Source organism: Nonomuraea sp. 10N515B (assembly GCF_052245915.1).
GTDB lineage: Bacteria > Actinomycetota > Actinomycetes > Streptosporangiales > Streptosporangiaceae > Nonomuraea.
In genome coordinates this window covers 1-56344 of the sequence record NZ_JBQQBQ010000014.1, presented here as the reverse complement: position 1 = coordinate 56344, position 56344 = coordinate 1, and the positions used below count along the sequence as shown (strand labels likewise).

The window sequence follows — 56344 nt, the reverse complement described above, 5'->3', positions numbered from 1 at the left end:
GACTGGTGAGACACCTGGGACTATCGATGACTCACGTTAGGAGCCGGCACCAACGCGATAGACGGACACGTCCCCCGCGCCCGGCGCGACCACGTCGGCCACGATCACGGTGACGTTGTCGGGCGACCCGCCTTCGTTGGCCAGATCGATGAGCCGCTGGACGGCCGCCGCCGGGTCTGCCACCGTGGTCAGCACCTCGTGCAGGACCTCGGGCCCGAGGACCGTCGTCAGCCCGTCGGAGCAGAGGAGGTAGCGATCATCAGGCTCGGCCTCGCGCAGCGCCATGTCGGGCTCGGCCCTGCCCTCGCTGCCCAGCACCCGCAACACCATCGAACGCCGGGGATGCACGGCGGCTTGATCCTCCGTGATCCGCCCTTCGTCCACCATCGACTGCACCAGTGTGTGATCCTTGGTCATCTGATAGAGAGCACCATCACGCAACAGGTATCCGCGGGAGTCACCAAGATGAGCCAGGGCGAACCGGTAGCCGTCCCACAACATGGCGGTCACCGTGGTCCCCATCCCCCGGCGCGCGGGGTCGATGTCGGCCAGCTCGACCAACCGGCGCCCAGCCTCCTGCACGGCCCCCTCCAGCGCCACCTCCAGGTCGGCGCCGGTCTCGGGAAGCGTGGCATCCAGCTCGCGCATGACGGAGATGGCGGCCGAGCTCGCCAGCTCGCCGGCCGCGTGTCCGCCCATCCCATCGGCCACCACGAGCAACCGGCCGCTCGCATAGCCGGAATCCTCGTTCTGCTCCCTGCGGCGGCCCACGTCTGATCCGGCGGCATAGCGGATGTTGTGCTTCATACCTTGCAGTAAATCATTGGTTGAAAGACTTCACAAGCAGATGCGCTGAAGACTCTTGTGAACTACTGTGGGCTCCATGAGCCACGACCCGACCGTCAACGCCGGGGACATCGCCCGGCTCGCCGGTGTCGGGCGGGCCGCGGTGAGCAACTGGCGCCGCCGCCACGACGACTTTCCCCAGCCCGTTGGCGGAACCGCCAACCAGCCGCTGTTCTCACTGCGCCAGGTGGAGTCCTGGCTGCGCCGCTATGGGAAGTCCTACCAGGTCTCCCTGGGAGATCGGGTGTGGCAACGCCTGAAAGCCGCCGGAGATTTGCGGCTGGGCGAGTTGGTGGCCCAGGCAGGAGCCCTGCTGACCGGTCATCAAGGAGCCCTGGGCGACGGCGGGGGCTCCCCTGAGGAGTCCGGTCGTGATCCGGCGCAGGCCGGCGCCGGGCCGCGGCCGGCCGGCGTCAAGGGGGGCCTGGATCCCGAGTCGGCCGAGCTCGTGATGGAGCTGGCCGACCGGCACGACCCGCTGACCGCGTACGAGTTCCTGTGCGAGCGTTACCTCGAGTCCCACTCCCGGCAGCTCTCGGTCACCCGCGAAGACGTGGCCGAGCTGATGGTCCGGCTCGTGCGCGCGGAGGGCTCGACGGTCCTCGACCCCGCCTGCGGGGTCGGCACGCTGCTGCTGACCCCCGCCGGCCCGGCGCGCGTGCTGGGACAGGAGCTCAGCGAGACCTCGGCCGCCATCGCCGCCTCCAGGCTCAGGCTGCGCGGCATCGACGCCGAGATCGTGGCCGGCGACGCGATGCGACACGACGGCTTCGCCGGTGAGCGGGCCGACGCGGTGGTGTGCGACCCGCCGTTCAATGAGCGGGCCTGGGGCTACGAGGAGCTGACCGGCGACCCGCGCTGGGAGTACGGCCTGCCGCCACGCGGCGAGCCCGAGCTGGCCTGGGTGCAACACTGCCTCACGCACGTCAAGCCCGGCGGCCTGGTCGCCATCCTGATGCCCCCTGCCGCCGCGAGCCGCAAGGCGGGCCGCCGCATCCGCGCCAACCTGCTGCGTGCCGGCGCGTTGCGTGCCGTCGTGGCGCTGCCGGGCTCGGACCTGTGGCTGCTGCGCCGTCCGGCCGCGGGCGAGCGGCCGCCGTCCGAAGTGCTCATCCTCGACGCCACCGCCGACCTCGGGAGCGTGGAGCCGGCCTGGCAGGCTTACCTGGAGGACCGTTCCGACCAGACCGTGCGCATCATCGACCTGCTGGCCGACGAGGTCGACATGACCCCGGCCCGGCACCAGCGCCGCGACGACGTCGGCCGGGCCTTCGCCGAGGCACGTGACCGCTTCCTCGCGGCCGCCGCCGTGCCACCCGACCTGAAAGTCCTGGAGCAGCCACTCGACCAGCCCGCCACGACGCTGGGCGACCTGATCAAGGAGGGCCTGGTAACCACGTCGCAGGCCCCGCCCAAGATGACCGCCGACGGCGGCGACGTCCCGGTCCTGACGGCGGACGACGTGCTCAACGGCACGCCGCCGTCCGGCTCCACGACCACGCAGCAGGGCCTGATCATTATCCGCCCCGGCGACGTGGTGGCCTCCTACTCCAGCGTGCGCGTGATGGCCGACGGCGGCGCGGTGCTGGGCGCGCACCTGACGCTCTACCGGGTGGACTCCCGCCGGCTGGATCCGGACTTCCTGGCCGGCTACCTGCGGGCTGCCGGCGGCCGGGCCACGACCGGCTCCAGCAGGTTCGACGTGCGCCGCACTCGCCTGCCGCGGCTGTCGCTCAAGGAGCAGAAGGCGTACGGCGAGGCCTTCCGCCAGCTCGCCGTGCTCGAAGACGCCATCCGCGAGACCTCGACGCTGGGGCAGACGCTGATCAGACTGGGTCTCGACGGCCTGGCCGACGGCCACCTGCACCCGCAGTCCTGACGGTGTAGTTTTTCCCGAAAGGCTGCGGGGAGGGGCGAATGGTCATCGGCGACCGATATGAGCTCGACGACCTCCCTCTAGGTCAAGGCGGCATGGGCGCCGTCTACGCCGGCCATGACCGCCACCTGGACCGCCGGGTGGCGGTGAAGCTGCTCAGGCTCCCCGGCGGCCCTGATCACGAGCTGGAGAGCCGGTTCATCCGTGAGGCCCGCATCCTGGCCAGGCTGGAGCATCCCGGCGCGCCCGTGCTTTACGACTTCGGCACCCACGAGCAGCGGCTCTACCAGGTGATGCAGTTCATCGAGGGTGTGACGGTGGCCGACGTGGTCAGCGAGCACGGCCCGCTGCCCGTGCCGTGGGCGGCCGCCATCGCGGCCCAGGCGTGCGCGGTGCTGTCGGCGGCGCACGCCCTGGCGATCTGCCATCGCGACCTCAAGCCGACGAACCTCATGCTCTGCCCGGACGGCAGCGTGAAGGTGCTGGACTTCGGCCTGGCCATGCTGCGGGACGCGGACGTCACCACGTTCACCAGGATCGGGCAGATCCTCGGGACGCCCGCGTACATGGCGCCCGAGCAGATCCAGCACGGCGTCGCCGAGCCGCGCAGCGACCTGTACTCGCTCGGCTGCGTCCTGCACGAGATGCTGACGGGCCACCAGTTGTTCACCGGCCCCACCGACTACGTGGTCTTCGAGAAGCAGGTCAAGGAGCGCCCGCCGGCCGTTCCCGGCATCCCCGCCGAGCTGAGCACGCTGCTGGCGCAACTGCTGGAGAAGCAGCCGGACGACCGGCCCGCGGACGCGAACGAGCTGTACCAGCGGCTCGACCCGTTCGCCGTCGAGCTGCCCATGCTGCCCGGCTTCCTGACCAAGGCGCCGAGCCCCGGCCGCATGTACGCCCGCATGGCGGGCCGCGCCCTCAGCGGCTGAACCACGCCGCGCATTCCTCGGCGTATGCCCGGAACCTAGGCGTGAACGCGCTCTCTCACGTAACGCCGATCGTTATCTAGGTCCCTTGACAGGGGCCCATCTGTCCCGGGAATCTCTTGAGAGAGCGCTCTCTCACCTAGAAACCTCAGACTCCTGCACAGGAGGGTTCCATGACCCCTCGGATCCGGCTCGCCGTGCCCCTGCTCGCCGCCGCCCTGCTCACGGCCGCGTGCGGCGGCGGAGGGAACACCGCCACCCAGACGAGCTCCAAGCCGGGAGAGAAGATCAAGCTGACCGTCGGCCTCTTCGGCGACTTCGGCTTCAAGCCGCTCTATGAGGAGTACAAGAAGACCCACCCCAACATCGAGATCGTCGAGAACGTCACCCAGTTCAACGATCACCACACCAACCTGGTCAAGCGGCTGGCCACGAACGCGGGCGCGGGGGACGTCCAGGCGGTCGAGGTCGGCTACATCAGCACGTTCACGGCGCAGCCCGGCAAGTTCGTCGATCTCCAGCAGTACGGGCTCGACCAGCGCAAGGCCGACTACCTGGACTGGAAGTGGCAGCAGGGCCTGAGCAAGGACGGCACGCAGGTGCTCGGACTCGGCACCGACGTCGGCGGACTGGCCATGTGCTACCGCAAGGACCTGTTCGACAAGGCCGGGCTGCCGACGGACCGGACCGAGGTGGCGGCGCTCTGGCCGACGTGGGAGCAGTACATCGCGACCGGCAAGAAGTTCGCGGCGGCCGACATGGCCGGCGCGAAGTTCGTGGACTCCCCCGGTGAGATCTTCCGCGCCATGGTCAACCAGGCGCCGATCGGCCTGTACGACGCCCAGGACAACATCATCGTGGCCTCCAACCCTGACGTGAAGAAGGCCTGGGACCTGTCCAACCAGCTCACCCAGGAGGGCCTGACCGCCAAGCTCGCGGCCTTCTCACCGCCGTGGAACACCGGCTTCGCCAAGGGCTCGTTCGCCACGATCATCTGCCCGGCCTGGATGACCGGCTTCATCCAAGAGCAGGCCAAGGACGCCTCCGGCAAGTGGGACATCGCAACCGTGCCCGGCGGCTCGGGCAACAGCGGCGGCTCGCACCTGATGGTGCCCAAGCAGAGCAAGCACCCGAAGGAGGCGGCCGAGCTGATCAACTTCCTGACCTCCAAGGAGAATCAGGCCAAGGTCTTCAAGGAGGAAGGAACGTTCCCGTCCATCCCGGCCCTGTACGACGACCCGTCGATCCAGAACTTCACCAAGCCGTTCTTCGGCGACGCCCCCATCGGCAAGATCTACTCCGAGGCCGCCAAGGCGCTCAAGCCGCAGCACCTCGGCCCCAAGGAAGGCGACGTCCGCGTGGCCATCGGCAACGGGCTCGGCCGCGTCGAGCAGGGCAAGCAGACCCCGGACGAGGCGTGGGCGCAGGTGCTCGAGGACGTCAAGAAGATCAAATGAGCACCCTTCCCCTCGCTCTCACGCGACGGCGTAGGCGCAGCGTGCGGCACACCCTCGACGTGAGGGTGTCGCCGTACGCCTACGTGGCGCCGTTCTTCCTGCTGTTCTGCGCCTTCGGGCTGTTCCCGCTGGTCTACACGGCCTGGGTGAGCCTGCACGAGTGGACGCTGCTGTCGGAGACGCAGGAGTTCGTCGGGCTGGGCAACTTCTCGGCGCTGCTGGCCGACGCGTACTTCTGGAACGCCACCTTCAACACGCTGTCCATCGGCGTGCTGTCGACCGTGCCGCAGCTGGCGCTGGCCATCTGGCTGGCGCACCTGCTCAACCGGCGGCTGCGCTTCCAGACGTTGTTCCGCGTGTCGTTGCTGCTGCCGAACGTCACGAGCGTCGTGGCAGTCGTGGTGATCTTCAGCCAACTGTTCGGCCGCGACTTCGGAATGATCAACTGGGTGCTGTCGTGGTTCGGCGTCGGGAACATCGACTGGGCGGCGGGCACCGCGACCTCACACCTCGCCCTGTCCGTGATGATCATGTGGCGCTGGACCGGCTACAACGCGCTCATCTTCCTGGCCGCCATGCAGGCCGTCCCGCGCGAACTGTACGAGGCCGCCACGCTGGACGGCGCGAGCACCTTCAAGCAGCTGCGCAGCATCACGATCCCGATGATCCGGCCGACGATCGTCTTCGTCGTCATCGTCTCCACGATCGGCGCCATGCAGATCATCGCCGAGCCCATGTTGTTCGGGCAGAGCAGCGGCGGCGGGGGCGGCATCGCCACCGGCGGCCCCGACCGGCAGTTCCAGACACTCGCGTTGTTCGTCTACGAGCAGGGCTTCGCGAACTCGACGTTCGACTTCGGCTACGCCTCGGCCGCCTCGTGGCTGATGTTCCTGGCCGTGGTGGTCGTCGCCGGGATCAACTTCCTGATCACCCGCCGGGTGAAGGGCGGGCTGGTATGAGGTTGCGTTATCTGACCCTGACCGCCGTGGCGTTCTTCTCGGCCTTCCCGCTGTACTACAGCGTCGTGGTGGCCTCCAGGCACAACTCGGCGCTGGCTCAGGTGCCGCCGCCGCTGATCCCCGGCGGGAACTTCTTCGCCAACGTCTCCCGTGTCTTCGACACCGTCCCGTTCGGCCTCGCGCTGGTCAACTCCGTCATCGTGGCGGGGTCGATCTCGATCGCCGTGATGTTCTTCTCGACGCTGGCGGGGTTCGCCTTCGCCAAGCTGACGTTCAGGGGCAGGAACATCATGCTGGTGATCACGGTCGCCACCATGATGGTCCCGGCGCAGCTCGGCATCATCCCGCTGTACATGCTCATGGTGAAGCTGGAGTGGACCGGCACCAACTACGCGTTGATCGTGCCCGCGCTGGTCAACGCGTTCGGCGTGTTCTTCATGACGCAGTATCTGTCGCGCGCGCTGCCCACCGAGCTGTTGGAGGCCGGGCGGGTGGACGGATGCTCGACGTGGGGACTCTTCTGGCACGTCGTGTTGCCCGCCGCACGGCCGGCCGCGGCGGTGCTCGGCATGCTGACGTTCATGTCGGCCTGGAACGACTACTTCTGGCCGCTGGTCGTGCTGAACCCGGACAACCCCACGGTCCAAGTGGCCTTGTCGACACTGGCCAGCGGGTACGTCAACGACTACGTGCTGGGGCTGGCCGGCACCGCGATCGGGACCCTCCCGCTCGTGGCCGTCTTCGCCCTGTTCGGCAAGCACATCATCGGCGGAATCATGCAAGGAGCGGTAAAGGGATGATCTTTCCCGAGGACTTCGTCTGGGGAGCCGCGACGGCCTCCTATCAGATCGAGGGGGCGGTCAAGGAGGACGGGCGGGGCCAGTCGATCTGGGACACCTTCTCCCACACCCCCGGGAACGTGGCCGACGGCGACACGGGTGACGTGGCGTGCGACCACTACCACCGCTACAAAGACGACATCGGGCTGATGCGCGAGCTGCGACTGGCGGCCTACCGGTTCTCGATCGCGTGGCCGCGCATCCAGCCCGACGGCGCGGGATCGATCAACCCGCGCGGGCTGGCGTTCTACGACAAGCTGGTCGATGAGCTGCTTGCCGCAGAGATTACGCCCTATGTCACGCTTTATCACTGGGATCTTCCTCAAGCCCTCGAAGACCGCGGTGGTTGGACAAATCGGGATACGGCCTATCGGTTCGCCGACTATGCCTCGGCCGTGCACGACCGGCTCGGCGACCGCGTCCGCGACTGGGCCACGCTGAACGAGCCGTGGGTCGCGGCGTACCTCGGCTACGGCAACGGCGTGCACGCGCCAGGCCGCCGCGACCCGGCCGACGCCCTGCGCTCGGCGCACCACCTGCTGCTCGGCCACGGGCTCGCCGCGCGCCGGCTGCGCCCCGGCAGCGTCATGCTGGTGGTCAATTCCGCGCCGGTGCTGACGCCCGCCCAGGTCAACGACCCTTCCGCGGTGCCGAGCGAGGCGGACGCGGACGCGGTCCACCGCATCCACGCACTGCTGACCAGGCAGTTCCTGGACCCGGCCGTGCACGGCACGTACCCGCCTGAGGTCCTGGAGGCAGCGGCGCGCAACGGCGGCACCGGCCACATCCTGGACGGCGACCTGGCGCTCATCAACGCGCCGATCGACCTGATCGGCATCAACTACTACAACCCGTGCGTCGTCGAGTCCGGGCCCGGCCTGCCCGCCGACGCGGCCTGGCCCGGCTCTGAGGACGTGCGCTTCGCCGCCGCGGACGCGCCGACGACCGCCATGGGCTGGCCGATCGTCCCCGACGGCCTGTCCCGGCTGCTGGTCCGGCTTTCCCGGGACTATCCCCAGGTCGGCCTCATGGTCACGGAGAACGGCGCGGCCTTCGACGACGTCGTGGAGGACGGGCGGGTGCACGACGCGGACCGGCTGGCGTACCTGGACGGGCACCTGCGCGAGGTGTGGCGGGCCATCGAGGCGGGCGCGCATCTACGCGGCTATCTGGTCTGGTCGCTGCTGGACAACTTCGAGTGGGCCGAGGGGTACCGGCGGCGGTTCGGCATCGTGCACGTGGACTACGCGACGCAGACCAGGGTGCTCAAGGACAGCGCTCTGTGGTACCGCGACGTCATAGGCAGGAACGGCCTGTAGATTTTTCATGTGAATCCCCTCATGAGACGCCCGACCCTGGAGGCGGTCGCCGCCCGGGCGGGGGTCTCGCGTGCCACCGCCTCCCGCGTGGTCAACGGGCAGACGACGGTGGCGCCGGACATCCGCGACGCGGTCCTGCGCGCGATCGACGAGCTGGGCTACGTGCCCAACTCGGCCGCGCGCAGCCTGGTCACCCAGCGCACCGACTCCATCGCGCTGGTCATCAGCGAGCCCGGCACCAGGGTCTTCTCCGACGACCCGTGGTTCTCCATGGCGATCAGGTCGGCGTCGGTGGAGCTGGAGGAGGCCAACAAGCAGGTCGTGCTGATGCTGGCCTCCAACGCCAGGAGCCATGCCCGGGTGGAGCGCTACATCGCGGGCGGGCACGTGGACGGGGTCATGCTGATCTCCATGCACGGCGCCGACCCGCTGCCGTCGGCGCTGTCGCGGCTGCGCGTCCCCGTCGTCTCCTACGGGCGGCCCGCCGTCCCCGTGAACATCCCCTACGTCGACAACGACAACCTGGGCGGCGCCGAGGCCGGCGTCAGGCACCTGGTGGAGCAGGGACGGCGGAGGATCGCGACGATCGCGGGGCCCCAGGACATGATCGCCGGCCAGGATCGGCTGGCCGGCTACCGCAACGTGCTGCGCGACTCCGACCTCCGCTCGATCGTGGCGGTCGGCGACTTCACTCGCGAGTCGGGCGCGGTCGCGATGCGCCAGTTGCTCGGCGACGACCCGTCGCTGGACGCCGTCTTCGTGGCCAACGACCTGATGGCGGTCGGCGCCCTGCAGTCGTTGCGCCAGGCGGGCCGCCGGGTGCCCGACGACGTGGCCGTGGTGGGCTTCGACGACATCGAGGCGGCGAAATACACCGAGCCGCCGCTGACGACGCTCAGGCACCCGGTGATCGAGCAGGCGGCGGCCATGGTCCGGCTGCTGCTCGGCCTGTTCGAGGACGGTCCCGCGGACCCCGTGATCCTGCCGACGGAGCTGGTGATCCGCGAGTCGGCTTGACTCATTGACAAATCCGGCTGTTGACGCGATCTTGTCGGTGAGCGTTGCCTGCCCGAAGGGACACCCCCACATGCGCCGGATCGTTCTCGCGTTATGCCTGCTCACGGGCCTGCTGATCGGCACGCGGCCGGCGTCGGCCGACGTCACGGGGCCGCCCGTGCTCAACGCGCCGGTGTTCAACGACCCGACCGCCGACTCGGGCGTGGCCGGTGTCCCGAGCGCGCGGCAGTCGGCCGTCATGGACCAGCTGATCAGGCTGATCAAGGCGGTGCCGGCCGGCGGGGAGATCCGCTTCGTCATGCACGAGTTCGCCCCGGGGCACCGCTCCAGTGAAGTGGCCGACGCCCTGATCTCCGCGCACGGGAGGGGCGTTCAGGTGAAAGTGATCCTCGACAGCCTGGAGAACGGCGTCAACGACGCGGTGACCACCACGCTACGTGCCGCGCTCGGCGGCTCGGAGTCGGCCGGGTCGTGGGTGATCCGCTGCGAATATCCTGACGAGTCCGCCATCGACCGCGGCTGCATCGCCAGGAACTACATGCACAGCAAGTTCGCGTTGTTCTCCAGCGTCGTGGTCAACGGCACGTCCCACGCCAACGTGGTCTTCCAGACCTCCTCGAACCTGTCCGACTGGTACCTGTACAACTCCTTCAACGACGCGTACACGTTCACGGACGCGACCGTCTACAACGCCTACCGCACGTACTTCGCGGATCTGCAGTCCGGCCGGCGCAAGGCGGTGAACCCCGGCTACTACTGGACCACGCCCACGGGGACCGCCAACCGGGCCACGTTCATGCCCAGGCCGGTCACGGATCCGGATCCCATCGTCTCCATCCTGAAGCTGATCGAGTGCAGCTACCGCGACACCGACGGCGTCACCCGGCAGACCGACATCCGCATGGCGCTGACCGCGTTCAACAAGAACCGCGTGGCGATCGCGAACGAGCTGGTCCGGCTGCGCGGCGAAAACTGCTGGATCGACATCGTCTACTACGAGAACGCCGCCGGCGCCACGTCCAAGAACGTCGACGACACGATCCGGCAGACGCTCGCGAAGGCCGTCAACGGCAGGACCATCCAGGTCACCCCGTGCCGGTTCCGCGTGGGGACGCGGGACGTGGTGACGCACAACAAGGTCATGATGATCGACGGCTTCTACGACGACGACATCACACCCCGGGTCTACACGGGAAGCGCTAACTTCACGTACATGGAGAACTCTGACGACTCCTTCGTGCGGATCTCGGGCCGCGGCATCCACAGCCAGTACCTGTCGTGGTTCTACGGTCTCCGAACGGCCTGCCGGGCGTGATCTCCCGCAGCTCGGCCGTGGCCGCCGCCGTCGCCGTGGCCGCCGGGCACGGTGTACGGGTGCGGGAGCCCGTGGTGCTCACGGACTCCTTCAACCTGCGGATCCATATGCGACCCGCGCCGATCGTGGCGCGGGTGCCGACGGTCACGGCACTCGGCCGGCCGCGGCCCGCGGACGTGCTGCGGCGCGAGCTGGAGGTCGTCTCCTACCTGTGCGGGGTGGGTGCGCCGGTGGTGCCGCCGACCGACCTGCTGCCGGCGGGGCCGCATGTGCGGGACGGGGTCGCGATGTCCTTCTGGACCCATGTCGAGCACGATCCGGGCTACACGGTCACGCCAGAGCAGGCTGGGCGAGGGCTCGCGGAGTTGCATCAGGCCCTGCGAGGGCTTCCCGGCCGGCTGCCGTACCTCTGGCCGGTGCTCGACGAGCCCGGGCGGCTGCTGCGCCTGCTCGACGGTCAGGTCGAGGCCGGCGTGCTGGAGCTGCTGCGCGACGCCTGCGCCGGGCTGGCAGGTCTGGTGGAGGGGGCGGCGGCGCAGGCGGTGGAGGCGCCCGCGCAGGTCGTGCACGGCGACGCGCACCCGGGTAACTTGCTCGCCACCTCCTCCGGGCTGCTGTGGAACGACTTCGAGGAGACCATGGCCGCGCCCGTCGGGTGGGATCTGGCGTGCCTGCTCCGCACGACCAGGCTCGACGGGCGGGCGGCCGTGCGGGCCTACGGCGCCGACCCCGACGATCCGGGGTTGCGGGCCTTCCTTGCGGCACGCGGGCTGCAGGGCACGCTGTGGATGCTGGTCAGGGCGCTGCGGTTCCCCTCGGAGGCCGGTTCGGCACGCGCGGCGCTGGAGGCCTGGCTTCGGGACCCGAGCGGCGCCACCCGTTGATCAGACGGGGACCACACCGCCTTGAGGGCCGAGGAAGTAGCCGCCGGTGACGTCCAGGACGTGGCCGGTGATCCAGCGGGAGTCCTCCCCGGCGAGCAGGGCCACGGCGTCGGCGATGTCCTCGGGGCGGCCGATGCGACCCAGCGCGGTGACGTCGGTGACCTGCCGCTCGCCCACGCCGTCGTGGTCGTCGCGGAGCCAGGCGTTCATGTCGGTCTCCGTGACGCCCGGGGAGACGGTGTTCACGGTGATGTTCCTGGCGCCGAGGATGGGAGCCAGGCTGAAGCCGAGGGTGTCGAGTGCGCCCTTGGTCATGGAGTAGACGAGGTCGGGGAGGGCGATACGGACGACGGCCGAGGAGATGTTGATGATCCGGCCGCCGTCGTTCAGCAGCGGCAGGGAGCGTTCGATGATGAAGTACGGCGCCCGCACGTTCACGGCGAAGACCTGGTCGAAACGCTCCTCCGTCACCGTGCCCAGGGTCCCGGCCAGGATGGCCGCGTTGTTCACCACGATGTCCAGGCGCTCTTCCCTGATCCCCTCGAACAAGGCGTCGACGCCGTCCTCGAAGGCGGCCCGCACCGCGTACGCCTCCCCGCCCGCCCGCTCGATCGCCACCACCGTCTCCTTGGCGAGGTCGTCGTTGCGTGCGTAATGGACGATCACGCGGGCGCCGTCGGCGGCGAGTCGGAGGGCGATGGCACGTCCGATTCCGCGCGAGGCCCCGGTTACCAGTGCGGTCTTTCCTGACAGATCACTCATGTCTTCATCGTGGGGCGCGACTCGCGTACCCGTCCAAGACCGGCTGTTATAGCTTTTTGCTATGGATGCCCATATCCGGGATCTGCGGTATTTCGTGGCGGTCGCGGAGGAGCTGAGCTTCACGCGGGCGGCCGCCGAGCGGCTGTTCATCTCGCAACCCTCATTGAGCAGGCAGATCAGGCAGCTGGAGCTGTCCATGCGGGCGAAGTTGTTCGAGCGTGACCGGCGTACAGTAGCGCTGACCGCCGCAGGAGCCGCACTGCTGCCGCTGGCCCGCCAGATCATCGAGCAGTGGGAGGGCGCGCAGCGTGCGGTGGCGGCGGCACGCGAGGACCGGATCCTGGTGGTGGGGTTCCAGACGCGGATCGGGCGTGGGCTCGTGCCGTCCATCACGGCCGCCCTGCCCGAGTGGGATCTGCGCTTCCGCCAGGTGCCGTGGGGCGACCCCACCGTGGGCCTGGGCGACGGGCAGGTCGACGTGGCCGTCGCCTGGCTGCCCATGCCCGGTGGAGGGGACTACTCCTGGACGGTCGTGAGCACGGAGGACCGGTGGGTGGCGCTGCCTGCCGGGCACCGGCTCGCCTCCCAGGCCGAGGTCGAGTTCGCCGAGCTCACCGGGGAGACGTTCGTGGCGCTGCCGGTCACAGCCGGGCCCATGCGGGACTTCTGGCTGGCCAACGATCAGCGCTCCGCGCCGGCCGTGGTGGGGGCGGAGGCGGAGACCGCCGAGGAGGCGTTCGAGCTCGTCGCCTCGGGGCGGGCCGTGGTGCTGGTGTCGGCCGGGAACGCCGAGCTCTACCGCCGGGACGACGTGGTCTGCCGCCCGGTCGCCGGGCTGCCGCCGAGCAGACTGGCCGTTGTCTGGCGGCGCGACGATCGTCGGCGGGCCGTGCGAGCGTTGGTGGAGAAATTCGTCAGCTGCATGTGCGCGTCGCCTTAGCACCCGTCATCGCCGGCGAGCCAGGCCGTGGTGTCACGGGGGAGGGCACCGTCCTCCAGCGGGCCGCTGGTCAGGACGACCTGGCCCGGCGGCAGGCGCACCGGGCCGGGACCCAGGTTGACGACGCAGGTGAGGTCCGAGTCGCGGTGGAAGGCCAGGACCTGCTCGCCCAGCGGCAGCCAGGTGAGAGTCCCGTCCCCCAGCGACTCCCGGCGGATCCGCAGCGCCGTGCGGTACAGGTTGAGCATCGAGCCCAGGTCCGCACGCTGGGCCTCGGCCGTCAGCTTGCGCCAGCCCTCGGGTTGCGGGAGCCAGGGCGTGCCGGCGCCGAAGCCGAACGGCGGCTCCTCTCCCGACCAGGGCAGCGGGACCCGGCAGCCGTCCCGGCCGGGGTTGGTCCCGCCGGACCTGGCGTACATCGGGTCCTGGCGCAGCTCGTCCGGAAGGTCCTCCACCTCCGGTAGCCCCAGCTCCTCCCCCTGGTAGACGTAGACCGAGCCGGGCAGCGCCATCGACAACAACGCGGCCGCGCGGGCGCGGCGGTAGCCCAGCTCCAGATCGGACGGGGCGCCGTGGAGCCGGCCGCCGTGCGCGAACGCGGTGTCGGCGCGCCCGTAGCGGGTGACCGGCCTGGTCACGTCGTGGTTGGACAACACCCAGGTCGGCGGGGCGCCGATGGGGGTGTGGGTGGCCAGGGTCAGGTCGATCACGCGGCGCAGCTCGGCCGCCTCCCACGGGCAGGACAGGAAGTCGAAGTTGAACGCCGTGTGCAGCTCGTCGGGGCGCAGATAGCGGGCGAAACGCTCCTGGTCGGGGAGCCAGAGCTCGCCGATCAGGACCCGCTCGCCGTACTCGTCGGCCACCTCGCGCCACCGGCGGTAGACGTCGTGAACCTCGTCGAGGTCTTCGTACGCGCTGTCGGACTTGAACAGCAGGGCCGCCGAGTCGATGCGGAAGCCGTCCACACCGCGGTCGAACCAGAACCGCAGCACGTCCTCGAACTCCCGGTGCACGTCCGCGTTGGCCCAGTTGAAGTCCGGCTGTTCGGGGGCGAACAGGTGCAGGTACCACTGCCCGTCGGGCACCCGCGTCCACGCCGAGCCGCCGAAGATCGACTGCCAGTCGTTCAGCGGCTCGTCGGCGAACCAGAACCGGTCTCTGGCCGCTGGGTTCGCCAGCGCCTCTTGGAACCAGGCGCTCCGCGTCGAGCTGTGATTCGGCACCACGTCGATGATGACCTTGATGTCGAGCTCGTGCGCCTCCTCGATGAACCGCTCGGCCTCGGCCAGCGTGCCGAAGACCGGCTCGATGTCCCGATAGTCGGCCACGTCGTAGCCGCCGTCGGCCATCGGCGACGGATACCACGGGTTGAGCCAGATCGCGTCGATCCCGAGGTCCTTCAGGTAGGGCAGGCGGGAGCGCAGGCCGGCGAGGTCGCCCACGCCGTCTCCGTTCCCGTCTGCGAAGCTCCGCAGGTAGACCTGGTAGATCGCGGCCCCCCGCCACCACGTTTGCGACATGCGCTCATCCCTTGATGCTTCCGGCGGTCAGGCCCGCCATGATGTGCCGTTGGAAGACGAAGAAAACGATGATCATGGGGATACTGGCGATGACCAGACCGCCCATGACCTGGTTCTGGGTTACCGCCCCGGCCGTCTGCGACAGGCCCACGCTGATCGTCATCTTCTCGCTGTCGGTCATGACCAGCAGCGGCAGGACGAAGTCCTTGAACGCGGTGACGATCGTGAAGATGGACACCACACCGAGGATTGGCCTGGAGACCGGCAGCACGACCGACCACAGGACCCGCAGCGGCCCCGCCCCGTCGATCTGCGCCGCCTCGATCAGCTCTCGCGGGATGGAGTCGAAGAACCGCTTGAGCAGGAAGATGTTGAAGCCGTTGGCCGCCGCGGGGAACCACAACCCCCATGGATTGTTGAGCAATCCCAGGTCCACGATCGTCACATAGAGCGGGATGAGGATCACCATCGGCGGGATCATCAGCGTGGCCAGCATCGCGCCGAGGATGACGTTGCCGAACATGGGCCGCAGCTTCGACAACGCGTAAGCGGCCGTGACGTCCACCGCCATGCAGAACAGCCAGGCTCCCAACGAGTAGTAGGCGGTGTTCGCCAGCAGCGTGCCGATGTCGAACAGCTCCCACGCCTCGAAGAAGTTGCCGAACGCCGGATCCTCGGGGAAGAGCGTCGGCGGCATCTGGGCGATCTCCTCCGGCGTCTTCAAGGCGCCGGTGACCATCCAGTAGAGCGGGAAGACGAAGGCCAGGGTGCACAGGACCACGACCGCGACCAGGACGAGCCAGTAGATCCGCCGTCCCCACCGGCTGTTGAGCTGGTGCGGTGAGACGATCGTGCGGAACTGGACGTGGATGGGCTTAGGCGCCCTCTTGCGGCGCCGCCCGGCCGCCACGCGGGTATCGATGGCGATCACGCCTTGTCCTCCCGTGTCGTACGGAGCTGGACGGCGGCGAAGACGAGCAGCGCGAGCATGAGGAGCATGCCGAGCGCCCCGGCCTGGCCGTAGTTCATCTGCGAGAAGGCGAACTGGTACATCAGGTACGCCACGCTCACGGTCGCGTTCTCCGGGCCGCCGCCGGTGAGCATGTACGGCTCGATGAACACCTGCATGGTCGCCACGATCTGCAGCATGAGCATGAGCAGCAGAATCAGCCGCGTCTGCGGGATCGTGACGTGCCTGATGCGCTTGAGTATCCCGGCCCCGTCGAGCTCGGCGGCCTCGTACAGCTCGGACGGGATGTTCTGCAGCGCGGCGAGATAGATCAGCGTTGCGCTGCCCATGTTCATCCAGGTCGAGACGAGGACGAGCGAGATCAGCGCGGTCGACGAGCTGTCCAGCCAGGCCAGCGGCGGCAGGTGGAGGAAGCCGAGTATCTGGTTGAACAGCCCGGGCCCTGGATCGTAGAACCACTGGAACAGCAGCACCGCCACGATCGGCGGCAGCATGACCGGCAGGTAGACCACGAACCTGAGGTAGGCCCGGGCGTGGCGCAGCTCGTTGAGCACGAGCGCGACGACGAACGGCACGGCGTAGCCGCACAGCAGCGCGAGCACCGTGAACTCCACGGTGTTCAGCCAGGCCTCGCCGAAGGCCGGGTCCTGGACTGCGGCCGTGAAGTTGTCCAGTCCGACCCAGGTCGGCGGGTTGATCAGGTCGGTCTTCTGGAAGCTCAGAATGAACTCCCTGACCATCGGATACCAGGCGAACACCGTGAAGCAGAGCAGCGCCGCGCAGAGGAACCCGTAGGCCGTCAGGTTGCGCCTCACGATTCCCATCAAGGTCAGCCCTTGGCCGCCAGCATCGTGTTGGCCTTGGTCTCGGCGTCGGCCAGCAGCTGGTCGATGTTCGCGTCCTCGCGACTCAGCACGCCGGACATGACCACGTCGAGGATGGCGTACAGCTCCTGGGCGTGCACGGGCTCGGCCTTCGGCGGGATGGCGGCCGCGGCCTGCACGTACGGCTCGTAGTTCGCGACCGGCAGCGAGGCGTTCTTGACCCGCTCTGCCTGGATGGCCTTGCCGGTGGCCGAGTCGCCATAGACGTCGTTGTCGGGCACGCCGACCGGGTTGCCGTTGGCCTTGCCGCGGGCGAAGTCGAAGCGGCCCTTGCCGACGGTGTTGAAGCGGAAGTCGATCCACGCCATGCCCGCCTTGGCCTGCTCGGGCGTGGCCTTCGGGTTGATCATGTACGCCTCGCCGCCGCTCAGCGAAGCCTTGGCCTCGGGGAAGCCGGTGATGCCGTAGTCGGCGACGTTGCCCTTGAACTTGTTGACCACGTCGGTGACCACGTCCGGCGCACCGAGCATCATGCCGACCTTCCCGCTACCCATCGCCATCATCAGCGACTCCCAGCCGACCAGGAGCTTGCTGCCCATGCTGTTGTCGGTCCAGCGCATGTCGTGCAGGTTCTGCAGCACGGCCTTGCCCTCGGGCGAGTTGAAGGCGGCCTTCTTGTCGTCCGGTGTGAGAATGCTTCCGCCGCGACCGTAGATGGCCTGGGTGAAGTGCCAGCCGCCGGTGTTGCCGCCGGAGTACTCGCCGTAGCCGACGTGGCCGGGGCCGAGCGCGGCGATCTTCTTGGCCGCCTCGCGAACTTCGGCCCACGTCTTGGGCGGGGTGTTCGGGTCGAGGCCGGCCTTGGCGAACAGGGCACGGTTGTAGACCAGGCCGACGCTGTAGTGCACGTTGGGGACGCCGTAGATCTTGCCGTCCTTGGTGACCAGTTCGCGTACGTCGGGGCGCAGGTCGTTCCAGTTCTTGATCGTGATGGTGTACGGGGTGATGTCCAGTGCCTGGCCTTGGGCGATGACGTCGTTGTAGTTGGTGACGGGGATCACGAAGACGGTCTCCATCTGGCCGCCCGCCAGCTTGGGGCCGAATGTCTTGGGGTCGAAGCACGGCTGCTGATCCGTGCTCTTGACCGTCACGCCGGGGTGCGCCTTCATGAACTCGGCCACGTCGGCGTCCCAAGCGTGCCGCTCCTTGGGCGCGGATTTGGCGGGCTGGCAGGCCACCGTGATCGTCACGGAGTTCGAGGCCGATGACGAAGGCGCTTCGCTGGAGCCGCAAGCGGTGGCCGAGACGCCGAGCACGGATGCGAGTAAGAGGCCGGTGGATCTCCGCATTGGTGTGACCCTTCTGATGCGAGGTGCCCACACCATAGGATCGCCGACCGAAGCGCGCAATATTTCGACGGACTATTGCAAGATAACGACTGAGTTACATGTCTGGCCCGGGCGTGCGTCAGGTGGCGGCTCGGGCCGTGGAGGCACGGACTACCAGCTCGGGCTCGAACAGCAGCTCGTCCGCCGGCACCACCGCCTTGTCGATCTGGGCCACCAGCAGGTCCACCGCGGCCCTGCCCATCGCGTCGATGGGCTGGCGGACCGTGGTCAGCGGCGGCTCAGTGCAGTTCATCAGCGCCGAGTCGTCGAAGCCGATGACCGAGATGTCGCCGGGCACGGTCAGCCCGGCGCGCCGGGCCGCACGCACGGTGCCGAGCGCGAGCAGGTCGCTGGCGCACACCACACCGCTCACCCCCCGCTTGACGAGCCTGGCCGCGGCCGCGTGCCCGCCTTCCAGTGAGAACATCGTGTGCTCGACCAGCCTCGGGTCGCCACCCTTGGCAAGGAACGTCTCCAGCTTGCGCCGTGACGGCATGTGGTCCTTCGGCCCGAGCACCATGCCGATCCGCTCGTGGCCGAGCGCACGCAGATGCGCGACGGCCATCTCGGCGGCGACCGCATCGTCGCACGACACTTGCGGGAAGTCGAGGTGCTGGACGGCCGCGTTGACCAGGACCGTGGGCAGCTTGCGCTCATGCAGCAGCTCGTAGTGCCCGTGCGCGGCGTCGGCCTGCGCATATAGCCCGCCGGCGAAGACCACGCCGCTGACCTGCTGCCCGAGCAGCAGGTCCACATAGTCGGCCTCGGAGACACCGCCGACCGTGCGCGTGCAGAGCACCGAGGTGAATCCCTGCTGCGCCAGGGCGCCGCCGACCACTTCCGCGAAGGCAGGGAAGATCGGGTTCTGCAGCTCGGGGAGCACCAGGCCGACCAGCCTGGCACGATCGCCGCGCAGCTGGGTGGGTCGTTCGTAGCCGAGTACGTCGAGCGCGGTCAGCACGGCCTCGCGGGTCGCGTCGGAGACCCCGGGCTTGCCGTTGAGCACGCGACTCACGGTCGCCTCGCTCACCCCGACCTTCTTCGCCACCTCTGCGAGTCGTCGTGTCATGCGCAAACTATACGGCCTGGAACGCAAGCGCTTGCAACGGCTTGCGTGGAGCGAACGTCACGCCTTGCGCCCGTCCACAGCAGTCTTCCCGCTTCTTCCTGCTTCTTGACCAGCGGAGATGGACACTCGAAGACAGCGACAGTCAGTCCAAACCTTGCGAAATTTCGTCGAAATATTGCGGCCATCTGCTCGACATCCTATGGTTCGGCCATCCGCCTCGTCCGAAGGGCCATCCCCCATGAGAGCTCTGTTAGCCGCCCTTTCGTTAGCCATCGGACTCATGACCGCGCCCTGGGCCGCGCCTGCACAGGCCGCGGCCGACACGAATCTCGCAGCCGGCAAGACGGCCACCGCGAGCAGCTTCAACGACGTCTACCCCGCCGCCAACGCCACCGACGGCAACCAGGCCACCTACTGGGAGTCGGCCAACAACGCCTTCCCGCAGTGGATCCAGGTCGATCTCGGCGTCAGCGCGAGCGTCAACAAGCTCGTGCTCAAGCTCCCGTCCGGGTGGCCGAGCCGGACCCAGACGCTGACCGTCCAGGGCAGCACCAACGGCTCCGCCTTCAGCACGATCGTCGCCTCGGCGACGTACACGTTCAACCCGACCGGCACGATCACCTTCGCCGCCGCGACCGCCCGCTACGTCCGGCTGCAGATCACCGCGAACACCGGCTGGCCTGCCGGCCAGGTCTCCGAGTTCGAGGTCTGGGGCAGCGCGCCGGACGACCCGCCGCCGGGCGGCGGTGCCAACCTGGCCCTCGGCAAGCCCATCACCGAGTCCTCGCACACCCACACCTACGTGGCCGCCAACGCCAACGACGACAACCTCCAGACCTACTGGGAGGGCGCCGCGTATCCCAACACGCTGACCGTGCAGCTCGGCAGCAACGCCGACCTGACCTCGATCACGCTCAAGCTCAACCCGGACCCCGTCTGGGCCAGGCGTACCCAGGCCATCCAGGTCCTCGGCCGTGAGCAGAGCGCCACCGGCTTCAGCAACCTGGTCTCCTCGGCCACGTACACGTTCGACCCGGCCACCGGGAACTCCGTGACGATCCCCGTGACCGCCAAGGTGGCGGACGTTCGGCTGCAGATCACCGCCAACTCCGGCGCGCCGGGTGGCCAGGTGGCCGAGTTCCAGATCTTCGGCACCTCGTCGGCCAATCCCGACCTCACCGTGAGCAACCTCGCGTCGTCCCCGGCCGCGCCGGTCGAGACCGACGCGGTCACGCTGTCGGCCACGGTCAGAAACGCCGGCACCGCGGCCTCCACCGCGACCTCCGTGAACTTCTACGCGGGCACCACCAAGGTCGGCAACGCCAGTGTGGGAGCGCTGGCCGCAGGGGCGTCGGCCACCGTATCCGCGAACGTCGGCGCCAGGGACGCCGGGACCTACCAGCTCTCCGCCAGGGTGGATGAGGACAACCAGGTCATCGAGCTGAACGAGGCGAACAACACCGCCACCGGCACGCTGACCGTCAGGCCCGTCGACACGGCCGACCTGATCGCCTCCCCCGTCGCCTGGACGCCTGGCAACCCCGCCGCGGGCGCCACGGTGACGTTCTCGGTGGCGATCAAGAACCAGGGCACTGTCGCGTCCGGCAGCGGCTCCCACGGCATCACGCTCACCGTCACGAACGATTCCGGCACCGTCGTCAGGACCCTGACCGGTTCGGCCAGCGGCGCCATCGCGCCCGGCGCCACCACGAGCCCGGTGAGCCTGGGCACGTGGACCGCGGCCAACGGCAAGTACACGGTGAAGACGGTGCTCGCCGACGACGCCAACGAGCTGCCGGTCAAGCGCGCCAACAACACCAGCGAGCTGCCGCTGTTCGTGGGGCGCGGCGCCAACATGCCGTACGACACCTACGAGGCCGAGGACGCCGTCATCGGCGGCGGCGCCACGCGCGTGGGCCCGAGCAGGGACGTCGGCACGATCGCCGGCGAGGCCTCGGGGCGGCGCGCGGTGACGCTCAACCAGACCGGCGCGTACGTCGAGTTCACGACCCGGGCCGACACGAACACCCTGGTCACCCGTTTCTCGATGCCCGATGCCGCGGGTGGCGGCGGTCTCAACTCGACCTTGAACGTCTACGTCGACGGCACCTTCCTCAAGGCCGTCGAGCTGACCTCCCGCTACGCCTGGCTCTACGGCGCCGAGGCCAGCCCGAACAACTCGCCCGGTTCGGGGCCGCCCAGGCACATCTACGACGAGGCGAACGTGCTGCTCGGCACCACCGTGCGGGCCGGCAGCAAGATCAGGCTGCAGAAGGACGCGGCCAATGGCCAGACGTACGCGATCGACTTCGTGGACTTCGAGCAGGTGACCCCGATCGCGAATCCCGACCCCGCGACGTACGCGGTACCGACCGGTTTCACGCACCAGGACGTGCAGAACGCGCTCGACCGGGCCCGCATGGACGCCAACCTGGTCGGCGTCTACCTGCCGCAGGGTGACTACCAGACCTCGAGCAAGTTCCAGGTCTACGGCAAGGCCGTCAAGATCGTCGGCGCCGGGCCTTGGTTCACCAGATTCCACTCCCCGGCCGGGCAGGAGAACACCGACGTGGGCTTCCGCACGGAGGCCTCGGCCAACGGCTCGACGTTCGCGAACTTCGCCTACTTCGGCAACTACACCTCACGCATCGACGGCCCCGGCAAGGTCTTCGACTTTTCGAACGTGGCGAACATGACGATCGACAACGTCTGGGCCGAGCATCAGATCTGCCTGTACTGGGGCTCGAACACGGACAACATCACGATCAAGAACTCCCGGATCCGGAACGTGTTCGCCGACGGCCTGAACATGACCAACGGCAGCACCGGCAACCATGTCACCAACATCGAGACCAGGTCCACGGGCGACGACAGCTTCGCGCTGTTCTCGGCCACCGACAACAACCCCGGCGAGCAGACCGGCAACGTCTACGAGAACCTGACCTCGCTACTCACCTGGCGGGCCGCGGGCGTGGCCGTGTACGGCGGCTACGACAACATGTTCAGGAACATCTACGTCGCGGACACGCTGACGTACCCGGGTGTCACGATCAGCTCGCTGGACTTCGGGATCCCCATGCACGGGTTCGGCGCCAGCCCGCCGACGACGTTCGAGAACATCTCGCTGGTCCGGGCCGGCGGGCACTTCTGGGGGCAGCAGACGTTCCCTGCGCTGTGGCTGTTCTCCTCGTCCAAGGTGTTCCAGGGCATCCGTGTCAACAACCTGGACATCGTGGATCCGACGTACAGCGGGATCATGTTCCAGACCGGCTACTCCGGCGGCGCGCCGCTGAACCCGATCAGGGACACGATCCTGACGAACGTGTCGATCAGCGGGGCGCAGAAGAGCGGCGACGCCTTTGACGCGAAGTCCGGGTTCGGCATTTGGGTGAACGAGATGCCCGAGCCGGGACAGGGCCCGGCCGTCGGATCGGCCACGATCAACAACCTGAGGTTCGCCGGCAACTACGAGAACATCAAGAACACGACGACGACCTTCACCCTGACCACGAACTAGAGCTCTGACCTGTGGGGGCAAACCCCCGCCAGTCACTGACGCTGGTCACCGCGGCGGCGCTCAACTGCGCCCCGCGGTGCAGGCGTTCCCGCACCGGCACCACGCCCCTCAGCCGAAGCCACCGTCGTGACCGCCGCTCTTCGGCCTGATCACCTGAGCCATGTAGGCTGACAAAACGGATATAACCGGCAAATCGCCTACTAGCCGCGAACGTGCCCACCATGGACCTCAATGGGATCACCTCGGTAGTCGACACGCCCAGCCGTGCGTTGCAGGCGGCGTGGCAGCCGGGCGACGCGTGGCTCGGCGGCGGGACCTGGCTGTTCTCCGAGCCTCAGCCGCAGCTCAACCGGCTCATCGATCTCAAGGGCTTCGGCTGGGAGTCGCTGCGGGTCGAGGCGGACGGCCTGGAGATCGGCGCCACCTGCACCTTCGCGGAACTGTCCGGCGCAGGCATGCCCGCGGCGTGGACCGCGAGACCGCTGATCGACCAATGTCGCCAGGCCCTGCTGGGCTCCTTCAAGGTGTGGAACGAGGCCACCGTGGGCGGCAATCTCTGCATGTCGCTGCCCGCGGGCCCCATGATCTCACTGACCGCGGCCCTCGACGCGAGCTGCACGGTCTGGACGGCCGACGGGGGCGAACGGGTCCGTCCTGGCGATCGCCGTGGGCGGGGATCGAGGTCAACGGTCAGGTCTTCACCGCTCAGCCTCGTCCTGGGCAGTGCCTGCGCACCCTGCTGAGGGAATTGGGCCTCTTCGGCGTGAAGAAGGGCTGCGACGCGGGCGACTGCGGTGCGTGCACCGTGCACATCGACGGCCGGCCGGTGCACAGTTGCCTGTTCCCCGCGTACCGCGCGGCCGGGCACCAGGTGACGACGATCGAGGGGCTCTCCTCCGGCGCGCGACTGCATCCCCTGCAGCGCGACTTCCTGGCGGCGCAGGGATTCCAGTGCGGCTTCTGCACCGCGGGAATGATCATGACGGTTGCCGCTCTCGATCCGGGCCGGCAGCAGGATCTCCCGCAGTTGCTCAAGGGGAATCTGTGCCGGTGCAGCGGCTACCGCGCGATCGACGACGCCATCCATGGGATCGCTCATGCCGAGGACGCAACGGACCCGGGTGAATCCTGTGGACGGAATCTGCCGGCGCCGGCAGGTCCCGACATCGTGACGGGCGCGGCCCGCTACACCTTGGACGTCGCCATGGAGGGCCTGTTGCACCTCAAACTGCTGCGCTCGCCGCATGCGCACGCCCGGATCGTCGCGATCGACACGAGCGCGGCCCGCGCGGTCCCCGGCGTGCGGGCAGTGTTCACGCACGAGGACGCGCCGAGGCGGCTCTACTCGAGCGGGCGGCACGAGAACCCCGACGACGATCCCTCCGACACGCTGCTGTTCGACGACGTCGTCCGCTTCACCGGGCAGCGGGTCGCAGCCGTGGTGGCCGACAGTGTGGCGGCCGCCGAGGAGGGCTGTCGCCGGCTCGTCGTCGACTACGAGGTGATGCCGGGTGTCTTCGACCCCGAAGAGGCGATGGCGCCCGGCTCCCCCCTCCTGCATGGCGACAAGGGCGCCGGCCGGCACATCGCCCGCCCAGAGCGCAACATCGCGGCCGAAGTGCACGGTGACGTCGGTGACGTCGAGGCGGGGTTCGAGCAGGCCGACGCCATTCACGAGCACACCTACGTCAGCCATCGGGTCCAGCACGCGCACCTCGAGACGCACGCCTCGATCGCCTGGGTCGACGAGGCCGGTCGGCTGGTGGTACGCACGAGCAGTCAGGTGCCGTTCCTCACCAAGCGCGCACTGTGCAGCCTCTTCGATCTTCCAGAGGAGAAGGTACGCGTGGTGTGCGGCCGAGTGGGCGGCGGGTTCGGGGCCAAACAGGAAATGCTGACCGAGGATGTCGTCGCTCTCGCGGCCCTGCGGACCGGACGGCCGGTGCAGCTGGAGTTCACGCGCCAGGAGGAGTTCGAGGCCACCGTGACCCGGCATCCGGTCACCGTGGACGTCAAGGCCGGCGCGCGGAGCGACGGCACACTCACGGCGCTGCGACTGCGGGTCGTGGCCAACACCGGCGCGTACGGCAACCACGCGTGCATCGTGTTCCACGCCTGCAACGAGTCGATCGGCGTCTACCGGTGCGCGAACAAGAAGGTGGACGGATACGCCGTCTACACCAACACCGTCCCCGCCGGCGCCTTCCGCGGCTACGGGCTGAGCCAGGGGGTCTTCGCCGTCGAGTCGGCGATCGACGAACTCGCCCATGCGATCGGCATGGACCCGGTCGCCTTCCGGAAACGCAACATCATCCGGCCCGGCGACGACATGGTGAGCTTCCACACCCCGTCGGCGGACGAGGCCAGGATCGGCAGTTACGGCCTGGATCAGTGCCTGGCCCTGGTCGACGAGGCACTGAACCGTGGCAATGGGGCACAGCCGCCCGCGGAGGAGGGGTGGTCCGTGGGCAAGGGCGTCGCGCTGTCGATGATCGACACGATTCCACCACGCGGACACCGGGCCGAGGCACGGATCCGGCTGTTGACCGACGGCGGATACCAGCTCGCGGTCGGCATGGCCGAGTTCGGGAACGGCACGACGACCGTGCACCAGCAGCTCGCCGCCGCCGTGCTCGGCACGACTGTCGACCGGATCCGGATCGAGCAGGCGGACACGGATCACGTCGGCCACGACACCGGCGCCTTCGGCTCGACCGGGACCACGGTCACGGGCCTGGCCGTCACGCGCGCGGCAGAGGCGCTGCGTGACCGCATCGCCGCCGTCGGCGGGCAGCGGGCGGCGCAGGCCGCCGGCAAGGAGCTGCAAGGGGTCGGCACATCCGACGGCGCACCCTGTTCGGTGGCGTTCAATGTCCACGGCTTCCTGGTCGCGGTGTGTGCCGGGACCGGTGAGATCAGGATTCTGCAGAGCGTCCACGGGGCGGACGCCGGGCGCGTCATCAATCCGATGCAATGCCGCGGGCAGATCGAGGGCGGTGTCGCACAGGCCCTGGGCGCAGCGCTGTACGAGTCGTTCGTCGTCGACGGGGCCGGCCACGTCACCACGGCGACCTTCCGCAACTACCACATCCCGTCCTTCGGCGACGTGCCGCGAACCGAGGTGTACTTCGCCGAGACCTCCGATGCCCTCGGCCCTCTGGGCGCCAAGTCGATGAGCGAGAGTCCGTTCAACCCGGTGGCTCCCGCACTGGCCAACGCGGTCCGGGACGCCACCGGCATCCGCTTCGGAACGCTTCCGCTGGCCCGCGATCGCGTCCACGCGGCGACGGCCGCCGGTCTCGGAACCCGTGCGAACCCTCGGTGAACCTGATGGCCGGCTTAGAGCTCGGCCCTGGTGGGCAGCCCCTGCCAGTCACTCACGCTGGTCACCGCGGCGGCGCTCAGCAGCGCCCCGCGGTGCAGGCGCTCCTGCGGGGTGAGGCCGTCCAGGGCGGCGCTGATGTAGCCCGCCGCGAAGGCCTCCCCCGCGCCCGCCGTGTCCACGATCGGCACCTGCCAGCCCTGCACGTCGTACCGCATGCGATCCGCCCGCACGCTGGCCCCCTTCGCGCCGCGGTCCACGACGACCTCCCGCTCGGGCGTGAGGGCGGGCTTGACCAGGTCGAGCTCGTCCTGGCGGAGGAAGAGCAGGTGCGAGGCGCAGGCCAGCTCGCCCAGCACCTCCTCGGCCTCGCGCACCGACGGCCACAGGTCGGGGACGTACTCGACGGAGAAGGAGATCATCACCTCGGCGTTCCTGGCGGCGCTGATCGCGGTGCGCACGGCGTCGAGCGCGTCGATGCCGAGGCCGGCCGTAAGGCCGGTCACGTGCAACATCTTCGACGCGCCTATCCGGTCGACGGGCACGTTGCCGGGCGCGAGCCGCGATCCGGCCGAGCCGGTGCGGTAGTGCGTGACCTTGAGGTCGCGGGCCACGCGACTCTCCCTGAGCAGCAGCCCCGTGCGCAGCCCCTCGGACACCCGCATGTCCGCCACGTCCACGCCCTCACCCTTGAGTACGGTGAGCGCTCTGGCGCCGAGCTCGTCATCGCCGACCTTGCCCAGGTACGCGCACCGGTGACCGAGCCGGGCCAGCGCCACGGCCAGCGTGAACTCCGGCCCGCACACATCCAGCCTGGCCTCGCTCTCGTGGCGGACCCGGCCGCTGGAGACGACGCCGAGTGGCTCGCCGAGCGTGTAGACGTCGGTCATGGGCCAGACTGTAGTAGGTCAAGTCAACCTAAAACGGATTTTTCCACATAAGGCCTGGTTAAGGCCGTGATCAAATTTTTTCTGTAACTTTAGCCAACCTTTTCCCCATTCCGTGCCTCAAAGTAGTAGGGGAAGTCGGCCACCCCGGGGCCGGCTTCAACCGCGATACGGGGAGAGGAATCAGCACCCTCATGAGAAGAATCGCACTAGGTATCGTCTCCGCCCTGGTGGGCGGGGCCATGCTGGTGTCGGGGGCGGGGGCCGCCTCCGCCACCAAGACAGACACGCAGCTCAAGATCCGCGACATCACGCCGAACCCGGTCGTGGTGAAGGCCGGCGCGGAGACCACGGCTTACTTCGACATCGGGGCCAGCTCCGACGTCCAGAAGGTCGAGCTGAGCGTCGCTCCCGCCGACAACGGTTTCCGCACCATGCGGACCAAGGACGTCAAGGACCTCGAGGGCTGGCGCTTCGCGATCGGCTTCAACGAGAACGACCCTGACGGCAAGTGGAAGGCCACGGCTGTGGCCTTCGACAGCGCCGGTAAGGAGCTCGCCAAGGACGAGGCGTTCTTCGCGGTCGAGATCCACAAGGGCAAGGCCGACACGGCCATCTGGAGCTTCCGTGCCGACCCGTACAAGGTCCGCAAGGGCAAGTCGATCTACTTCTCCGGTCGTCTCGTGGTTAACGACGACGGCTGGGAGGGCGTCCGCGGCGAGAAGGTGAACATCTACCACCGCGCCAACGGCTCCAGCGCCTGGAAGTGGGTCGCCTCCGACTGGACCGGTCGAGGCGGCAAGTTCTACGCCAAGGCCAAGGCGTACCGCAGCGGCACGTTCCGTGCCGTGTACGCGGGCGACGACGAGCTCGAGCCCGCCACGAGCCGCAGGGACTACGTGAAGGTCTACGGCCCCTGGTGGCGTCGCTAATTTCAGCACGCTGAGGCCCGGTCCCCTCTCGGGGGCCGGGCCTTCGGCTTTGCTCGGATCCTTTACCTTCTCCCAGGTTTATCGATCATCCGATCGCCGCATGGACAGTCCCATTGCCCTGATCGACCTGGAAGGAGCCCCCGTATGCCGCATTCCCTCCTCGCCCTCGTCCTGACGAGCACGCTGGGAGCGGCCCCTTCACCTGAGCTGACCGTGCGGTACGAGCCCGCAGGCTCGCCCCGCGCCGAGCACGCCAGACAGGTGCTGAAGGACAGTGGGGCGCTGAAGATCGGTATCAAGCTGCCCAAACCGGTCGAGGTGGTCGCCCGCGACTGTGACGAGCCGTCGGCCACGTGGGACGGCGAGAACCGCCGGATCACGATCTGCTACTCCCTGGTCGGCAAGATCCGCCGCACGCTGACCGGGATCGCCCAGACCGAGGAGGCCGGCGCCCGCACCACGAACCGCCGCGTCGACGGCGCGCTGACCGCGCTCTTCCACCATGAGCTCGGGCACGCTCAGGGCGCCATGAAGGGCCTGCCGGGCGACGCGGGCCGGGCCGACCAGTTCGCCGCGCTGACGCTCGCCTCCGAGCCGCCCAAGCGCGTGGCGGCCGCCGCCGAGGCCCGCCACCTGCTCGCCACGCACACCGGCCTGGACGGCCTTTCGGGGCCGGAGGAGGCCGCCACGTTCGCCTGCCTGCTGTACGGCGCCGACCCCGCCAAGCACGCCCGCATCGCCCAGGGCGGCTGGGTTCCCGCCGAACGGGCCCCCACCTGCGCCGATGAGTACAACCGGGTCAAGTCGGCCATCGGATAAGCCGGCGCATCGGGGGTAGCGTGCGAAGTATGGCTGAGGATCTGCTCAGAGACTTCGACCCGTTCGACATCTTCGACACCGAGGCCACCAGACTGGACCGGTTCTTCGACGGGCTCGACGAGAGCGGCTGGCTGCGGCCCTCCCGCTGCGCGGGCTGGTCGGTGCGCGACGTGCTGGCGCACCTGGCGGGCGAGGAGGAGTACAACCACGCGTGCCTGGACGGGACCGTGGACGGGCTGATGGACCGGCTGGCCGACGAGGGCGTGAACGGGTTCAACGACTTCAACGCGTGGTCCGTGCGGGAGCGCCGCGACCTGCCCGTCGAGGAGGTGCTGGAGGAGTGGCGGATCAAGAACGGCGAGACCCGGCGGCGCATGCGGGAGCTCGGCCGCGACGCCCTCCTGGACACGATGGCGGGACCGTACCCCAACGGGTTGCAGGCCTTCCACTACGACTCCGAGTACGCCACCCACGCCGACGACGTCGGCGCGCCCGTGTCCGAGGACGAGGCCGACGACAGGACGTTCTGGCGGGTGGCGGTGGGGCGGTTCGTGCTGGTGGAGCAGGACGCCAAGGTGCAGGTCGAGCAGACGGCCGAGTACATGTGGGTGGCACTGGACGGCATCACCGCGACGCTGTCGTGCCCCGAGTTCGTGGAGGCCACGGTCGGGCGGCTGCCGGACTCGCACGGGCTCGACCCGCGCATCGCCGCGGCCCTGAGGTGCCTGGCCTGAGAGGAGTTCGGTCATGTGGCTGCGTAACCGCGAGGGCACGGAGCCAGTGAGCGCTCGCAGCCCGGTGCGTGTCCGGCGGATCCTGTCCTGGGTGGCGCTGGTGTTCGGTGTCGTGGCGGCGGTGTTCTTCGTGACTCGCGCCATGAGCACGGGAGAGCAGGTCTGGCGCTGGGAGGCCGCGATCGCGGCCGCGGTGGCCGTCATCGCCGCCGTGGACCTGGCGGTGCTGCGGCGTCGCCGTTCAGGTGGTCAGCACCGCGATAATTAGCAGCAGGATCACCAGAGCGCCGACTGCGAAGATCATCCAGACGTGGGCCAGCGCCCACATGCGCAGCCGGTCACCGTACGCCTGCGGGAAGAGGTCCCCGCCCGCTTCGATCCTGTTGATGGCCTCGACACGCTTGGCCAGCTCGGGATCTTCTCGCTCGAGCGCGTACTCGATCTGAGCGAGAATACGGCGTTCCCTTCCAGAGAGACCCATGACACCACCACTGCTGCTCTCACGCCGGTGCAAGCCATGTACCCACGAGTAGGGCCAGCATGCCCACCGGCTCTCTAGTGGGGGAACGCCTTGGGCGGGCGGGGCCTGAGCCCATCAAGATCTACCGCGAAATAGATGGCCATGAGTGGATTGATGAACAACTCGCTGCCACGTGTCCGCGCGGTGAAGCGCACGTCGCCGAACTCGCCGCGGACGGCGGCCGCGATCGAGCCGTTGACGATGCTGAGGTAGTCCGGCATCTCGGACTGGGCGTGGGCCACCGCGTCGAGGTAGAGCGCGCCCGGCTTCGTGGCCCTGGACAACGAGAACGCGCCCAGGTAGGCGCCGTCGTGCTCCAGCGCCGCGAGGTTCTCCAGGACCTGTACGTGGTTGACGCCGTGATAGGCGTCGACGCCGAACCCGAGGCAGGCGACGACCTTCTCCCGCAGGTCCAAGCCGTGCACCGCAGCGAGGCTCGCCATGTCCTCGACCGGCGTGCCGAGGCCGGCCTCGTCACCGCGCATGAGGATGTCGGTGCCGCCGTCCACCAGGACGATCGAGTCGACGCCGAGACGGCCGATCAGCCGTGCGTAGGCGGCGCGCAGCGGCCGCACGCCGACCTTGGGGAAGGCGCAGACGGTCGCGGGCATGCCCTGCGCGTCCAGCCAGCGGGCAAGGGCGCGCTCGCGCAGCGCAAGGGCGAGCGGTAACCCGGCGTAGACGTCGAAGCCCCCGCCCGCTCCCCCGACGAGGATCCTTTCGGACGCCTCGAGGCGGGCGGACAGGGGCGAGTCGAGCATGCGTCAGATTTTGCCGTAACGCTGCTTGAAGCGTTCGACGCGGCCGGCCGTGTCGAGGATGCGGCCCTTGCCGGTATAGAAGGGATGGCTCGCCGACGACACGTCCACGTCGACGACCGGGTAGGTCTTGCCGTCCTCCCACTCGATCGTCCTGTCGCTGGTCAGGGTCGAGCGGGTGAGGAAGGCGAAGCCGGCGCTGGGGTCGCGGAAGACCACGGGACCGTACGCGGGGTGCAGGTTCTTCTTCATGCCCCCCTCAACCAGGCGACAACGGTTTTCATTCCCTGACAGGAAGGTCACCTACCTCAGGCCGCTGACGGCGACCTGTCGTAGGCCACCAGGGCCAGGGCGCCGAGCACACACGCGGCTGCCACCGCAGCCATGACCGCCGGGTATCCGGCGAACTGTGCGATCCCGGCAGCCACCAACGGCGCGACCGCCTTGGCCACGGTGATCGGCAACGTGAGCGCCCCGCTCAGCGACGCGTACGCCGCGGTGCCGTACCGATCGGCGATCAAGGCGGGCCGGGCGATCGTCGCCACCCCGAACCCCAGCCCGAACAGCACGACCGCCGCCACGGCCCCCGCCGCGCTCCGCCCGATCAGCGGCAGCAGCACCGCCGCCAACCCCTGCAGCCCGAACATCACCGCCGTGATCAGCGCCACCGGCCAGCGCGCCTGCAGCCCCGTGGTGACCAGCCGGCCCGTCACCGACAACACGCCCAACAGCCCCGCCACGCTCGCCGCGAACACCGGCGGATGCCCCAGCGCGATCAAGTACGTGACCAGCAGCACCCCCATGACCCCCACCGCCCCGGTATGGGTCAGGAACCCGGCGGCCAGCAGCCAGAAGGGCCGCTCCCGTAGCGCGGCGCCGACGATCTCGCTTCGGTTCACGTGGGGTGGCGCACGGTGGCCGCGCACCGCCAGCCCGTGCAGGGGCACGGCGGTCACCGCATACCCGACGGCGAGGATGACCAGCGCCTGCCGCCACCCGTACCAGTCGACGAGGATCCCGGTCAGCGGCAGGAAGATGGTGGAGGCGAACCCCGCGACCACGGTGACCGCCAGCAGCGCCCCTGCCCGCCGCGCCGCGTCGAACCACGCCACGATCACCGCGAACGCGGCCTCGTACAGGACCATCGCCGACGCCACGCCCAGCACCCCGCAGACGAGGTACAACTGCGCCACCGACTGAACCTGCGACCACGCCAGCAGCGCGCCCGCGCCCAGCGCGGAGCCCACCGTCATCAGTCCGCGCCCACCGTGCCGGTCCAGCCAGCGTCCGATGACCGGCGCCACCACGCCCGACACCAGGACGGCCAGGGTGATCGCCCCGGTGAGCTGCGCGATCCCGGCTCCGAGGTCACGGGACATCGGCGGAATGAACACCGAGAACGCGTAATAGAGCACGCCGTATCCGGCGGTCTGGGTGATCGCGAGTGCGCCGATCATGCGCGCGGGCGACTTCGGACCGGAATCGGCGATCACGATACGGATCGTTCCCGTTCACCAGCCTGAAATACGGTGAGAAAGGTCACGCCACCGCCGGCCGAGCGCGACCATCGACGTATGAGTTCTTCCTATGTGGTCACCGGCGGCGGGCGCGGCATCGGCAAGGCCGTGGTCGAACGGCTCCTCGGCGAGAAGAACACCGTGGTCGCCATTGAACGCGAACCCGACGCGCTCGCCTGGGCCGGCTCCAGGGTGCTGCCGGTGATCGGCGACGCGGCCGACGAGGAGGTCGCCGCCTGGGCCGCCGACCTGGCTCAGGAGTCCGGCACACTGAGAGGCTGGGTCAACAACGCCGCCGTGTTCCGGGACGCCTCCGTCCACACGTCGCCGATCGCCGAGGTCAGGGCGCTGATCGCGGCCAACCTGGACCTGGCGGTCGTGGGCTGCGCCACCGCCGTGCGCTGCTTCCTCGACACCGGCACTCCGGGCGCGATCGTCAACGTCACCTCGCACCAGGCCACCAGGGCGGTGCCGGGCAGCCTCCCTTACGCGACGGCCAAGGCCGCCACCGAGGGCCTGACCAGGGCGCTGGCCGTCGAGTACGGCAGGAGCGGCATCCGGGTCAACGCCGTCGCCCCTGGCTCGGTGGCCACCGAGCGTTACGAGGCCTTCCTGGCCTCTCGCACCCCGCAGGAGGCCGCGGCCGTCGAAGAGCAGCTGGCCACGCTGCACCCCCTGGGCCGCGTGGCCACTCCGGCCGAGGTGGCCGCCGTCGTGGCCTACCTGCTGTCGGACGACGCCGCGTTCGTCAACGGCGCCACAGTTCCCGTGGACGGTGGCCGTACGGTGCTCGGGCTCGATCCCGAAGGCAGGTGACCGGGCCATGTCGCGTCCGGCGACCTGCCACAGGTAGCGTGCTCTGAATGCGGCCCATCCCACGCAGGCGCCTGTCCGCTCTCGATCGCCCTCCGCGAACTTACAATCCGCTCCCTCGCGAACACGTAAGGTAGCCGCATGGATACCCCCACCGAGGCTCTGCACCGCGTGTTCGGCTACGACTCGTTCCGGCCGGGACAGCAGGAGATCATCGATCATGTCGTGGCCGGCGGCGACGCGCTCGTCCTCATGCCCACCGGCGGCGGCAAATCGCTCTGCTATCAGATCCCGGCCCTGGTGCGCCCCGGCGTGGGGGTGGTCATCTCGCCCCTGATCGCGCTGATGCAGGACCAGGTCGACGCGTTGCGGGCGCTCGGCGTGCGGGCCGGGTTCCTCAACTCGACGCAGGACTTCGGCGAGCGCCAGCTGGTGGAGGCCGAGTTCCTGGCCGGCGAGCTCGACCTGCTCTACCTCGCCCCCGAGCGGCTGCGCGTGGAGGCCACGATGCGGCTGCTGGCCAAGGGCGACATCTCGGTGTTCGCCATCGACGAGGCACACTGCGTGTCGCAGTGGGGGCACGACTTCCGCCCCGACTACCTCGCGCTCTCGGAGCTGCGCGAGCGCTGGCCGGAGGTGCCGCGCATCGCGCTGACCGCGACCGCCACCCCGGCCACCCACGCGGAGATCTCCTCCAGGCTCGGCCTCGACCAGGCCCGCCACTTCGTGGCCGGCTTCGACCGGCCCAACATCCACTACCGCATCACGCCCAAGAGCGAGCCCAAACGGCAGCTGCTGGAGTTCCTGCGCACCGAGCATCCCGACGAATCCGGCATCGTCTACTGCCTGTCCCGCTCCTCGGTCGAGAAGATCGCGGAGTTCCTGGTGGACAACGGCATCGCGGCGGTGCCCTACCACGCGGGGCTCGACGCTCGCACGCGGGCCGCGCACCAGGCCCGCTTCCTGCGGGAGGACGGGCTGATCGTGGTGGCCACGATCGCGTTCGGCATGGGCATCGACAAGCCGGACGTGCGTTTCGTGGCCCACCTCGACCTGCCCAAGTCGGTGGAGGGCTACTACCAGGAGACCGGGCGGGCGGGACGCGACGGGTTGCCGGCGACCGCGTGGATGGCCTACGGGCTGCACGACGTCGTCCAGCACCGGCGGATGGCCATGGAGGGCGACGACGCGCACCGCCGCCGCCAGGTCCTCCACCTGGACGCCATGCTGGCGCTGTGCGAGACCGTGGGGTGCCGCCGCGTGATGCTGCTCGACTACTTCGGGCAGAAGGGCTCCGAGCCGTGCGGCAACTGCGACACCTGCCAGACGGCGCCCGAGTCGTGGGACGGCACGGTCCCCGCCCAGAAGGTGCTCTCGACGGTGCTGCGGCTGGCTCGTGAGCGGCGGCAGAAGTTCGGGGTGGGGCAGGTGGTGGACATCCTGCTCGGCAAGAAGACCGCCAAGGTGCTGCAGCACGGGCACGACACGCTGACCGTGTTCGGGGTGGGGGCCGACCTGGGCAACGCGGAGTGGCATGGGGTGGTGCGGCAGCTGCTGGCGCAGGGGTTGCTGGCGGTGGAGCCGAACCACGGTGCGCTGGTGCTCACGGACGACAGCGCGGCGGTGCTGCGCGGGGAGCGCGAGGTTCTCCTGCGCCGCGACACCCTGCGCCCGGCCCGCGCCAAGGTGGCCGCTTCCCCCAAGGAGCGAGCTGCCGCCGCCGACCTTCCTGCGGAGGCCGCCCCCGTCTTCGAACGCCTCCGCGCATGGCGCGCCGGCGTCGCGAAAGAGCAGGGGGTTCCGGCCTACGTCGTCTTCCACGACGCCACGCTGCGCGAGATCGCCACCCTGTCGCCGTCGACGTTGGAGGAGCTGAGCACGGTCAACGGGGTCGGGGACAACAAACTGGCGAAATACGGAGAGCAGGTCCTCCAGACGCTGGCCGCCTCCAGCACCTGACGCGGGGCGTGGTGATGGCGACGGCCGCACGAAGAACGGTCGTCGCCACCACGTCGGTCGGCCTGGCCGCGGCGGTCCGATGCCCCGCGCCGCCGATCGACCGGCCGGTACGCACACGATGATCGTACGGTGTCCGCGCGGGAAGTGCCGGACCAGGTTAGGCGTACTGACCGGTTTGGTTAGGTCCGGGGCGGCCAGTTCGGGTCACGGCCGAGATACGCGAGCAGGTGGTCCTGCGCCGGCGCGTACGCGGGGACGGGCACCTGGGCGGCGAAACGGTCCGGCCGGTCGGCCTGAGTAACGAAGAGCGGGACGAGGTCGAGCAGCTCTTCCGCCATGAGGGGCGGGATCGGGCGGTGCTCGCCGCAGGTTCTGGCCACGTCCCAGCCGTGGACGGCGATCTCGATCGCGCCGACCGCCGCCACCATCGGGGCCGTCAGGTGACGGTCGTGAACGGAGATCAGGTCGCTGGTGAGCGTGCCCGCCCACGTGCCAAGGACCTCGGTGGCGTCGTCTCTGAGGAGGAGAGCCGGGTTGCCCCCGTCCCCGGCGGGGCGCAGGCGGCCGGCTCTCCTGGCGTACGGGACGATGTGCCCGGTGGCGGCCTCGTTCAGGGCGCGGAGGGAGTCGTTCACGTGGTCGAGGAGCGCCTCCAGGTTCCAGCCGGCGCATGGGGTGGCACGGCACAGGGTGGCCGGGGTCACGACGCGGAGGCTGCCCAACGTGTAGGTGATCGCCCGCTCCAGCAGCGCCACACCCGCCGCCAGCGCCCGTCTCGGCTCCCCGTCCATATCGCCTCCTTGAAAGTGCAGACCCCGATGGAGGCGGAAAATCATCGCCCGTTTGGGACTTCTTCGGCCCTCGGCCATCGACTCGCCCGATCCTCGGTTGCCGGCGATCGGTTCCGGCGGAACCTCCTTCGGTCGTGCGGAGTACGTACGGGAGAGGAGGTTCGATGAGACGGATGGTGGTGGCGGCGCTCCTGGCCGGCGTGGCGGTCGCCGGGTGTGGCGCCGGTGACGAACAGGGTGCCGGGTGCAACGGGACCTCGGTGTTCCTGGGGCAGGGCTTTCCTGAGGTGCGGGGGACGAGCGCGGACGCCGAGTTGTGGGGGTTGCTGTTCGCCAAGGCCCCGCCGCCGCTCCCCCACGGCGAGGAAATCAAGATCGTGTGGCGGATGACCGGCGAAGGGCCGTTGCAGGTCAAAGCCACGCTCCCGGACGGCACGCAGGCCAGGCTCGCGTGGGGGCCGCAACAGCACGGCGGGTCGACCTGGCGGCGGCCCGGCCAGGAGTGGGGCACCGGTTTCGTCTTCCCGAAACGCGGCTGCTGGAAGATCGAGCTGACCCGCACGCGCGGCTCCGGACACGCCTGGATCCCCGTGCGCTGAACCTCGTACGCTGAGGTGGTGATGATCCCGTTGCCGATGAGGGAGATCGCGCCCGGAGCGGTGCACCTGCCCGGCTGGCTCACGCAGGAGGAGCAGCAACGCCTGGTCCGGGCCTGCCGGGAATGGGCCAAGGGGCCGGTGCCGATCCGCCACACGGTGCTGCCCGGAGGGGGCGTCATGTCCGTGCAGACGGTGTGCGTGGGCTGGCACTGGCAGCCATACCGCTATACGCGCCTGGCCCACGACGTGAACGGCCGCAAGGTGGCCGACTTCCCCGACTGGCTGGGCGCGTTCGGCCGGCGAGCCCTGGCCGACGCGTACGGCAGGCCCGGCGATGACTACGCGCCCGACACCGCGTTGATCAACTTCTACGACGGCCAGGCCAAGATGGGCATGCACCAGGACAAGGACGAGAAGTCCGACGCACCGGTGGTGTCACTGAGCATCGGCGACACCTGCCTGTTCCGCTTCGGCAACACCGAGACGCGCGGCAAGCCGTACACGGACGTGGAGTTGGCCTCAGGGGACCTGTTCGTGTTCGGCGGCCCGTCGCGCCTGGCCTACCACGGCGTGCCCAAGGTCTATCCGGGGACCGGCGACCCCGCCACCGGTCTGGCCTCCGGCCGGCTCAACATCACGATGCGCGTCACCGGCCTCCGGTGACGTAGTCGAAGTCGTCGTCGGAGAGGTTGCGCCGCAGGGTCCGCAGCACCTTGGCGGCATCGTCGTACGGCCCCTCCATGTAGAAGGGTTTGCCGTCGCGCCCGAACGTGATCGCCGAGCCGCCCTCCCACTTGCCCAGCGCGTCGGCCGCCGGCGCGAAGTCGTCGTGCGGCTCGAAGCCGAGCGAGCGGGCGTAGTCCACCGACCCGTACACCAGGTGCCTGGCCAGCTCGATCGACACCTCCTGCCAGCCGGCGTATTCGCCGAAGAAGAACTCGCGGAAGCGCCGCAGCTCGCGGTCGTCCATCACGTCGGGGCCGATGGCGTTCTTCACGCCCAGGCAGAAGACGTCGGCCAGGTAGCCGCAGACCGTCACCCGGTCCCAGGTGTGCCGCCGGGCGACCAGCACGCTCACCATGCCTTCCGTGCCCGCCTCCGGCGCCTCGTCGGCCCACCCGCGTGCCTCGTCGATGCCGAGCCCGGCGCTCCAGCCGACGTTGATCCAGCAGCCGACCACCTCGCGTTCGCCGGTTTCGGTGATCTCCGCGGCGATCTCCCGTACCAGCGGCGCCACGACGGACGGCGGCACCTTGAGCGCGCGGGCGATCTCCTTTGGGGAGCGGCCCTGGGCGCGTAGCTCGCGTACCTGCTTCTTCAATTCCGCTGTGTCCACCGGGGAAGCCTAACCCGCTGAGGGGGTCAGGCGGCGGGCGAGCCAGGCGAGGGCGAGCGGGTAGCGGTATTCGATGCCGCCGTGGCCGGCGTCGAAGAGCTCGAAATACACCCGCTCGTCCGGTACGCCGGCCGCCTCGAGCGCCCGGCGGAACGCGACCGCGCCGAAGTCCAGGAAGTATTCGTCCTTGTTGCCGGCGTCCACCCAGATGGCCCGCATCGACCGCAACGCCTCGGCGTACTTCGGCTCGCGGGCCATCACGACGGGATCATGGTCCAGCCAGCGCCGCCAGACGTCCGGCACGATCGCGCCGGTGTCGTCGAACGGCAGGTGCACCGCCCCGTCCTCGTCGGCCGAGTACGCGGCCGCATAGGCGTACATCTCCAGCAGCTCCAGGTCGCCGTCCTTGGTGCCGGCCAGCCGGCCGCGGAAGTCGGCGAGGAACTTGACGTACGAGCCGTCGTACATGTCCCGGAGCTTGCGCGCCAGCCCGGGGAACGACGGTAGCGAGCTGACCTCGAACAATGCGTCACCCGCGTGCGTGGCGAGGGCGCCGAACACGTCCGGCGCCAGCATGGCGGTCACCATGGCGCCGTACCCGCCGCTCGACTTGCCGGTGACCGCGCGATGAGCGCGATCGGGGATCGTGCGGTAGTGCGTGTCCACCCACGGGACGACCTCGTCACGCAGGTAGGAGTGGTAGCGGCCGGTGGCGGGCGAGTCCACGTATTGGCTGCCGCCGAGGGCGGTCCACGCGTCCACGTACACGACGATCACCGGCGGCGCCTCGCCGTTCGCGAACACGGCGTCGGCCAGCTCCGGGTACGGCCGGCGGAACGGCGCCCGGTTCAGCCACATCGTGACGTGGCCGGTGTAGCCGAGCAGCACGTAGACGGAGGGGTAGCGGCGCTCGGGCGCGTCGTCGTAGCCCGGTGGCACGTACACCAGCAGCGGCCGCTCGTGCGGGTCGCCCAGAGGGTTGTCACGCAGCAGGGCGCTGTCGATCACGTGGTGGTCGAGACGGCCGGCCAGCTCGGCGGACCAGGGCAGCATGGGATTTCCTCCAGGGCTCAGCCGACGGACGAGGTCACCGTGTCCACGCCCGTCTGGGTGACGGCGCGTCCGGACACGAGGACGAGTGTGAGGTTACGCAGGTCGGCGATGCGCTCGAGCGGGTCACCGCGCACCGCGATGAGGTCGGCCCGCTTTCCGGCCTCCAGGGTGCCGGTCACCGCGCCCACCCCGCAGGCGTCGGCGGCCCGGACGGTGGCCATCTCGACGATCTCCGCGGTGCCGAATCCGGCCTGCTCGAACACCTCCAGCCCGGCCACGTACGCATCGGTGTCGTTGGCCACGTCCGCCGCGGCGAACCCGGAGTCGGTGCCCGCGATGAGCCGCACCCCGGCCGCCCGCATGGCCACGACCCCGTCCAGCCAGGCGTCGAGCATCTCGGAGCCGAATTTGTCGCGCAGCCGCCAGACCACGCCGTGCACGGTGGGGCAGACGTACGTGCCGCCGGCCGCGACCAGGTCGGCCAGCTCGGGGTCGTAGCGGTGGCCGGAGGGGGTGAAGAACGAGCAGTGCTCGATGGTGGCCACGCCGGCCTCGACCGCGCTGCGGATCGCGGCGTGCGCGTGGGCCTGGGCGGCGACGCCCTTGCCGCGCGTGGCGGCCTCCTCGACGATCGCGCGGATGTGCTCGGTGCTGTATTGGCACACCCAGCTGGGTGGCGCGCCCGGTGTCATCTGGCCGCCGGAGACCATCACCTTCAGGCAGTCGGCTCCGGCGCGCAGGTTTTCCCTGGCGACGCGGCGGATGGCGGGCATGTCGTCGGCCTCGCCGCCCATGTACCAGCAGTGGCCGCCGGTGATCGTGATCGGCCTGGTCGCGGCCAGGAGGTGCGGGCCGACGGCCAGGCCCTCCTCGATCGCGCCACGTAACGCCAGGTCGAGGAAGCCGCGCCCGCCGAGGTCGCGGGCCGTGGTGACGCCTGCGGAGACGAGCTTGCGCGCGTTCTCGGCCATGCGCAGCAGCAGGTGATGGTCGCTCTCGGCGCTGCGCCGCGTCACCGGGTCGACAGTGGCGTCGAACCCGAGGTGCACGTGCGCGTCGATCAGGCCGGGAAGCACCGTGTGGCCGGGCAGGTCGACGACCTCGCCGGCGTCGCCGGCGCTGCCGCGCGGTCCCACGGAGACGACCTCGGCGCCGTCCACGGCGACCTCGCCGTCCTGGATCACCTCACCCGGACGCCCGGTGAGCACCCTGTCGGCGCGAATGATCCGCATGCACCCCAGCCTGCCACACGGGCTCCGGCCCCCGGCCTCCAGTCTTAAGGCCGCGGGAAGGCGATCGTAAGGGCGGCCCGGCACCTTGGGAGGGTCGACATTTCAGTTCTACGAGGGACGGCAGCGATGAGCCAGACCGCCGACCACGCCATCACGCGCGTGTTCGACGCGCCGCTCGGCCTGGTGTGGGCAGCGTGGACCGAGCCGGAGCACTTCTCCCAATGGTTCGGGCCCCGGATGATGGCCACGCCGGTCGGCCGGCTGACCCTGGACGCCTGGCCCGGCGGGCTCTGGCGGGCCACGTTGGCCGGCGACGAGGGGTTCGAGGTGACGGTGGACGGCACCTACCGCGAGGTGCGCAAACCCGTGCGGCTGGTGTTCACGACCGGCGACCCGGACGACCCGGGCGACGGGCCCGCGTCCGTGGTGACGATCGACCTCACGGACGTGGGCGGCAAGACCGAGATGCGCTTCCGCCAGCACGGTGTGCACGTCGAGCCGACGGGCTGGATGGAGTTCTTCGACCGCCTGGCCGAGCACCTCACAGCAGCTTCGGAGCGTCCTCCAGCTTGAGCGCGGCGCCGTCGGCGTACGCGGCCGCGAACGCCTCCTCGCCGAGCGCGTCACGCACCCGCGCCGAGATCCGCTCGATCTCGGACAGCTCCCACGGCCCCGTGGGCGTCTGATGATGCTCCCTGGCCGCGGCCGCCAGACCCAGCAACCTGGCGGCCTTCTCGGTCGCCCCCGAAGCCGAGGCCGCGGCCTCCACCACGGACACGGCAGACCTGGGGTCGCCGATCTTCTGGGAGGCCGCCAGCGCCTCCGCGTGCAGCGCCAGCGCCTCGGCCGCATCGCCGCGCCGCTCCGCCAGGTGGCCCAGCTCGAGGAGCACGTCCGGCAGGAACATGACGGGCTCGACCTCCGGGCCGCGTGGCACCCCTTCCAGCAGGCGGTGCAGGTGTTCCTCGGCCAGCTCCAGCCGCCCCGCCCGGCGCGCGGCGTAGGCCAGGCCCAGCTCCGCCTGCGTCTCGCCGTCCTTGTAGCCCTGGTCGGCGGCCAGCTTCATGGCCCGCTCGCTGATCTCGATGGCACGGTCGTAGTCGCCGCTCTGCATCGCGATCCAGCCGAGCCAGGCGGTGCGCGTGGCGACCTCGGGCCACAGTCCGAGGTCCTCCGCCATCCGCAGCCCCTCGCCGAACAGCCGGTTGGCCCGCTCGGTGTCGTGGGCCATCTCGGCCACCGACGCCTGCCATTCCGTGGCCTGCAGCAGGCCCCAGCGGTCGCCGAGCTCGGTGAACAACTGGACGCTCTCCCCGGCGAGGCGTTCCAGCGCCTCGACGTCCCGCTGGGTGAAGGCGTCCATGGCCTGCCTGGCGAGCGCGACGGCCACGCCCCACCGGTCGCCGACCGCCCGGAACGTGGTCAGCGCCCGGCGCATCAGCTCCTGCCCCGTCGCCATGTCCCCGACGTGCAGGCTGAGGAACATCTCGGCCCTGGCCCGCTCGCCGGGATCCGCGACGGCCTCCAGCGCGGGCCCCCACGCGACCTGCTCGCCGAGCGTGACCGCGAACCCGGCGTGCCAGGCCGCCGCCCTGGCCCTGGGCGCGGAGGGCTCCGCCTCGACGGACAGGGCCGCGGCCAGCGATCGTCTGCCCTCGGCCAGCCTGCCGCGTAGGAACCAGTACCAGGTCAGCGCGTTCACCAGCCGGGCCGCACCGTCGGCGTCCTTCAAGGCGATGGCCGTGTCGAGCGCGGTCCGCATGTTGGCCGCCTCGGCGTCCAGGCGCAGCAGCCAGTCCCGCTGCTCGTGCCCGTACAGCTTCGGCTCGGCCTGTTCGGCGAGCGCCAGGTAGTGGCGCAGGTGCGCGAGGCGTACCCCGTCGAGCTCGCCCGCGTCGGACAACCGGGCGAGACTGTACGCCGACACCGACTCCAGCAGCCGGTACCTGACCCCCGAGGGGGTGTCCACCACGACCACGAGGGAGCGGTCGACGAGCCTGGCCAGCAGGTCGAGCACGTCGAGCCCCTGCTCCCCGCAGACGGACTCGGCCGCCTCCAGCGTGCACCCCTCGGCGTGCGCGGCCAGGCGGCGCAGGACGCGGCGCTCCTCGTCGGACAGCAGGTCCCAGCTCCAGTCGATCACCGCGGTCAGCGTCTGCTGGCGGGCCGGGGCGCCGCGCTGCCCGGAGGCCAGCAGCCGGAACCTGTCGTCGAGCCTGGCCACCACGCCGTGCACGCCGAGCACGCGCACCCGGGTCGCGGCCAGCTCCAGCGCCAGCGGGATGCCGTCCAGCCGCCGGCACAGCTGCGCGACGGCCTGCGCGTTGCCCGCGTCCAGAGCGAAGCCGCGGGCGGCGGCCGCGGCGCGGGTCACGAACAGCCGGACGGCCTCCGAACGCGCCATGACCGTCAGGTCGGCGCTCGCGGGCACGTCGAGCGGCGGCACGCTCCACAACACCTCGCCGTCCACGGCCAGCGGCTCCCTGCTGGTGGCCAGGATCCGGAGCCCGGGGCAGGCCCGAAGGAGCAGCTCGGCCAGCTCGGCGACCTCCTCGACCACGTGCTCGCAGTTGTCGAGGACGAGCAGCATGCGGCGCTGCCTGAGCGCGCCGACGAGCTGCCCCGCCACGTCGGCGGCGTCGGCTCCTTCCCTGATGTCCAGCGCTGTCATGACCGCCTCCGCCGGGGCGCGCGCCGCCTGCTCCAGCCCTGCCTGAACCCCCTGGTCGAGCCCCAACAGCCAGGTGCCGTCCGCGAAGGCGTCCAGCAGGTGGTTCGCCGTCTCCAGCGCGAGCCGGGTCTTACCGACCCCGCCGCTGCCGGTGAGCGTCACCAGCCGCTCCTCCCCGACCAGCGCGCACACCTCGGCCAGGGCCTCGTCCCTGCCGATCAGCTTGCTGAGCGCGGCGGGCAGGTTCGTCAGCGGCCGGTCGGCGGGCACGCTGAGCGACGGATCCTGCCCGAGTATCGCCTGGTGGAGCGCGACCAGGTCAGGCCCGGGGTCGAGGCCGAGCTCGTCGGCCAGCCGCTCGCGCAGCTCGCCGTAGCTCGCCAGCGCCTCGCTCTGGCGTCCCGCCCGGTACAGCGCCCGCATGTGCACGGCACGCAGCCGCTCCCTGAGCGGATGGCGGGCCACCAGGTCGCCGAGCTCCCCCACCAGCAACCCGTGCTCTCCCAGCTCCAGCCGCGCCTCGGCGTGCTGCTCCAGCGCCGACAGCCGCTGCTCCTCCAACCGGACGATGGCCGACCTGGTGTATTCCTCATCGGCGAAGTCGGCGTACGCCGGTCCCCGCCACAGGCCCAGCGCCTCGCCCAGCAGCTTGGCCCTCGTCCGCGGGCTGTCGGCGGCCTCGGCCTGCGTCAGCAGATGCGCGAAGCGCTCGGCGTCCAGGGCGCCGGGGTCGGGGCGCAGCAGGTAGCCGGGGGCGCGGGAGACCACGAGGTTCTTGGCCCCTGGCTCGGCGTCCTCGAGCGCCTTGCGCAGTTGCGAGACGCGTACCTGCAGCGCGCCCGCCGGGTTGCCCGGCGGCTCCTCGCGCCACAGGTCGTCGACCAGCCGGTCCACGGACACCGGGTGACCTTCGTGGACGAGCAGGTCCACGAGCAGCGCCCGGACCTTGAGTCCGGGGATCGTGACGACCTCCCCGGCATCGGTCCACACACCCAGCGGTCCCAGCACCCCAAAACGCATGCTCGTCACCCTATGCGCGGCCTTAAGTCCACGAAAAGAACATCGGAAGACCCGTACCGGACCGTGAGCGTCCTGTACCTGGCGCTTCCGCACCTCAGCGCCGACCTCGCCGCTGGCGCCTCGCAGCAACTGTGGATCATGGACGTGTACTCGTTCTTTTTGGCCGGCTTTTTGGTGACCATGGGGACGCTGGGCGACAGGATCGGCCGACGAGAATCTATGGCTACCCGTAGAACTGTGGGTTCTCTGGGCCGATCGGTTGCGACTGAAGGTAATCGGACGGTAATGTTCAGTCACAGCCGGGCGCCTGACTGGTGCCCGGTCCCCGCCCCCAGTGGTGTCCGCACCAACGGGACAGTGTCCGGCGGGGCGGTGGCCCAAGAGCCGCACTCCCTCCAGGAATGCGAAGTCAGGCCCCGACAACGCGGTTCTCAAGCCACGGTCCGCCCGGCTCGCCGGACGGACGCGGCATCGGCTTCCACCGGATCGCTTCCCGACTTCGGCCGGCAGGCGACGAGGCTACGCCGATGTCCGTTTTACTCATGTAAACACAGGGAGCCGAAGACGCTTCTCATGATCGGCGCGGCGTTCGGCGTCTCGTCCGTGCTGGCCCGCGCCACCTTCACCACCGGACTCAACACGGTGGCCGCGGTCGGCACGATCATCTTCGCCGCCCTGGCCGTCGCCACGATCGCGGTCCTGCGGCGGCACGACACCGCCGCGTGACCCTTGAGCCCATCGCCGGTCTCAGTCATCCCGTGCCGAGGGCGGTGCCTTCCTGGCCGACCCCCGGAAGAGCTCGGCATCGTAGCGACGGTCGTTGTCGTCGAGTTTCGCCTTCGCCGCCTCCACCAGGTCCACGCCCAGCACGTCGGCCAGCCGTATCAGGTAAAGCGTCACATCGCCCAGTTCGGTGCGCATCCTGGCGAGCGCATCGGGATCCGGACTCCGCGACTCGTCGGCGGTGAGCCACTGGAACTCCGCCACCAGCTCCCCCACCTCACCCGCCAGCGCCATCACGAGGTTCTTGGGTGTGTGGAACTGCTCCCAGTCCCTGACCCGGGCGAACTCGCGCAACCGTACGGCAAGGTGCTCCAACTCCGTCGTCACGACGCACGACCTTACCCAGACCCGCCGACGTCGACCGCCCGGGCACTCCCGGCTCGGGCGGTTCAAACACAAGATCGATGGAAGTCGCAGCGTGTACGCTTCCGCGCGTGTCGGAATTATCGGTGCCTGGCTACGAAATCAAGGGCGTACTGGGGCAGGGCGGCTTCGGCGTCGTGTACCTCGCTCTGCAGTCGGCCGTGGGCCGTGAGGTCGCGCTCAAGGTCGACAACCGGGTCCTGCTGTCCGACCGCGACCGGCGCCGCTTCCTCCGCGAGGTCACGTCGGCCGGCGCACTGTCCGGCCACCCCCACGTCGTCCCCGTCTACGACGCCGGACTGCTGCCCGACGGCCGGCCATACATGGTGCTGGAGCTGTGCCCCGGCGGCTCACTGGCCGGCCGCCGCCTCAGCCCTGCCGAGGCCCGCGACGTCGGCGTACGCATCGCCGACGCCCTGGCCGCCGCACACGCGCAAGGCGTCCTGCACCGCGACGTCAAGCCCGGCAACATCCTCATCAATCGGTACGGCCAGGTGGCCTTGTCTGACTTCGGCCTGGCCACCATGCCCGCCTCCGGCCCCGAAGCGTCCGTGACCCGCGAGTCGCTGACCCCGTCCTACGCGCCACCCGAAGCCTTCGAACTGGCCGAGCCAAGCCCGGCCGGCGACGTGTACGCCCTGGCGGCCACCATCTACGCCCTTCTGTCCGGCCGCCCGCCGCGCTTCCCGGAGAGCGGTGTGCCGAACCTGGCCATGATCCTGGCCTTGCACCGCCTCCCGGTCCCCGACCTCCCCGGCGTACCACTCGAACTGACCGCCGTGCTGCGTCAGGCCCTGGCGAGCGACCCCCGCCACCGTACTCCCAGCGCCGCCGCCTTCCGCGACGCGCTGGCCGCCGTCCCGCTGGGCCCTTCGTCAGGCCGCCACGCCGCCCCTCCGCCGGGCTCCCACGCCGCCGTGCCGTTCACGCCCTCCGTACCATCGCCCGTCGACCGGCCGATGCCCCCGCAGGGGCCGGGGGTCGCGTACCAGCACACCAACCCGCCTCTGGGCAGCCAGCCGGACACCCGGCCACCCGCACCCCATGGCATCAACAAGGCCCTGGTCGCGATCAGCGCCGCCCTGACCCTGGTCATCGTGGTAGGCGGCGGAGCAGTCATCTACACGCAGATCTTCCAGCAGCCGGACGGGACCCCACAGGCCCAGCCCAGCAGCACGGCGGCCACGCAAAAGACCAAGAAGCCCGCGCAAGAGCCGGCCAGCGTCTTCACCGGCCTGGACACGTACACGGAGAACTGCCCGGCCGCCAGGGTGCGCGGCGCCGGCGCGGCTTGCGTACGGGAGTCGGAGTGCTGGGGCGGCATGGTCATCATCGTGGGCGACACGAAGGCCAGGCGGCTCGGCTGTGAGGAGACCCACTCATGGGAGACCTTCGCGGTCGCCCCCATCCCCAAGGACGCCGAGACCTACGTGCAGCAGGACCTCGCCAAACATCCGACGGTGAAGCGCATCTGCAGCCGGGCTGTGCTGCTCGCCAGCAGGGTCGGCACGGCAAAGACCATCGCCACCACCCGGTGGTCGTCCGACGTCATGCCACCGTCTCAGGCTCAGTTCGAGGACGGGGTCCGCTTCTATCGTTGCGTCGGCAGGGTGAACGGCCAGGAACCCCGCAGGTCCTTCTTCCACTGACCCTGGTAATCGGGCAAGGGGTGGGTGCGCGCGGGGCAACCTACTCGTATCTGGCGGTACTCTCGCGGACGATCAATTCCGTGGCCAGTTCCACCCGCTTGGTCTCCGGGACCTCGCCCCGCCCCATCGCCAGCACCGTACGGGTGGCCAGCGCCGCCATCTCCTGCAGCGGTTGGCGCACCGTGGTCAGAGGCGGCCAGGCCGACTTCGCCAAGGGCAGGTCGTCGAAGCCGACCACGCTCAGGTCCTCGGGCACGCGCAACCCTCGCTGACGGGCCGCCTCGAAGACGCCGAACGCCATCAGGTCGCTGCCGGCGAAGATGGCCGTCGGAGGGGATGGCAGGGACAGCAGGGCGTGGCCCTCGTCGTGGCCCGAGTCCACCAGGAACGTTCCGCGTCTTATCAACTCGGGGACGACGGGCACGCCGGCCGTTTCCAACGCCGCGCGGTAGCCGTCGATGCGGGCCTGGCTGCAGAGCATGTCGGCGGGGCCGCTGATCATGCCGATTCTGCGGTGGCCCAGCTCGAGGAGGTGCCGGGTGGCGGCCAGGCCGCCGTTCCAGTTCGTCGCCCCCACCGAGACCACGCCCGGGGCCGGCTCGCCTTCCGGGTCCACTACCGCGAACGGCAGGGAGCGGGCGCTCAGCTGGGACTGGATGCCGGTGGACAGGCGGGAGGCGACGATCACTACGCCGTCCGTCCTGCGGGCGGCCAGCCGTTCCAGCCAGTCCCGTCCCGGACCGGCGTGGGTGTGCAGGACCGAGATGACCACGCTGGCGCCGGCCTCGTGGGCGGCGCTTTCCGCGCCGCGCACGATCTCCATGGCCCAGGGTGACTCGATCTCGGCGAAGACCAGGTCGACCAGGCCAGCAGGGGTGTCGTCCTGGCTTACGCGGCGTTGGTAGCCGTGTTCTTGGAGTAGTCGTTCGACCCGATGGCGGGTCGCCGGGGCGACCTCCGGGCGCCCGTTGATGACCTTGGAGACCGTGGGGATGGACACTCCGGCCTCTTCCGCGATCAGTGCGATCGTGACCCGCCTCTTCGCTGACACGATCGGGAGTGTAGCCGAAAGTTTCGGTTTGGCGTCGCTCGGGGCCGAGGTGTTGACGCTTTACGTGGCGTTTACTTAAGCTCCGGTCAAAGAAATTATCGGGGGTTTCACGAAACTTTCGCTGGTCACTTGAGGAAGGGACCCCTATGAAACGCAGTGTGGTGTTGATCGCGACCGCCGTGCTCGTAGCCGGTTGTGGTGGTGGCGGTGGGGGAACCGCGACCTCCCCGAGCCAGGGCGGCGGATCGCCGGCGAAGGTCACGCTCGAGTGGTGGCACCTCTCGACCGCCGAGCCCCTCAAGACGCTGTGGGCGCAGCGGGCCAAGGAATTCGAGGCCAAGAACCCGAACGTCACCATCAAGGCCACCGTCCTGGAGAACGACGCCTACAAGGCCAAGCTCACCACGCTCACCCAGTCGGGCAAGGCGCCCGACATCTTCGCCTCGTGGGGCGGCGGCGTGTTGAAGCAGCAGATCGACGCGGGGCTCGTCAAGGACATCACCGGCGACGTCGGCGACGTCCTGCCGAACTTCACGCCCGCGGCACTCAGCGCGTACCAGCTCGACGGTAAGACATACGGACTGCCCACCGACATCGGCATGGTGGGTTTCTGGTACAACAAGAAACTTTTCGAGAAGGCAGGCATCACCGAGCCGCCGGCCACCTGGGCGGCCTTCCTCGAGGACGTCAAGAAGCTCAAGGCGGCGGGCGTCACCCCGATCGCCCTGGCCGGCAAGGAGAAGTGGCCCGGGCACTACTACTGGGCCTACCTCGCCATGCGCATCGCCGGACTCGACGCGCTCAAGCAGGCCGCGGTGGACAAGGACTTCACCAAGCCCGACTTCATCGCCGCGGGGCAGCAGGTGAAGGCGCTGGCCGACCTGCAGCCGTTCCAGAAGGGCTTCCTCGGGGCGGCCTACTCGACCCCTGACGGTCAGTCGGCCACGGTGAGCAACGGCAAGGCCGCCATGGAGTTGATGGGTCAGTGGGCACCGGCCGTTCAGAAGGACTCCGGCAAGGGTCTCGGCGACGACCTCGGCTTCTTCCCCTTCCCCGCCGTCGAGGGCGGCAAGGGCTCGGCCACGGACGCGTTCGGCGGAGGCGGCGGCCTGGTCGTGGGGGCGGACGCCCCCAAGGAAGCCCTGGACTTCGTGAAGTTCATGACCGAGATGGGCAACCACTCCAAGGCCGTGGAGGCCGGCGGCGTGCTGCCGGTGCTCAAGGGCGAGGAGAGCGCGGTCAAGGACCCGAACCTCAAGCAGGTGGCGACCATGCTGGCGAGCGCCGGCGGCTACCAGCTCTACCTCGACCAGGCGTACCCGCCGGCCGTCGGCCAGCAGGTCAATGACAGCGTGGCCGAACTGATCGCCGGCACCAAGTCGCCGGAGGAAGTGGGCGCCGACATCACCGAAGTGGCCAAGAGCGAAGAATGACGATACTCACCCGAGGGCCGGAAGCGGTCAAGCTTCCGGTCCCCGCCCCTGCCGTCAAGAAACGCGGCAGGTGGCTGACGATCACCTTGTTCCTGCTGCCCGCGTTCGTGTTGTTCCTCCTGCTGGTGGTGGCCCCGATCCTGGTGGCCGGCTACTCCAGCGCGTTCCGGTGGAACGGGTTCGGCGGGCTGCCGACCAACTTCATCGGCTTCGACAACTTCACCCGGTTGTTCGGCACCGAGATTTTCGCTCAGGACCTGTGGCACCTGCTGGTGCTGGTGCTGTTCTCGGTGTGCGTCCAGCTGCCGTTCTCGCTGGCCATCGCGATGCTGCTGAACCAGCGCATTCGGGGGCGGGCGTTGTACCGGGTGGTGTTCTTCGCGCCGTACGTGCTCTCCGAAGTGATCACCGGCGTGCTTTTCTCGCTGATCCTCTCGCCAGGGACCGGCATGGCGAACCGGATGCTGTCGGTGTTCGGGATCGAGTCGGAGTGGCTGGCCGACCCCAACACCGTGATGCCTTCGCTGTTCCTGGTCATGACGTGGAAATATTTCGGCTTCCACATGATGATCTATCTGGCGGGCCGGCAGAACATCCCGAACGAGCTCATCGAGGCCGCCCAGATCGACGGCGCGAGCACCTGGAAGACGTTCAGGCACATCACGCTGCCGCTGCTCGGTCCGACGATCAGGATCAGCATCTTCCTGTCGGTCATCTACACCATCCAGCTGTTCGACCTCGTCTGGATCCTCACCGGGGGCGGTCCTTCGCACTCGTCCGAGACGATGGCCGTGACCATGATGGAGTACGGCTTCAAACGCTCCCAGGTCGGCTACGCCAGCGCGATCAGCGTCGTGATGTTCGTGCTCAGCCTCGTCTTCGCCCTCATTTACCAGCGTTTCGTGATGCGCCGCGACCTCGAGGGCGCCACCACCAACATCGGAGGCCGCCGATGATCCATCGGAAGAAGGCCCCCGCCAGGACCAGCACGCTGCCCATGCACGCGATCGCGTGGGTCGTGGGCGCGTTCATCCTCATCCCAGTGATCTACGCGTTCCTCGGCGGGTTCAAGGCCAACAGCGAGTTGTCGGGCAACCCGTTCGGGCTGCCGGAGACGTGGGTGACCGCCAACTACACCGACGTGCTCGGCTCCGGCTCATTCTGGCTGCAGATGTGGAACAGCACGTTCATCGCGGTCGCGACGACCGTCCTGACGGTCGCGCTGGCGGCGCTGGCGGGATTCATCTTCGCCAGGTACGCCTTCCGCGGCAGGGAGCTGCTGTTCACCGTGTTCACGGCAGGGCTGATGTTCCCGTTCGCGGTGGCCATCCTGCCGATCTTCGTGCTGCTGCGCACGTTCGGCCTGCTGGACAACCCGCTCGGCGTCATCCTGACGCAGGCGGCGTTCGGCCTGCCGTTGACCATCATCATCCTGCGCGGCTTCTTCAGGAGCATCCCGGGCGAGATCGAGGAGGCGGCCATCATCGACGGCTGCACCCCCTTCGGGTTCTTCTGGCGGATCCTGCTGCCGATGGCCCGGCCCGCCATCGCCACCGTCTCCGTGCTGGCCATCGTGGGCAGCTGGAACAACTTCATGCTGCCGCTGGTGGTCTTCAGCGAGGAGGCCAGCTGGACGCTCCCGCTCGGCATCCAGCAGTTCCAGGGCCAGTACGCCTCCGACACCGCCCGCATCCTCGCCTACCTCGTCCTGGCCATGGTTCCGGCGCTCGGGTTCTACGCCCTCGCGGAACGCCACCTGGTCGGCGGGCTCACCGCCGGCGCCACGAAGGGATGACCTCTTTACATGCTTCACGTATCCGGATCCCATCTCGTCACGGACGACAACACGCCGGTACGGCTTCGCGGGGTGGGCCTCGGGGGCTGGATGAACATGGAGAACTTCATCACCGGCTACCCGGCCAACGAGAGCTCGATGCGGCAGGCCGTACGCTCCGTCCTCGGTGACGAGCGGGCGGAGTTGTTCTTCGACCGGCTGCTGACCTCCTTCTTCACTGAGCAGGACGCGGCGCTGCTGGCCGGGCTGGGCATGAACTGCGTGCGCATCCCGGTCAACTACCACCATTGGGAGGCCGACGATCGGCCCTTCGAGATCGACCCGCGCGGCTTCCGCCACCTGGACCGCGTGATCGGGCTGCTTGGCGAGCACGGCATCTACAGCGTGATCGACCTGCACGCGCTGCCCGGCTCGCAGAACCAGCACTGGCACTCCGACAACCCGACGCACGTGGCCGCGTTCTGGCAGCATCGCCACTTCCAGGACCGGGCGGTGCACCTGTGGGAGGCGCTCGCCGACCACTACCGCGACAATCACTGGGTGGCCGGCTACAACCCGGTCAACGAGCCGGGCGACGTGTCCGGCAAGGTGATCGGGCCTTTCTACGATCGCCTGGTGAAGGCCATCCGGGCCGCGGACCCACGTCACATCCTGTTCCTGGACGGCAACAGGTACTCCACCGATTTCTCGATATTTCGCGAGATGTACGAGAACACGGTGTTCGTCATGCACGACTATGCGCTGGCCGGGTTCGCCCACGGCGGCCCCTATCCCGGCTACACGCGCGGCGAGTGGTGCGACAAGGCGGAGCTGGAGAAGACCTTCGCCAAGCGCTCCCGCTTCCAGCGCGAGACCGGCACGCCGCTCTGGGTGGGCGAGTTCGGGCCCGTCTACACCGGGGACCCGGCGGTGGACACGCAGCGGCTCCAGATTCTCCGCGACCAGCTGGAGATCTACGACGGCCAGGACGTGGGCTGGTCGTTGTGGACGTACAAGGACGTGGGGTTGCAGGGGCTGGTGCACGCCTTGGGGCCGTACGTGCACCGGTTCGGCGGCTTCATCGCCAAGAAGCATCGGCTCGGCGCGGACCGCTGGGGCTCCACGATGGAGGAGTCCGCGGACGTGCTCACCCCGCTGCACCAGTTGATCGAGACCGAGTTCCCCGGCTGGGATCCGTACCCATGGGGTGCTCGCTACCAGAGCGACGACCTGATCAGGCACATCCTGATCGCGCAGGCGCTGCTGCCCGAGTACGCCGAGCTTTTCCGGGGCCTCGGCGACGATGAGCTGATCGCGCTGGCCGATTCGTTCCTGCTGGAGCAGTGCATACGCCGGGAGCCGCTGCTCGAACTCCTGGCCGACAACCTGGCACGGTGACGAGGCCCACACCGTCACGCCTATCGCTTTCGGGCGCGTTCTCAGAGTAAGCTTCGCCTGCCCTAATTTAGGTAAGGCTTACCTCTGCGATCCGGGAGTGACGGTGTTCGCCAGTTACCTCATAGGACTGCGCGAAGGGCTCGAGGCGACGCTCGTCGTCTCGGTCCTCGTCGCTTTTCTCGTCAAGAGCGACCGCAAGGACAAACTCCCGCAGGTCTGGACGGGTGTCGGCGTGGCCGTCGCGCTGTCCGTCGGGTTCGGGGCGCTGCTGACGTTCACGGCCGCGCGCCTTGACTACACCCGGCAGGAGCTGTTCGAGGCGATCACCTCGCTGCTGGCGGTCGTGTTCGTCACCTGGATGATCTTCTGGATGCGACGGGCGGCCCGCGCGCTCTCCGGGGAGCTGCGGGGCAAGCTCTCCGAGGCGCTCCAGGTGGGCTCGTTCGCCGTGGTCGTCATGGCGTTCCTGGCCGTCGCCAGGGAAGGGCTGGAAACCGCGCTGCTCTTCTTCGCCTCCGCCCAGGGTGCGGCCACGTCCGCGACGCCGTTGATCGGCATCACGCTGGGGGTGATCACCGCCGTCCTCATCGGCTGGGGCCTCTACGTCAGCGCCATCAAGATCAACCTCACCAGGTTCTTCACCTGGACCGGGCTGCTGCTCATCCTGGTGGCCGCGGGCATCCTCAAGTACGGCGTGCACGACCTGCAGGAAGCCGGCGTACTGCCGGGCCTGAGCACCTACGCCTTCGACATCAGCGGCGTGCTCCCCGCCGACTCCTGGTACGCCGCCCTGCTGACGGGCATGTTGAACATCACCCCGCAGCCGAGCGTCCTCGAGGTCGTGGCCTGGGCCGCGTACCTCGTTCCCACCCTCTTCCTCTTCCTCCGACCGCAGCGGAGCAAGACCACCCCAGCTCCCGCGTCCTCCGCGGCCTGAACAGGAGCATCATGCGTACCGTCATCCAGCTCACCTTCGGCGCGCTCGCCCTGGCCGGTCTGACCGCCTGCGGCTCGGGCGCCGCTCCCGCTCCCGCCTCGTCGTCGGCGCCCGCCGAGCCCGGGAAAATCGCCGTGGCCGCGACAGACACCGAGTGCAAGGTCGCCGCGTCCGAGGTCGCGGCGGGCACCACGACGTTCGCGATCACCAACGGCGGCGCCAAGGTGACCGAGTTCTACGTCTACGCCCCGGGCGATCGGGTCATGGCCGAGGTCGAGAACATCGTCCCCGGGCTGACCAGGGAGCTCATCGCCGAGCTGCCTGCGGGGGCGTACGAGACCGCGTGCAAGCCCGGCATGGTCGGCAAGGGCATCCGCAACCCGCTCAAGGTGACCGGCGAGCACAAGAAGCTCACCGCGGACGCCAAGCTGGCCGAGGCCGTGGCCAGCTACAAGCGCTACGTCAAGTCGCAGAGTGACACGTTGCTGGTCAAGACGCAGGAGTTCGTGGACGCGGTCAAGGCCGGCAAGATCGACGAAGCCAAGGCGCTGTTCCCGGTGTCGCGGACGTACTGGGAGCGCATCGAGCCGGTCGCGGAGATCTTCGGCGACCTCGACCCCGCCATCGACGGCCGTGAGGCGGACCTGGCCGAGGGCGAGGAGTGGACCGGCTTCCACAAGATCGAGAAGGACCTGTGGATCCATAAGGACGTCAGCAAGTCCGGCCCAATGGCCGACAAGCTGATGGCCGACGTCAAGACCATCGTCGAGAAGGCGAACGCCGCCGAGCTGACTCCGCTCAACCTGGCCAACGGCGCCAAGGAGCTGCTGGACGAGGTGGCCACCGGGAAGATCACCGGCGAGGAGGACATCTGGTCGCACACCGACCTGTGGGACTTCGCGGCCAACCTCCAGGGCTCCAAGGCGGCCGTGCAGTCGCTGCGGCCGGTGCTCGAGGAGCGGGCTCCTGACCTGGTCAAGACGCTGGATGAGCAGTTCGCGGCAGCGGAGGCGGCGCTCGAGGTGCACCGCAAGGGTGACGGCTGGCAACTGCACAACGAGCTGTCCAAGGCCGAGCTGAAGACGCTGTCGGACGCGATCAACGCGCTGGGCGAGCCGATCAGCAAGATCGCTCCCGTGGTCGCGAAGTAGCCGGAGGTAGGGCTCGATGCCAGAAGCCACAGAACCGGTACATTCCCCGTCGGTGACCCCCGAGGACGGCGGGCGCGTCCCGTCGGCGGCCTCGGACGGGGCGGACACCCCGTCGGCGACCCCTGAGGACGGCGGGGCCGCCAGGCGGCGGGTCAGCCGCAGGGGCCTGTTCGGGCTGGGCGCGGCGGGTGCGGCGGTCGTCGGGGCTGGCGCGGTGGCGGCGAGTTCGCTGTTCGACGAGCAGCCGGTCGCGCACGCTTCTTCGACCTCCGACCCGTACCCCTTCTATGGGCAGCACCAGGCGGGCATCGTCACGCCGGCCCAGGACCGGCTCCACTTCGTGGCGTTCGACGTCACCACCGAGAAGCGGGCCGAGCTGGTCGACCTGCTGCAGGAGTGGACGGCCGCGGCGGCGCGCCTGACGCAGGGCAAGGAGGCGGGCTCGTTCGGCGCGGTGGGCGGCGCGCCGGAGGCCGCACCCGACGACACGGGCGAAGCCCTCGGACTGCCGGCGTCGGGGCTGACCCTGACGATCGGTTTCGGACCGTCGCTCTTCGACGACCGCTTCGGCTTGGCGGCCAAGCGGCCCGCGGCGTTGGCCGACCTGCCGAAATTTCCGGGAGAGCAGCTCATTCCGGAAATCTCCGGCGGCGACATCTGCGTGCAGGCGTGCGCCCACGACCCCCAGGTCGCCGTGCACGCTATCCGCAACCTGGCCAGAATCGGCTTCGGCCGGGTCTCCGTCCGCTGGTCGCAACTCGGCTTCGGCCGTACGTCGTCGACCTCGCGGGCCCAGACCACGCCGCGCAACCTGATGGGCTTCAAAGACGGCACCAACAACATGAAGCTCGAGGACGCCGACCTGCTGCGCGACCAGCTGTGGGCGGGCGCGCAGGACGGGAGCTCCTGGATGGCGGGCGGCACGTACATGGTCACCAGGAAGATCCGCATGATGATCGAGACCTGGGACCGCACGTCTCTCCTGGAGCAGGAGCAGATCATCGGCAGGGACAAGGGCGAGGGCGCGCCGCTGGGCAAGAAGGCCGAGTTCGACACCCTGGACTTCGCGGCCAAGGGCCCGGACGGCCAGCCGGTCATCGCGGCCGACGCCCACGTCCGTCTGGCCCATCCGAGCTTCCACGGCAACGCGCACCTGCTGCGGCGCGGCTACAACTTCGTGGACGGCTCCGACGGGCTCGGCCGCCTGGACGCCGGGTTGTTCTTCATCGCGTACCAGCGCGATCCGCGTAAGCAGTTCGTGCCGGTGCAGATGAAGCTGGCCAAGATCGACCCGCTGAACGAGTACATCAAGCACGTTTCGAGCGGGCTGTTCGCGGTCCCACCTGGCGTTCGGGACGCGGGAGATTATTGGGGTCGTACGCTCTTTGACTAACGGCTGGTGAGAAGCTCGGCCAGCCGGTCGGCCAGGCGTCGCGCTGACCATTGACGTCGTGAGGCCAGCCTGGCCCCGGCGATGCGCAGTGCGACTGGCAGGCCGCCGCACTGCGCGACGATGTGCCGTGCCGCGTCGAGGTCGATGGTGATCCGCTCATGGCCGGCGATCTGGGCGAGCAGCTCGATACTGGCCACGGCGGGCAGTCCGCCCAGGTCGATGAGGGCGGCGCCGTCCAGTCCGGCCAGGCGGTTGCGGGAGGTGATGATCACCCCGCAGCCGGGGCCGCTGGGCAGCAGGGGCCGTACCTGCGCCTCGGAGCCGGCGTCGTCCAGCACGATCAGCTTGCGCTGGCCGGCCAGCAGGGTTCGGTGGTGGTTGGCGCGTTCTTCCAGGGGTCTGGCAGAGAGGGCGGTGACGGTCCGGCCGACCGGCCGGTCCGGACCGACTTCGTACCGGCCGGGCGCGATGGCGTTGATCCGCAGCCTTTGTGGCCCGAACTCCTCGGAGTGCCTTGCCGAGGTTGGCCGCTCCCGCCCGTGCCGGCCGCCTGGGGTGGTGGGCGGCCGACAGCGGCGGGGATGGGGTCAGGTCAGGATGCGGGTGCTGCCGGCCCAGCCGTGCCCGACTTCGCGTGGCGTGCCGCCCGTATACGGCTGACCATCGTCACGCACGAAGTTGTTGCTGTAGAGCAGCATCTTGCCGCCGGCGTCCACAGCCAGCAGGTCGGTGAACCCATCACCGGTCACATCAGCCGGAATGATCCTCGTCGAACTGCTCCAGCCATGCCCGACCTCACGCGGCACACCGCCCGTAAACGGCTGACCATCGTCACGCACGAAGTTGTTGCTGTAGAGCAGCATCTTGCCCGCGGCGTCCACAGCCAGCAGATCGGTGAACCCATCACCGGTCACATCAGCCGGAATGATCCTCGTCGAACTGCTCCAGCCATGCCCGACCTCACGCGGCACGCTGCCCGTAAACGGCTGACCATCGTCACGCACGAAGTTGTTGCTGT

At 69.3% G+C, this 56344-nt stretch carries 52 protein-coding genes and 1 pseudogene; 32 read left to right on the top strand and 21 right to left on the bottom strand.

Going from position 1 to position 56344, the window contains the following annotated elements; translation table 11 throughout:
- Positions 1-36 precede the first annotated feature (36 nt).
- Positions 37-807, bottom strand: a complete 771-nt coding sequence (locus ACTWQA_RS22815) for a PP2C family protein-serine/threonine phosphatase (RefSeq protein WP_305918459.1) — start codon at positions 805-807, stop codon at positions 37-39.
- 76 nt (positions 808-883) lie between these two features.
- Between ACTWQA_RS22815 and ACTWQA_RS22810 the strand changes: the two genes are divergently transcribed.
- From ACTWQA_RS22810 to ACTWQA_RS22770, 9 genes are all read left to right on the top strand, one after another.
- On the top strand, positions 884-2725 hold the full coding sequence (locus tag ACTWQA_RS22810) for an N-6 DNA methylase (protein ID WP_443161168.1): 1842 nt from the start codon (positions 884-886) through the stop codon (positions 2723-2725).
- 38 nt (positions 2726-2763) lie between these two features.
- The gene (locus ACTWQA_RS22805) at positions 2764-3654 is read left to right on the top strand and encodes a serine/threonine-protein kinase (RefSeq protein WP_305918461.1); all 891 of its coding nucleotides are present in this window, start codon (positions 2764-2766) and stop codon (positions 3652-3654) included.
- Between the two features lie 170 nt (positions 3655-3824).
- On the top strand, positions 3825-5108 hold the full coding sequence (locus tag ACTWQA_RS22800; protein WP_443161167.1) for an ABC transporter substrate-binding protein: 1284 nt from the start codon (positions 3825-3827) through the stop codon (positions 5106-5108).
- Positions 5105-6067, top strand: coding sequence for a carbohydrate ABC transporter permease (locus tag ACTWQA_RS22795; RefSeq protein WP_327584995.1), 963 nt, complete (start codon positions 5105-5107; stop codon positions 6065-6067). Before ACTWQA_RS22800 ends, ACTWQA_RS22795 begins: the two co-directional genes overlap by 4 nt.
- Positions 6064-6867: a carbohydrate ABC transporter permease gene (locus ACTWQA_RS22790; protein ID WP_305918464.1), complete on the top strand. Its 804-nt coding sequence runs from the start codon at positions 6064-6066 to the stop codon at positions 6865-6867. Before ACTWQA_RS22795 ends, ACTWQA_RS22790 begins: the two co-directional genes overlap by 4 nt.
- A complete protein-coding gene (locus tag ACTWQA_RS22785) occupies positions 6864-8225 on the top strand; it encodes a GH1 family beta-glucosidase (protein ID WP_443161166.1) in 1362 nt (453 codons plus the stop codon). The genes ACTWQA_RS22790 and ACTWQA_RS22785 overlap by 4 nt, the downstream gene beginning before the upstream one ends.
- Before the next feature lie 21 nt (positions 8226-8246).
- The gene (locus ACTWQA_RS22780; protein ID WP_443161165.1) at positions 8247-9242 is read left to right on the top strand and encodes a LacI family DNA-binding transcriptional regulator; all 996 of its coding nucleotides are present in this window, start codon (positions 8247-8249) and stop codon (positions 9240-9242) included.
- 70 nt (positions 9243-9312) lie between these two features.
- On the top strand, positions 9313-10557 hold the full coding sequence (locus ACTWQA_RS22775) for a phospholipase D-like domain-containing protein (protein WP_443161164.1): 1245 nt from the start codon (positions 9313-9315) through the stop codon (positions 10555-10557).
- Positions 10554-11441, top strand: a complete 888-nt coding sequence (locus tag ACTWQA_RS22770) for a phosphotransferase (RefSeq protein ID WP_443161163.1) — start codon at positions 10554-10556, stop codon at positions 11439-11441. Before ACTWQA_RS22775 ends, ACTWQA_RS22770 begins: the two co-directional genes overlap by 4 nt.
- On the opposite strand, the gene ACTWQA_RS22765 is transcribed toward ACTWQA_RS22770, so the two are convergent.
- The gene (locus ACTWQA_RS22765; protein ID WP_443161162.1) at positions 11442-12203 is read right to left on the bottom strand and encodes an SDR family NAD(P)-dependent oxidoreductase; all 762 of its coding nucleotides are present in this window, start codon (positions 12201-12203) and stop codon (positions 11442-11444) included.
- Positions 12204-12264: 61 nt separating this feature from the next.
- On the opposite strand from ACTWQA_RS22765, the gene ACTWQA_RS22760 reads away from it, so the two are divergent.
- Positions 12265-13143: a LysR family transcriptional regulator gene (locus ACTWQA_RS22760; protein ID WP_443161161.1), complete on the top strand. Its 879-nt coding sequence runs from the start codon at positions 12265-12267 to the stop codon at positions 13141-13143.
- Here ACTWQA_RS22760 and ACTWQA_RS22755 read toward each other — a convergent pair.
- The 5 genes from ACTWQA_RS22755 to ACTWQA_RS22735 form a co-directional block, all read right to left on the bottom strand.
- Positions 13140-14663, bottom strand: a complete 1524-nt coding sequence (locus tag ACTWQA_RS22755) for a glycoside hydrolase family 13 protein (protein ID WP_443161160.1) — start codon at positions 14661-14663, stop codon at positions 13140-13142. The two genes, ACTWQA_RS22760 and ACTWQA_RS22755, sit on opposite strands and share 4 nt — an antisense overlap.
- A gap of 4 nt (positions 14664-14667) precedes the next feature.
- Complete coding sequence (locus tag ACTWQA_RS22750) at positions 14668-15594, bottom strand: carbohydrate ABC transporter permease (protein WP_443161159.1); 927 nt, start codon at positions 15592-15594, stop codon at positions 14668-14670.
- Entirely contained in the window at positions 15591-16457 is an 867-nt protein-coding gene (locus tag ACTWQA_RS22745) for a carbohydrate ABC transporter permease (protein ID WP_443161158.1), read from the bottom strand. Before ACTWQA_RS22745 ends, ACTWQA_RS22750 begins: the two co-directional genes overlap by 4 nt.
- A gap of 5 nt (positions 16458-16462) precedes the next feature.
- The gene (locus tag ACTWQA_RS22740) at positions 16463-17707 is read right to left on the bottom strand and encodes an extracellular solute-binding protein (RefSeq protein WP_443161157.1); all 1245 of its coding nucleotides are present in this window, start codon (positions 17705-17707) and stop codon (positions 16463-16465) included.
- A gap of 217 nt (positions 17708-17924) precedes the next feature.
- Complete coding sequence (locus tag ACTWQA_RS22735) at positions 17925-18914, bottom strand: LacI family DNA-binding transcriptional regulator (RefSeq protein ID WP_443161156.1); 990 nt, start codon at positions 18912-18914, stop codon at positions 17925-17927.
- A 280-nt stretch (positions 18915-19194) separates the two neighbouring features.
- Between ACTWQA_RS22735 and ACTWQA_RS22730 the strand changes: the two genes are divergently transcribed.
- From ACTWQA_RS22730 to ACTWQA_RS22720, 3 genes are all read left to right on the top strand, one after another.
- Positions 19195-22431, top strand: a complete 3237-nt coding sequence (locus tag ACTWQA_RS22730) for a discoidin domain-containing protein (RefSeq protein WP_443161155.1) — start codon at positions 19195-19197, stop codon at positions 22429-22431.
- A gap of 221 nt (positions 22432-22652) precedes the next feature.
- Positions 22653-23174, top strand: coding sequence for an FAD binding domain-containing protein (locus ACTWQA_RS22725; protein WP_443161154.1), 522 nt, complete (start codon positions 22653-22655; stop codon positions 23172-23174).
- The gene (locus ACTWQA_RS22720) at positions 23108-25756 is read left to right on the top strand and encodes a molybdopterin-dependent oxidoreductase (protein ID WP_443161309.1); all 2649 of its coding nucleotides are present in this window, start codon (positions 23108-23110) and stop codon (positions 25754-25756) included. The genes ACTWQA_RS22725 and ACTWQA_RS22720 overlap by 67 nt, the downstream gene beginning before the upstream one ends.
- 14 nt (positions 25757-25770) lie before the next feature.
- On the opposite strand, the gene ACTWQA_RS22715 is transcribed toward ACTWQA_RS22720, so the two are convergent.
- Positions 25771-26643 carry a sugar kinase gene (locus ACTWQA_RS22715; protein ID WP_443161153.1) on the bottom strand — a complete coding sequence of 291 codons (873 nt, stop codon included), beginning with the start codon at positions 26641-26643 and terminating at the stop codon, positions 25771-25773.
- 191 nt (positions 26644-26834) lie between these two features.
- Between ACTWQA_RS22715 and ACTWQA_RS22710 the strand changes: the two genes are divergently transcribed.
- From ACTWQA_RS22710 to ACTWQA_RS22695, 4 genes are all read left to right on the top strand, one after another.
- Positions 26835-27572 (top strand): hypothetical protein, encoded by a 738-nt coding sequence (locus ACTWQA_RS22710; RefSeq protein ID WP_443161152.1) that lies wholly within the window; start codon positions 26835-26837, stop codon positions 27570-27572.
- 144 nt (positions 27573-27716) lie between these two features.
- Complete coding sequence (locus ACTWQA_RS22705; RefSeq protein WP_443161151.1) at positions 27717-28391, top strand: DUF4344 domain-containing metallopeptidase; 675 nt, start codon at positions 27717-27719, stop codon at positions 28389-28391.
- Positions 28392-28420: 29 nt separating this feature from the next.
- Complete coding sequence (locus tag ACTWQA_RS22700; RefSeq protein ID WP_443161150.1) at positions 28421-29125, top strand: maleylpyruvate isomerase family mycothiol-dependent enzyme; 705 nt, start codon at positions 28421-28423, stop codon at positions 29123-29125.
- A gap of 13 nt (positions 29126-29138) precedes the next feature.
- Positions 29139-29393: a DUF6343 family protein gene (locus tag ACTWQA_RS22695; RefSeq protein WP_443161149.1), complete on the top strand. Its 255-nt coding sequence runs from the start codon at positions 29139-29141 to the stop codon at positions 29391-29393.
- On the opposite strand, the gene ACTWQA_RS22690 is transcribed toward ACTWQA_RS22695, so the two are convergent.
- From ACTWQA_RS22690 to ACTWQA_RS22675, 4 genes are all read right to left on the bottom strand, one after another.
- Positions 29367-29606, bottom strand: a complete 240-nt coding sequence (locus ACTWQA_RS22690) for a DUF3040 domain-containing protein (RefSeq protein WP_305918484.1) — start codon at positions 29604-29606, stop codon at positions 29367-29369. The two genes, ACTWQA_RS22695 and ACTWQA_RS22690, sit on opposite strands and share 27 nt — an antisense overlap.
- A 74-nt stretch (positions 29607-29680) precedes the next feature.
- Positions 29681-30406, bottom strand: coding sequence for a DUF1152 domain-containing protein (locus ACTWQA_RS22685; RefSeq protein WP_443161148.1), 726 nt, complete (start codon positions 30404-30406; stop codon positions 29681-29683).
- Between the two features lie 3 nt (positions 30407-30409).
- Positions 30410-30655, bottom strand: a complete 246-nt coding sequence (locus tag ACTWQA_RS22680) for a type B 50S ribosomal protein L31 (RefSeq protein WP_127940142.1) — start codon at positions 30653-30655, stop codon at positions 30410-30412.
- Between the two features lie 56 nt (positions 30656-30711).
- Positions 30712-31896 carry an MFS transporter gene (locus ACTWQA_RS22675; RefSeq protein ID WP_443161147.1) on the bottom strand — a complete coding sequence of 395 codons (1185 nt, stop codon included), beginning with the start codon at positions 31894-31896 and terminating at the stop codon, positions 30712-30714.
- Between the two features lie 81 nt (positions 31897-31977).
- On the opposite strand from ACTWQA_RS22675, the gene ACTWQA_RS22670 reads away from it, so the two are divergent.
- Both ACTWQA_RS22670 and recQ read left to right on the top strand, forming a co-directional pair.
- Positions 31978-32736: an SDR family NAD(P)-dependent oxidoreductase gene (locus ACTWQA_RS22670; RefSeq protein ID WP_443161146.1), complete on the top strand. Its 759-nt coding sequence runs from the start codon at positions 31978-31980 to the stop codon at positions 32734-32736.
- Positions 32737-32874: 138 nt separating this feature from the next.
- Positions 32875-34692, top strand: coding sequence for a DNA helicase RecQ (recQ, locus tag ACTWQA_RS22665; RefSeq protein WP_443161145.1), 1818 nt, complete (start codon positions 32875-32877; stop codon positions 34690-34692).
- A gap of 179 nt (positions 34693-34871) precedes the next feature.
- Here the strand turns inward: recQ and ACTWQA_RS22660 are convergent, their stop codons facing one another.
- Entirely contained in the window at positions 34872-35483 is a 612-nt protein-coding gene (locus ACTWQA_RS22660; protein WP_443161144.1) for a TIGR03086 family metal-binding protein, read from the bottom strand.
- A 164-nt stretch (positions 35484-35647) separates the two neighbouring features.
- On the opposite strand from ACTWQA_RS22660, the gene ACTWQA_RS22655 reads away from it, so the two are divergent.
- Positions 35648-36082 (top strand): hypothetical protein, encoded by a 435-nt coding sequence (locus ACTWQA_RS22655; protein WP_443161143.1) that lies wholly within the window; start codon positions 35648-35650, stop codon positions 36080-36082.
- Between the two features lie 21 nt (positions 36083-36103).
- Positions 36104-36745: an alpha-ketoglutarate-dependent dioxygenase AlkB family protein gene (locus ACTWQA_RS22650; RefSeq protein ID WP_443161308.1), complete on the top strand. Its 642-nt coding sequence runs from the start codon at positions 36104-36106 to the stop codon at positions 36743-36745.
- Here ACTWQA_RS22650 and ACTWQA_RS22645 read toward each other — a convergent pair.
- The 3 genes from ACTWQA_RS22645 to ACTWQA_RS22635 are packed head-to-tail and all read right to left on the bottom strand — an operon-like array spanning position 36729 to position 39703.
- A complete protein-coding gene (locus ACTWQA_RS22645; protein WP_443161142.1) occupies positions 36729-37418 on the bottom strand; it encodes a helix-turn-helix domain-containing protein in 690 nt (229 codons plus the stop codon). The genes ACTWQA_RS22650 and ACTWQA_RS22645 overlap by 17 nt on opposite strands.
- Before the next feature lie 9 nt (positions 37419-37427).
- On the bottom strand, positions 37428-38471 hold the full coding sequence (locus ACTWQA_RS22640; RefSeq protein WP_443161141.1) for an alpha/beta hydrolase-fold protein: 1044 nt from the start codon (positions 38469-38471) through the stop codon (positions 37428-37430).
- 17 nt (positions 38472-38488) lie between these two features.
- On the bottom strand, positions 38489-39703 hold the full coding sequence (locus ACTWQA_RS22635; protein ID WP_443161140.1) for an amidohydrolase family protein: 1215 nt from the start codon (positions 39701-39703) through the stop codon (positions 38489-38491).
- Between the two features lie 126 nt (positions 39704-39829).
- On the opposite strand from ACTWQA_RS22635, the gene ACTWQA_RS22630 reads away from it, so the two are divergent.
- Positions 39830-40276, top strand: a complete 447-nt coding sequence (locus tag ACTWQA_RS22630) for an SRPBCC family protein (protein ID WP_443161139.1) — start codon at positions 39830-39832, stop codon at positions 40274-40276.
- On the opposite strand, the gene ACTWQA_RS22625 is transcribed toward ACTWQA_RS22630, so the two are convergent.
- Positions 40245-43394 (bottom strand): BTAD domain-containing putative transcriptional regulator, encoded by a 3150-nt coding sequence (locus ACTWQA_RS22625; RefSeq protein WP_443161138.1) that lies wholly within the window; start codon positions 43392-43394, stop codon positions 40245-40247. The genes ACTWQA_RS22630 and ACTWQA_RS22625 overlap by 32 nt on opposite strands.
- Before the next feature lie 12 nt (positions 43395-43406).
- Here ACTWQA_RS22625 and ACTWQA_RS22620 point away from each other — a divergent pair.
- A pseudogene (locus ACTWQA_RS22620) lies at positions 43407-43611 on the top strand (hypothetical protein); the annotation flags it as partial.
- A 356-nt stretch (positions 43612-43967) separates the two neighbouring features.
- Positions 43968-44120, top strand: a complete 153-nt coding sequence (locus tag ACTWQA_RS22615; protein ID WP_443161311.1) for a hypothetical protein — start codon at positions 43968-43970, stop codon at positions 44118-44120.
- 21 nt (positions 44121-44141) lie between these two features.
- Here the strand turns inward: ACTWQA_RS22615 and ACTWQA_RS22610 are convergent, their stop codons facing one another.
- On the bottom strand, positions 44142-44504 hold the full coding sequence (locus ACTWQA_RS22610) for a nucleotide pyrophosphohydrolase (RefSeq protein ID WP_327585041.1): 363 nt from the start codon (positions 44502-44504) through the stop codon (positions 44142-44144).
- 107 nt (positions 44505-44611) lie between these two features.
- On the opposite strand from ACTWQA_RS22610, the gene ACTWQA_RS22605 reads away from it, so the two are divergent.
- On the top strand, positions 44612-46189 hold the full coding sequence (locus ACTWQA_RS22605) for a protein kinase domain-containing protein (RefSeq protein ID WP_443161137.1): 1578 nt from the start codon (positions 44612-44614) through the stop codon (positions 46187-46189).
- 40 nt (positions 46190-46229) lie between these two features.
- Here the strand turns inward: ACTWQA_RS22605 and ACTWQA_RS22600 are convergent, their stop codons facing one another.
- Entirely contained in the window at positions 46230-47240 is a 1011-nt protein-coding gene (locus ACTWQA_RS22600; protein ID WP_305918500.1) for a LacI family DNA-binding transcriptional regulator, read from the bottom strand.
- Between the two features lie 146 nt (positions 47241-47386).
- Between ACTWQA_RS22600 and ACTWQA_RS22595 the strand changes: the two genes are divergently transcribed.
- The 7 genes from ACTWQA_RS22595 to efeB all read left to right on the top strand — a co-directional run bounded on the left by ACTWQA_RS22595 (position 47387) and on the right by efeB (position 55326).
- Positions 47387-48673 carry an extracellular solute-binding protein gene (locus ACTWQA_RS22595; protein WP_443161136.1) on the top strand — a complete coding sequence of 429 codons (1287 nt, stop codon included), beginning with the start codon at positions 47387-47389 and terminating at the stop codon, positions 48671-48673.
- Positions 48670-49629, top strand: coding sequence for a carbohydrate ABC transporter permease (locus tag ACTWQA_RS22590; protein WP_443161135.1), 960 nt, complete (start codon positions 48670-48672; stop codon positions 49627-49629). The genes ACTWQA_RS22595 and ACTWQA_RS22590 overlap by 4 nt, the downstream gene beginning before the upstream one ends.
- On the top strand, positions 49626-50468 hold the full coding sequence (locus ACTWQA_RS22585; protein WP_443161134.1) for a carbohydrate ABC transporter permease: 843 nt from the start codon (positions 49626-49628) through the stop codon (positions 50466-50468). The genes ACTWQA_RS22590 and ACTWQA_RS22585 overlap by 4 nt, the downstream gene beginning before the upstream one ends.
- Positions 50469-50477: 9 nt before the next feature.
- Complete coding sequence (locus tag ACTWQA_RS22580) at positions 50478-51845, top strand: glycoside hydrolase family 5 protein (RefSeq protein WP_443161133.1); 1368 nt, start codon at positions 50478-50480, stop codon at positions 51843-51845.
- A gap of 103 nt (positions 51846-51948) precedes the next feature.
- Positions 51949-52782 (top strand): iron uptake transporter permease EfeU, encoded by an 834-nt coding sequence (gene efeU, locus ACTWQA_RS22575; RefSeq protein ID WP_443161132.1) that lies wholly within the window; start codon positions 51949-51951, stop codon positions 52780-52782.
- Positions 52783-52793: 11 nt separating this feature from the next.
- Positions 52794-53933 carry an iron uptake system protein EfeO gene (gene efeO / locus ACTWQA_RS22570; protein ID WP_443161131.1) on the top strand — a complete coding sequence of 380 codons (1140 nt, stop codon included), beginning with the start codon at positions 52794-52796 and terminating at the stop codon, positions 53931-53933.
- Positions 53934-53985: 52 nt separating this feature from the next.
- Positions 53986-55326 (top strand): iron uptake transporter deferrochelatase/peroxidase subunit, encoded by a 1341-nt coding sequence (efeB, locus tag ACTWQA_RS22565; RefSeq protein ID WP_443161130.1) that lies wholly within the window; start codon positions 53986-53988, stop codon positions 55324-55326.
- Here efeB and ACTWQA_RS22560 read toward each other — a convergent pair.
- Positions 55323-55664, bottom strand: a complete 342-nt coding sequence (locus tag ACTWQA_RS22560) for a hypothetical protein (protein WP_443161129.1) — start codon at positions 55662-55664, stop codon at positions 55323-55325. The two genes, efeB and ACTWQA_RS22560, sit on opposite strands and share 4 nt — an antisense overlap.
- 249 nt (positions 55665-55913) lie before the next feature.
- Positions 55914-56344 (bottom strand): FG-GAP repeat domain-containing protein (locus tag ACTWQA_RS22555; RefSeq protein WP_443161128.1); only part of this gene is annotated, 431 nt, incomplete at its 5' end.

Bases quoted from the DNA above. Each gene is read 5' to 3' on its own strand.
- ACTWQA_RS22815 (WP_305918459.1), bottom strand. From the start codon at position 807: ATGAAGCACAACATCCGCTATGCCGCCGGATCAGACGTGGGCCGCCGC.
- ACTWQA_RS22810 (WP_443161168.1), top strand. From the start codon at position 884: ATGAGCCACGACCCGACCGTCAACGCCGGGGACATCGCCCGGCTCGCC.
- ACTWQA_RS22805 (WP_305918461.1), top strand. From the start codon at position 2,764: ATGGTCATCGGCGACCGATATGAGCTCGACGACCTCCCTCTAGGTCAA.
- ACTWQA_RS22800 (WP_443161167.1), top strand. From the start codon at position 3,825: ATGACCCCTCGGATCCGGCTCGCCGTGCCCCTGCTCGCCGCCGCCCTG.
- ACTWQA_RS22795 (WP_327584995.1), top strand. From the start codon at position 5,105: ATGAGCACCCTTCCCCTCGCTCTCACGCGACGGCGTAGGCGCAGCGTG.
- ACTWQA_RS22790 (WP_305918464.1), top strand. From the start codon at position 6,064: ATGAGGTTGCGTTATCTGACCCTGACCGCCGTGGCGTTCTTCTCGGCC.
- ACTWQA_RS22785 (WP_443161166.1), top strand. From the start codon at position 6,864: ATGATCTTTCCCGAGGACTTCGTCTGGGGAGCCGCGACGGCCTCCTAT.
- ACTWQA_RS22780 (WP_443161165.1), top strand. From the start codon at position 8,247: ATGAGACGCCCGACCCTGGAGGCGGTCGCCGCCCGGGCGGGGGTCTCG.
- ACTWQA_RS22775 (WP_443161164.1), top strand. From the start codon at position 9,313: ATGCGCCGGATCGTTCTCGCGTTATGCCTGCTCACGGGCCTGCTGATC.
- ACTWQA_RS22765 (WP_443161162.1), bottom strand. From the start codon at position 12,203: ATGAGTGATCTGTCAGGAAAGACCGCACTGGTAACCGGGGCCTCGCGC.
- ACTWQA_RS22760 (WP_443161161.1), top strand. From the start codon at position 12,265: ATGGATGCCCATATCCGGGATCTGCGGTATTTCGTGGCGGTCGCGGAG.
- ACTWQA_RS22755 (WP_443161160.1), bottom strand. From the start codon at position 14,663: ATGTCGCAAACGTGGTGGCGGGGGGCCGCGATCTACCAGGTCTACCTG.
- ACTWQA_RS22745 (WP_443161158.1), bottom strand. From the start codon at position 16,457: ATGGGAATCGTGAGGCGCAACCTGACGGCCTACGGGTTCCTCTGCGCG.
- ACTWQA_RS22735 (WP_443161156.1), bottom strand. From the start codon at position 18,914: ATGACACGACGACTCGCAGAGGTGGCGAAGAAGGTCGGGGTGAGCGAG.
- ACTWQA_RS22730 (WP_443161155.1), top strand. From the start codon at position 19,195: ATGACCGCGCCCTGGGCCGCGCCTGCACAGGCCGCGGCCGACACGAAT.
- ACTWQA_RS22725 (WP_443161154.1), top strand. From the start codon at position 22,653: ATGGACCTCAATGGGATCACCTCGGTAGTCGACACGCCCAGCCGTGCG.
- ACTWQA_RS22715 (WP_443161153.1), bottom strand. From the start codon at position 26,643: ATGACCGACGTCTACACGCTCGGCGAGCCACTCGGCGTCGTCTCCAGC.
- ACTWQA_RS22710 (WP_443161152.1), top strand. From the start codon at position 26,835: ATGAGAAGAATCGCACTAGGTATCGTCTCCGCCCTGGTGGGCGGGGCC.
- ACTWQA_RS22705 (WP_443161151.1), top strand. From the start codon at position 27,717: ATGCCGCATTCCCTCCTCGCCCTCGTCCTGACGAGCACGCTGGGAGCG.
- ACTWQA_RS22700 (WP_443161150.1), top strand. From the start codon at position 28,421: ATGGCTGAGGATCTGCTCAGAGACTTCGACCCGTTCGACATCTTCGAC.
- ACTWQA_RS22695 (WP_443161149.1), top strand. From the start codon at position 29,139: ATGTGGCTGCGTAACCGCGAGGGCACGGAGCCAGTGAGCGCTCGCAGC.
- ACTWQA_RS22690 (WP_305918484.1), bottom strand. From the start codon at position 29,606: ATGGGTCTCTCTGGAAGGGAACGCCGTATTCTCGCTCAGATCGAGTAC.
- ACTWQA_RS22685 (WP_443161148.1), bottom strand. From the start codon at position 30,406: ATGCTCGACTCGCCCCTGTCCGCCCGCCTCGAGGCGTCCGAAAGGATC.
- ACTWQA_RS22680 (WP_127940142.1), bottom strand. From the start codon at position 30,655: ATGAAGAAGAACCTGCACCCCGCGTACGGTCCCGTGGTCTTCCGCGAC.
- ACTWQA_RS22670 (WP_443161146.1), top strand. From the start codon at position 31,978: ATGAGTTCTTCCTATGTGGTCACCGGCGGCGGGCGCGGCATCGGCAAG.
- recQ (WP_443161145.1), top strand. From the start codon at position 32,875: ATGGATACCCCCACCGAGGCTCTGCACCGCGTGTTCGGCTACGACTCG.
- ACTWQA_RS22660 (WP_443161144.1), bottom strand. From the start codon at position 35,483: ATGGACGGGGAGCCGAGACGGGCGCTGGCGGCGGGTGTGGCGCTGCTG.
- ACTWQA_RS22655 (WP_443161143.1), top strand. From the start codon at position 35,648: ATGAGACGGATGGTGGTGGCGGCGCTCCTGGCCGGCGTGGCGGTCGCC.
- ACTWQA_RS22650 (WP_443161308.1), top strand. From the start codon at position 36,104: ATGATCCCGTTGCCGATGAGGGAGATCGCGCCCGGAGCGGTGCACCTG.
- ACTWQA_RS22640 (WP_443161141.1), bottom strand. From the start codon at position 38,471: ATGCTGCCCTGGTCCGCCGAGCTGGCCGGCCGTCTCGACCACCACGTG.
- ACTWQA_RS22635 (WP_443161140.1), bottom strand. From the start codon at position 39,703: ATGCGGATCATTCGCGCCGACAGGGTGCTCACCGGGCGTCCGGGTGAG.
- ACTWQA_RS22630 (WP_443161139.1), top strand. From the start codon at position 39,830: ATGAGCCAGACCGCCGACCACGCCATCACGCGCGTGTTCGACGCGCCG.
- ACTWQA_RS22625 (WP_443161138.1), bottom strand. From the start codon at position 43,394: ATGCGTTTTGGGGTGCTGGGACCGCTGGGTGTGTGGACCGATGCCGGG.
- ACTWQA_RS22615 (WP_443161311.1), top strand. From the start codon at position 43,968: ATGATCGGCGCGGCGTTCGGCGTCTCGTCCGTGCTGGCCCGCGCCACC.
- ACTWQA_RS22595 (WP_443161136.1), top strand. From the start codon at position 47,387: ATGAAACGCAGTGTGGTGTTGATCGCGACCGCCGTGCTCGTAGCCGGT.
- ACTWQA_RS22590 (WP_443161135.1), top strand. From the start codon at position 48,670: ATGACGATACTCACCCGAGGGCCGGAAGCGGTCAAGCTTCCGGTCCCC.
- ACTWQA_RS22585 (WP_443161134.1), top strand. From the start codon at position 49,626: ATGATCCATCGGAAGAAGGCCCCCGCCAGGACCAGCACGCTGCCCATG.
- ACTWQA_RS22580 (WP_443161133.1), top strand. From the start codon at position 50,478: ATGCTTCACGTATCCGGATCCCATCTCGTCACGGACGACAACACGCCG.
- efeO (WP_443161131.1), top strand. From the start codon at position 52,794: ATGCGTACCGTCATCCAGCTCACCTTCGGCGCGCTCGCCCTGGCCGGT.